42 protein-coding genes and 1 riboswitch (1 of these 43 running past the window's edge) are annotated in these 57,671 nt (G+C 45.3%); of the genes, 31 read left to right on the plus strand and 11 right to left on the minus strand.

Going from position 1 to position 57,671, the window contains the following annotated elements:
- Positions 1-203: 203 nt before the first annotated feature.
- The 4 genes from purR to thiT all read left to right on the plus strand — a co-directional run bounded on the left by purR (position 204) and on the right by thiT (position 4,579).
- Positions 204-1,028: a pur operon repressor gene (gene purR / locus ACI3E5_RS12695; protein WP_005230273.1), complete on the plus strand. Its 825-nt coding sequence runs from the start codon at positions 204-206 to the stop codon at positions 1,026-1,028.
- Between the two features lie 179 nt (positions 1,029-1,207).
- On the plus strand, positions 1,208-2,581 hold the full coding sequence (gene glmU, locus ACI3E5_RS12700; RefSeq protein WP_086295788.1) for a bifunctional UDP-N-acetylglucosamine diphosphorylase/glucosamine-1-phosphate N-acetyltransferase GlmU: 1,374 nt from the start codon (positions 1,208-1,210) through the stop codon (positions 2,579-2,581).
- Between the two features lie 115 nt (positions 2,582-2,696).
- Positions 2,697-3,671: a ribose-phosphate diphosphokinase gene (locus ACI3E5_RS12705; protein WP_005230276.1), complete on the plus strand. Its 975-nt coding sequence runs from the start codon at positions 2,697-2,699 to the stop codon at positions 3,669-3,671.
- A gap of 181 nt (positions 3,672-3,852) precedes the next feature.
- Positions 3,853-3,954, plus strand: a riboswitch (TPP riboswitch).
- Between the two features lie 52 nt (positions 3,955-4,006).
- Positions 4,007-4,579 carry an energy-coupled thiamine transporter ThiT gene (gene thiT / locus ACI3E5_RS12710; protein ID WP_081117080.1) on the plus strand — a complete coding sequence of 191 codons (573 nt, stop codon included), beginning with the start codon at positions 4,007-4,009 and terminating at the stop codon, positions 4,577-4,579.
- A 55-nt stretch (positions 4,580-4,634) separates the two neighbouring features.
- On the opposite strand, the gene ACI3E5_RS12715 is transcribed toward thiT, so the two are convergent.
- The gene (locus tag ACI3E5_RS12715; RefSeq protein WP_005230281.1) at positions 4,635-5,423 is read right to left on the minus strand and encodes a hypothetical protein; all 789 of its coding nucleotides are present in this window, start codon (positions 5,421-5,423) and stop codon (positions 4,635-4,637) included.
- A 231-nt stretch (positions 5,424-5,654) separates the two neighbouring features.
- On the opposite strand from ACI3E5_RS12715, the gene ACI3E5_RS12720 reads away from it, so the two are divergent.
- The 18 genes from ACI3E5_RS12720 (at position 5,655) to gor (ending at position 25,716) form a co-directional block, all read left to right on the plus strand.
- Entirely contained in the window at positions 5,655-6,371 is a 717-nt protein-coding gene (locus tag ACI3E5_RS12720; RefSeq protein ID WP_325845122.1) for a class A sortase, read from the plus strand.
- A gap of 75 nt (positions 6,372-6,446) precedes the next feature.
- Positions 6,447-8,111: a patatin-like phospholipase family protein gene (locus ACI3E5_RS12725; protein WP_252704755.1), complete on the plus strand. Its 1,665-nt coding sequence runs from the start codon at positions 6,447-6,449 to the stop codon at positions 8,109-8,111.
- Positions 8,104-8,319 carry a YdbC family protein gene (locus tag ACI3E5_RS12730; RefSeq protein ID WP_005230288.1) on the plus strand — a complete coding sequence of 72 codons (216 nt, stop codon included), beginning with the start codon at positions 8,104-8,106 and terminating at the stop codon, positions 8,317-8,319. Before ACI3E5_RS12725 ends, ACI3E5_RS12730 begins: the two co-directional genes overlap by 8 nt.
- Before the next feature lie 27 nt (positions 8,320-8,346).
- Positions 8,347-9,231 (plus strand): YicC/YloC family endoribonuclease, encoded by an 885-nt coding sequence (locus ACI3E5_RS12735; RefSeq protein ID WP_252704754.1) that lies wholly within the window; start codon positions 8,347-8,349, stop codon positions 9,229-9,231.
- Positions 9,232-9,244: 13 nt separating this feature from the next.
- Entirely contained in the window at positions 9,245-9,526 is a 282-nt protein-coding gene (locus ACI3E5_RS12740; protein WP_005230307.1) for a hypothetical protein, read from the plus strand.
- Between the two features lie 124 nt (positions 9,527-9,650).
- On the plus strand, positions 9,651-10,265 hold the full coding sequence (gene gmk, locus ACI3E5_RS12745) for a guanylate kinase (protein ID WP_498855873.1): 615 nt from the start codon (positions 9,651-9,653) through the stop codon (positions 10,263-10,265).
- A gap of 5 nt (positions 10,266-10,270) precedes the next feature.
- Positions 10,271-10,576 (plus strand): DNA-directed RNA polymerase subunit omega, encoded by a 306-nt coding sequence (rpoZ, locus tag ACI3E5_RS12750; protein WP_005232977.1) that lies wholly within the window; start codon positions 10,271-10,273, stop codon positions 10,574-10,576.
- 128 nt (positions 10,577-10,704) lie between these two features.
- Positions 10,705-13,107 carry a primosomal protein N' gene (priA, locus tag ACI3E5_RS12755; RefSeq protein WP_252704753.1) on the plus strand — a complete coding sequence of 801 codons (2,403 nt, stop codon included), beginning with the start codon at positions 10,705-10,707 and terminating at the stop codon, positions 13,105-13,107.
- Positions 13,108-13,117: 10 nt separating this feature from the next.
- Positions 13,118-13,609: a peptide deformylase gene (def, locus tag ACI3E5_RS12760; protein WP_005230314.1), complete on the plus strand. Its 492-nt coding sequence runs from the start codon at positions 13,118-13,120 to the stop codon at positions 13,607-13,609.
- Positions 13,602-14,555 (plus strand): methionyl-tRNA formyltransferase, encoded by a 954-nt coding sequence (gene fmt, locus ACI3E5_RS12765; RefSeq protein ID WP_325845120.1) that lies wholly within the window; start codon positions 13,602-13,604, stop codon positions 14,553-14,555. Before def ends, fmt begins: the two co-directional genes overlap by 8 nt.
- On the plus strand, positions 14,545-15,903 hold the full coding sequence (gene rsmB, locus ACI3E5_RS12770) for a 16S rRNA (cytosine(967)-C(5))-methyltransferase RsmB (RefSeq protein ID WP_015510616.1): 1,359 nt from the start codon (positions 14,545-14,547) through the stop codon (positions 15,901-15,903). The genes fmt and rsmB overlap by 11 nt, the downstream gene beginning before the upstream one ends.
- A gap of 14 nt (positions 15,904-15,917) precedes the next feature.
- A complete protein-coding gene (locus ACI3E5_RS12775; protein ID WP_005230317.1) occupies positions 15,918-16,658 on the plus strand; it encodes a Stp1/IreP family PP2C-type Ser/Thr phosphatase in 741 nt (246 codons plus the stop codon).
- Positions 16,655-18,652 (plus strand): Stk1 family PASTA domain-containing Ser/Thr kinase, encoded by a 1,998-nt coding sequence (pknB, locus tag ACI3E5_RS12780; protein ID WP_015510615.1) that lies wholly within the window; start codon positions 16,655-16,657, stop codon positions 18,650-18,652. Before ACI3E5_RS12775 ends, pknB begins: the two co-directional genes overlap by 4 nt.
- Before the next feature lie 225 nt (positions 18,653-18,877).
- Positions 18,878-19,345: a CtsR family transcriptional regulator gene (locus ACI3E5_RS12785; protein WP_005230319.1), complete on the plus strand. Its 468-nt coding sequence runs from the start codon at positions 18,878-18,880 to the stop codon at positions 19,343-19,345.
- 5 nt (positions 19,346-19,350) lie between these two features.
- Entirely contained in the window at positions 19,351-21,831 is a 2,481-nt protein-coding gene (locus ACI3E5_RS12790) for an ATP-dependent Clp protease ATP-binding subunit (RefSeq protein WP_010748867.1), read from the plus strand.
- Between the two features lie 269 nt (positions 21,832-22,100).
- On the plus strand, positions 22,101-23,021 hold the full coding sequence (locus ACI3E5_RS12795; RefSeq protein WP_252704836.1) for a peptidase U32 family protein: 921 nt from the start codon (positions 22,101-22,103) through the stop codon (positions 23,019-23,021).
- Between the two features lie 13 nt (positions 23,022-23,034).
- Positions 23,035-24,276 (plus strand): peptidase U32 family protein, encoded by a 1,242-nt coding sequence (locus tag ACI3E5_RS12800; RefSeq protein WP_008381725.1) that lies wholly within the window; start codon positions 23,035-23,037, stop codon positions 24,274-24,276.
- Between the two features lie 93 nt (positions 24,277-24,369).
- Positions 24,370-25,716 carry a glutathione-disulfide reductase gene (gor, locus tag ACI3E5_RS12805; protein ID WP_156236935.1) on the plus strand — a complete coding sequence of 449 codons (1,347 nt, stop codon included), beginning with the start codon at positions 24,370-24,372 and terminating at the stop codon, positions 25,714-25,716.
- Positions 25,717-25,834: 118 nt separating this feature from the next.
- On the opposite strand, the gene ACI3E5_RS12810 is transcribed toward gor, so the two are convergent.
- Positions 25,835-27,187: an aldehyde dehydrogenase family protein gene (locus tag ACI3E5_RS12810; protein ID WP_498855874.1), complete on the minus strand. Its 1,353-nt coding sequence runs from the start codon at positions 27,185-27,187 to the stop codon at positions 25,835-25,837.
- Positions 27,188-27,401: 214 nt separating this feature from the next.
- Here ACI3E5_RS12810 and ACI3E5_RS12815 point away from each other — a divergent pair, with 214 nt between their 5' ends.
- Positions 27,402-28,190, plus strand: a complete 789-nt coding sequence (locus ACI3E5_RS12815) for a helix-turn-helix domain-containing protein (protein WP_368264287.1) — start codon at positions 27,402-27,404, stop codon at positions 28,188-28,190.
- A gap of 75 nt (positions 28,191-28,265) precedes the next feature.
- Here the strand turns inward: ACI3E5_RS12815 and ACI3E5_RS12820 are convergent, their stop codons facing one another.
- The 4 genes from ACI3E5_RS12820 to ACI3E5_RS12835 all read right to left on the minus strand — a co-directional run bounded on the left by ACI3E5_RS12820 (position 28,266) and on the right by ACI3E5_RS12835 (position 32,389).
- Positions 28,266-29,252: a polyprenyl synthetase family protein gene (locus tag ACI3E5_RS12820; protein WP_164890366.1), complete on the minus strand. Its 987-nt coding sequence runs from the start codon at positions 29,250-29,252 to the stop codon at positions 28,266-28,268.
- A gap of 11 nt (positions 29,253-29,263) precedes the next feature.
- The gene (locus tag ACI3E5_RS12825) at positions 29,264-29,824 is read right to left on the minus strand and encodes a Gx transporter family protein (RefSeq protein ID WP_005232987.1); all 561 of its coding nucleotides are present in this window, start codon (positions 29,822-29,824) and stop codon (positions 29,264-29,266) included.
- Between the two features lie 10 nt (positions 29,825-29,834).
- Positions 29,835-30,242, minus strand: coding sequence for a NusG domain II-containing protein (locus tag ACI3E5_RS12830; protein WP_010748871.1), 408 nt, complete (start codon positions 30,240-30,242; stop codon positions 29,835-29,837).
- Positions 30,243-30,448: 206 nt separating this feature from the next.
- A complete protein-coding gene (locus tag ACI3E5_RS12835; RefSeq protein WP_005230327.1) occupies positions 30,449-32,389 on the minus strand; it encodes an NAD(P)/FAD-dependent oxidoreductase in 1,941 nt (646 codons plus the stop codon).
- A 270-nt stretch (positions 32,390-32,659) separates the two neighbouring features.
- On the opposite strand from ACI3E5_RS12835, the gene pplA reads away from it, so the two are divergent.
- The 3 genes from pplA to menA all read left to right on the plus strand — a co-directional run bounded on the left by pplA (position 32,660) and on the right by menA (position 35,904).
- Positions 32,660-33,598, plus strand: a complete 939-nt coding sequence (gene pplA, locus ACI3E5_RS12840) for an extracellular electron transfer flavoprotein PplA (protein ID WP_016608361.1) — start codon at positions 32,660-32,662, stop codon at positions 33,596-33,598.
- Positions 33,599-33,861: 263 nt separating this feature from the next.
- Positions 33,862-34,938 carry an FAD:protein FMN transferase gene (locus tag ACI3E5_RS12845; protein WP_005230331.1) on the plus strand — a complete coding sequence of 359 codons (1,077 nt, stop codon included), beginning with the start codon at positions 33,862-33,864 and terminating at the stop codon, positions 34,936-34,938.
- 12 nt (positions 34,939-34,950) lie between these two features.
- A complete protein-coding gene (gene menA, locus ACI3E5_RS12850; RefSeq protein WP_015510612.1) occupies positions 34,951-35,904 on the plus strand; it encodes a 1,4-dihydroxy-2-naphthoate polyprenyltransferase in 954 nt (317 codons plus the stop codon).
- 326 nt (positions 35,905-36,230) lie between these two features.
- Here the strand turns inward: menA and ACI3E5_RS12855 are convergent, their stop codons facing one another.
- Positions 36,231-37,193, minus strand: a complete 963-nt coding sequence (locus tag ACI3E5_RS12855) for a biotin--[acetyl-CoA-carboxylase] ligase (RefSeq protein WP_142974312.1) — start codon at positions 37,191-37,193, stop codon at positions 36,231-36,233.
- A gap of 434 nt (positions 37,194-37,627) precedes the next feature.
- Here ACI3E5_RS12855 and rpoB point away from each other — a divergent pair, with 434 nt between their 5' ends.
- Both rpoB and rpoC read left to right on the plus strand, forming a co-directional pair.
- On the plus strand, positions 37,628-41,245 hold the full coding sequence (gene rpoB, locus ACI3E5_RS12860) for a DNA-directed RNA polymerase subunit beta (RefSeq protein ID WP_008381746.1): 3,618 nt from the start codon (positions 37,628-37,630) through the stop codon (positions 41,243-41,245).
- Positions 41,246-41,332: 87 nt separating this feature from the next.
- The gene (rpoC, locus tag ACI3E5_RS12865; RefSeq protein ID WP_015510610.1) at positions 41,333-44,983 is read left to right on the plus strand and encodes a DNA-directed RNA polymerase subunit beta'; all 3,651 of its coding nucleotides are present in this window, start codon (positions 41,333-41,335) and stop codon (positions 44,981-44,983) included.
- A gap of 213 nt (positions 44,984-45,196) precedes the next feature.
- On the opposite strand, the gene ACI3E5_RS12870 is transcribed toward rpoC, so the two are convergent.
- Complete coding sequence (locus tag ACI3E5_RS12870; RefSeq protein WP_325845115.1) at positions 45,197-46,615, minus strand: AcpB/EbpR/MafR family transcriptional regulator; 1,419 nt, start codon at positions 46,613-46,615, stop codon at positions 45,197-45,199.
- 298 nt (positions 46,616-46,913) lie between these two features.
- Here ACI3E5_RS12870 and ACI3E5_RS12875 point away from each other — a divergent pair, with 298 nt between their 5' ends.
- Positions 46,914-53,105 (plus strand): Spy0128 family protein, encoded by a 6,192-nt coding sequence (locus tag ACI3E5_RS12875; protein WP_325845114.1) that lies wholly within the window; start codon positions 46,914-46,916, stop codon positions 53,103-53,105.
- Between the two features lie 81 nt (positions 53,106-53,186).
- Here ACI3E5_RS12875 and ACI3E5_RS12880 read toward each other — a convergent pair whose 3' ends face one another.
- Positions 53,187-53,858, minus strand: a complete 672-nt coding sequence (locus ACI3E5_RS12880) for a prepilin peptidase (RefSeq protein ID WP_252704689.1) — start codon at positions 53,856-53,858, stop codon at positions 53,187-53,189.
- Positions 53,859-53,983: 125 nt separating this feature from the next.
- Between ACI3E5_RS12880 and ACI3E5_RS12885 the strand changes: the two genes are divergently transcribed.
- The gene (locus tag ACI3E5_RS12885) at positions 53,984-54,472 is read left to right on the plus strand and encodes a Dps family protein (protein ID WP_005230382.1); all 489 of its coding nucleotides are present in this window, start codon (positions 53,984-53,986) and stop codon (positions 54,470-54,472) included.
- A 41-nt stretch (positions 54,473-54,513) separates the two neighbouring features.
- Here ACI3E5_RS12885 and argH read toward each other — a convergent pair whose 3' ends face one another.
- Both argH and ACI3E5_RS12895 read right to left on the minus strand, forming a co-directional pair.
- Positions 54,514-55,893: an argininosuccinate lyase gene (gene argH, locus ACI3E5_RS12890; RefSeq protein ID WP_252704690.1), complete on the minus strand. Its 1,380-nt coding sequence runs from the start codon at positions 55,891-55,893 to the stop codon at positions 54,514-54,516.
- 54 nt (positions 55,894-55,947) lie between these two features.
- On the minus strand, positions 55,948-57,162 hold the full coding sequence (locus ACI3E5_RS12895; RefSeq protein ID WP_005230386.1) for an argininosuccinate synthase: 1,215 nt from the start codon (positions 57,160-57,162) through the stop codon (positions 55,948-55,950).
- Positions 57,163-57,568: 406 nt separating this feature from the next.
- On the opposite strand from ACI3E5_RS12895, the gene rplM reads away from it, so the two are divergent.
- Positions 57,569-57,671 carry the start of a 50S ribosomal protein L13 gene (gene rplM / locus ACI3E5_RS12900; RefSeq protein ID WP_301280258.1) on the plus strand. 344 nt of this gene lie beyond the right edge of the window, so only the first 103 of its 447 coding nucleotides appear in the window; it begins with the start codon at positions 57,569-57,571; its stop codon lies beyond the right edge, outside the window.

Consider the following 57,671-nt stretch of genomic DNA (forward strand, 5'->3'; position numbering starts at 1 on the left):
TGTTTTTTAATACCTAAAATGAAAATGGGGCTGAAGAATCAATTCTGATTCATCAGTCCCATAAATTATAGAGCCAGAATTTTCGTTTCTTTTTTTTAAACTCTAATCAAAACCGAACAATATAAGCAATATTTTAGATAATGCTCGCATTTATCCCGAAAAAGCCTTATAATAAGGCGAATAAACTAAAGGAGTTGTCCGGTGTGAAAATACGTCGAAGTGAACGACTGATCGATATGACACATTACTTGTTGAATCATCCCCATGAATTGATTTCATTGTCCTTCTTTTCTAAACGATATGCCTCTGCAAAATCATCGATTAGCGAAGATTTATCTATTATCAAAAAGACCTTTAAAGAACGAGGAACAGGCATTCTTGATACCGTGCCAGGCGCTGCTGGCGGTGTTTTTTTTGTGCCTGAAATTTCTGAAGAAGAAGCGTATGCGTACGTCGAAGGGCTGGCAGAACGCTTGTCTGAGCAAGACCGTTTGTTGCCTGGCGGCTATGTTTATCTATCTGACTTATTAGGCGAACCGGAATTGCTGCGCCAAGTCGGCCGCATCATCGCTTCCAAATATTTAGGCGAACAAATCGATGCGGTGATGACCGTTGCTACTAAAGGAGTGCCGATCGCTCAAGCAGTCTCTTACTACTTGAATGTTCCCTTCGTGATCGTGCGTCGTGATTCCAAGATCACTGAAGGCTCGACCGTGAGTGTCAATTATGTCTCTGGTTCTTCAGAGCGCATCGAAAAAATGGAATTATCCAAACGCAGCTTAAAGCGCGGCTCTAGAGTATTGGTGGTCGATGACTTTATGAAAGGCGGCGGCACGGTCAATGGGATGAAGAGCTTGATTGAAGAATTTGAAGCCGAATTAGTCGGTATTACGGTTTTTGCCGAAACGAAATTCAAAGGCAAGCGGGCCATCAGCGATTACAGTTCTCTGCTGTATGTTGAAGATGTCGATACCCAGACCAAAACGATCTCGGTAGTACCGGGAAATTACTTTGAGAAAAAAGCCTGATTTTTTGTGGCTCTTAGACTGGCGCAAGCAGCTGTTTTTTAAACGGCGGCCGCCAGTCTTTTTTTTGATTGGTCTAGGTGGGAATTCCTTAAATCGTTGAAATTTACAAGTACTTGGGCTAAACTGTTTATAGGAAATTCAATGAACAAAAATCGTTCAGATTGATAGGAGTGGAATACGTGGACGCACGTTTTGCAATAATTTTAGCGGCTGGAAAAGGCACGCGCATGAAATCGAAGTTATATAAAGTGTTACATCCTGTTTGTGGCAAACCAATGGTGGAGCACATCATGAATCGAGTGGTGGAAACCAATCCTGAAGAGATCGTGACGATCGTCGGTCACGGGGCAGAAATGGTCAAAGAGCAACTGGGGGATCGCACCAACTATGCCTTACAAGCCGAACAATTGGGTACTGGCCATGCTGTTGTTCAAGCCGAATCATTTTTAAAAGGCAAAAAAGGGACGACCTTAGTGATCAGTGGGGATACACCGTTATTGACGACGGAAACCTTGAATAACTTGTTCGATTACCACCAAGGGAAAAATGCGTCGGCGACGATCTTAACGGCGCAAGCGGCAGACCCAACAGGCTATGGCCGAATCGTGCGGGATCGTGTCGGTATCGTGGAGAAAATCGTTGAGCAAAAAGATGCGTCGATCGAAGAAGCGCTGATCCAAGAAATCAATACAGGGACGTATTGCTTCGACAATGAATTGTTATTTGACGCCTTGGCAAAATTAGATACGGACAATGCCCAAGGGGAGTACTACTTGACTGATATCATCGAGATCTTAAAGGAAGACGGCAAAATCATCGCTGCTTATCAAACCGAAGATTTTCATGAATCATTAGGAGTCAATGATCGCATCGCCTTAGCCGAAGCCAATCGCTTGATGCGTCAGCGGATCAATCGTCAGCACATGCAAAATGGCGTGACCTTGATCGATCCGGCAACGACTTATATCGACGAAGGTGTTGTGATCGGCTCAGATACTCTGATCGAAGCCGGTGTCACCATCAAAGGGAAGACGACGATCGGGGAAGACTGTGTTATTACGGCAGCTTCTGAAATAGAAGACAGCAAGATCGGCAATCAAGTGACGATCAAGGCATCGACGATCGAGGAGAGCATCATCCATGATGGCGCCGATGTCGGTCCCAATGCCCATCTTCGTCCTAATGCGGAAATTTTGGCCCATGCCCATATCGGGAACTTTGTGGAGGTCAAAAATGCGACGATTGGTGAAGGCACCAAAGTCGGACACTTGTCTTATGTTGGCGATGCGACCTTAGGCAAAAACATCAATGTCGGTTGCGGCGTAGTCTTTGTTAATTATGACGGCAAGAGCAAATTCAAAACGACTGTCGGCGACAATTGCTTTATCGGCTCTGGCTCCAATCTAGTTGCACCATTGACCATTGAAGAGGAAACGATGATCGCTGCTGGCTCAACGATCACCAAAGATATTCCTAAACACAGTATGGCGATTGCCCGCGCCCGTCAGGAAAATAAAGCGGATTACGCGAAAAAGTTGCCTTATCTAAATTAGAAATAGCGAAATGACTTGATTTCTTAAGGAAAAATGACTACTATTTATTAGGAAGAAGATTCTAGTAAAAGGAGTCATTTTTTTCTAGATGAACGCAAAGAAAGTGGAGGTTCTCATGTCAAATCATTATTTTGATCCAAGATTGAAGATTTTTTCTCTGAACTCAAATCGTCCTTTGGCGGAAAAAATCGCAGCTGCAGTAGGTGTTGAATTAGGTAAGTGTTCAGTCAAACAATTTAGCGATGGTGAAATCCAAGTGAATATTGAAGAAAGTATTCGTGGTGCCCACGTCTACGTGATTCAATCAACCAGCAGCCCTGTAAACGATAACTTAATGGAATTGCTGATCATGATCGATGCTTTGAAGCGCGCCAGTGCGAAGACGATCAATGTAGTAATGCCTTATTATGGTTATGCAAGACAAGACCGCAAAGCGCGATCAAGAGAACCAATCACCGCAAAACTTGTAGCAAACATGATCGAAAAAGCCGGTGCGAACCGCATGGTTACACTGGATTTGCATGCCTCACAGATTCAAGGGTTCTTTGATATCCCAGTTGACCACTTGATGGGTGCACCATTGATCGCCAACTACTTCTTGGAAAGAGGCATTCAAGGCGATGACGTCGTCGTCGTTTCACCAGACCACGGGGGCGTGACTCGTGCCCGTAAATTAGCTGAGTTTCTTAAGTCACCAATCGCGATCATCGACAAACGTCGTCCGAAAGCCAACGTAGCAGAAGTCATGAATATCATTGGTCATGTTGAAGGCAAAACTTGTGTCTTGATCGACGATATGATCGATACTGCTGGTACCATCACATTGGCTGCGAATGCGTTGAAACAAGCAGGTGCTAAAAGTGTGTACGCCTCATGTACCCACCCTGTCTTGTCAGGACCTGCCTTGGAACGGATCGAAGATTCTGCCATTGAGCATCTAGTTGTGACAGATTCGATTCACTTGCCAGAAGACCGCAAGTCGAAAAAAATCGATGAGATCAGTGTCGGTGCCTTGATGGGCGAAGCGATCAAACGAATCCATGAGAACAAACCAGTCAGTCCACTGTTTGAATCAAAATTATCAATTTAATCGTGTCTCATAAGCATGAGAACAACAGCCAATGGTCGGTCTTTAGCCCCTCATTGGCTGTTTTTTTCTGAGGAGTTTCAGGATGTTTTTAGAAAAAACGATCGCAGTCATGTTTCTTTTCACCAATTTATGGTATTCTTGAAAGTGACTTGCGAAATGCAAGCAAAAAATAAAATAGAATCTAATCACAAAGGGGAGTCTGCAAAGGCTGAGAATGAGAGTACTCTAAACCCTTCGTACCTGTTTCGATCATGCGAACGTAGGAATTGTGACGAGTTGAAGTGTCCAACACTTCTCCTTTGTGAATTGTGATGATTCTAAAGGAGGAGTTTTTTTTGAAACGAAAAATGTCGCTGCAGGTCTGGACGGAAGGAACGATGATCGCTGCAATTGGGGTCGTCTTGTCGTATATCCCGATCCAGACAGCCAATTCCAGTATCGACTTGTCTCTAGGTCTCGTGCCCTTGGTCTTGTATTCGTATCGTCGTGGGGTGCTGCCGGGAATGACAGCTGGATTTATGTGGGGCTTGCTGAATATCTTGATTGGTAGCGCCATGCGTAACTTTATCACCGTTCCACAGATCATCTTTGAATACCCCTTTGCCTTTGCTTTTGGCGGGATGGGCGGCTTGTTTGCTAATAAAATCCAGCAAGCGATCCGTCAAAACAGCAAAACCGTTACGTGGTATGTCGTCTTAGGGGGCATCGTGGCGGTGATCAGCCGTTGGTTTTGGCATTATTGGGCTGGGGTCTTTGTCTGGGGAATGTACGCACCGAAAGGACAAAGTCCGTATCTGTATTCCTTGATCTTCAATGGGACATCGGTCATTATCAATATCGTTTATGTAGGGGTCGTCCTAGGTCTCTTAGTCAAGGCAGCCCCGAAATTATTTGTCCCGAAAGCTTAGTTTTAGAAATGGAACCATCAAAAAATGTCTTGATGCTCTTTGAGAAAGAGAAGCATCAAGACATTTTTTTGTCGATAAAGCCAAACGCTAGATCTTCTTGGTCGATTTCCAACGACCAGCTTTTTTTGCTGGCTGAATAGCGTAAAACAGCGATTTGATCCAGCTCTTTTTGATTGACCAGCGTGTTTTTTAAGCCAGCATCTTCTGACAGATAGATCGGGATTGTATAGGTTCTGTCGATCAATTGTTCTTGTGTCAGACAAAAGACGATGCCTTCTTGCATGATTCCCCGCAATTCTTTCAGCAAATTAAAATCGAGCTTTTCCACCGGTGTTGCTTTTTTAAAAAAGGAGAGGCGATCATTGATTTTTTCTAAGACGATGCGGGTGATCCGATCCGCCAAGATCCGATAATATTCATCTAAATAGCGATAATAAACGCGGGAACGTGCATCTTTTAAGTCAAAGAAAACAAAGTTATTTTGCAGTTTGTAAAAGAAAGGGGAGTGGAGGTGTGTCTTCATGTGGCCAAAATATAACAACTCGGAGATCTCTAAAGGCGTCAATTCTTTGACCATCTCGTAATCATTAAAATCGATCCACTTCATTTCTTCGGCAACACGACCTTTGTTGATCTGCTGAAAAAACAGTTGGACGTCTTCCATTCCGCGTATCACTTTTAAGCCCGTATGACCGTCGAATTCGCCGAAATCACTGGAAGGATCAAGCAAGAGCAAATTCTTGGGCTGATGGACGATGCTCTTGTTAAAATCTTGGGGGGCAAGCCCGCGGGTCAAGACGGCATTGCTGGTTGTATCAATATGTACGTAAATCGTGTTAGACATGCCGATCGATCCCTCCTATATACTAAGTTCATTCTACAACAAAGCGCTGAAAATTGCTTGTATCTTTTCGTTTAAAGTTATATTACAAAATAACAGAAAAAACAATTTTTAAGTTCCCTTTTTCGACAAAAAAAGGCAAATCTTGTCTTTTCGTAAAAAAACTGGCCAAAATTGGCGTCTTTATGAGGATTTTGGTATGATAAAAGAAGAAACTAATGGAGACGAAAACCTATGAGAAAAAAGAAACGCAGACTTTCAAATTGGCTGAGCAATCTCTTTTTGCTTTTGCTGTTATTGATTGGTTTAGCATTGATTTTTAATAATCAAATCAAAAATTATTTTATTAAACAAACAGGTGAAGCATACGCAGTCGGCACCATTGATCGCAGTGATGTGGAAAAAAATATGGGAGCGGAAGCGACCTTTGATTTTGATGCCGTGGAGCCGGCAAGTTCAGAAGCAGTCTTACGGGCGCAGCTGAGCAACAAAGCCTTGCCAGTGATCGGCGGCGTGGCGATTCCTAGTGTGGGGATCAATCTGCCGATTTTTAAAGGCTTGGCCAACGAGGCCTTGCTGTATGGCGCTGGTACGTTAAGTCCCACCCAAAAAATGGGGGAAGGCAATTACGCACTAGCCAGCCATCGCGCTCAATCGCCAGAGCTTTTGTTTACGCCCTTGGATGATGTCGCCATCGGGGCGGCTATCTATGTGACCGATCTGGAAAATATTTACACGTATACCGCGACTTCTTCTGTGCGGGTCGACCCGACCGATGTCTATTTGCTTGACGAAGTGGAAGGCCGTAAAATGATCACGCTGATCACCTGTGGCGAAATGGGCGGTGTCACCCGTCGTGTGATCCAAGGTGATCTGGAATCTGTAACGCCTGTCGACGAAGCAACGGATGAGATGCTGGCGGCATTCAACATGGCACAACGAACATTTTAATCAAAAGAATAGCTCGAGTGGTACGGCAGCTGGCGTGTCATTCGTCTATTCTTTTTTGCTTAAGGAGGTGTCTTGATGAAAGTGAAAAAACTGACTTCGATCGATTTTCTTGCGCAAAGGGCAGGGTTTCAAGAAAGCCAACTCGTCTTTTCCTTTTTTGAGTCGCATTCAAAAGCGCGACGAGCCTTTCTAGCCGATATAGCGCAGCGGGGCTGGCAGATCGACAGCCGTTACGGACGTTTTTACCTTGCTGGGCAGTTTGATTTTGACCAAAAGACACTCACTATCACCAATCTGCTGGTGGAAGCAGCCGCCGATTTTACTTGGAAACAACTGCTAGCCGTGACAGAAAGCTTTGCCCGCAGTCGTTTTGTAGCAGCTGTCTTGTGGCAGCTTCCTCATCGAACCCCCTTGGCTGAGTGGTTTATCCAGCAAAGGTATCAGGTGGTCCCTCAAGGGTATCAAAAAGCGCTAGCTTATCAGACGGCGCTGGTTTTAGGCGGTGGCGGTGCTCACGGGGCGTATCAAATCGGTGTTTGGCAAGCGCTGCAAGAACGGGGCATCACCTTTGAATGGATCACGGGAACTTCCGTCGGTGCCTTGAATGGCGCCTTGATTTTAATGAACGATGTGGAAGCGGCCGTCGATTTATGGGCAAATATCTCTAACGAGCAAGTATTGCACTATCCGCTTGCTTCGGTACGTGCCCAAACACTGCGAGATTTGATGAATCAAGCCAATTCGCTGGTCCGCGAAGCGGTCAAAAGCAACGGTGCCAGTACCGAACCGTTGGCAAAGCTTTTGCAAAAGACCTTTGATCAAGAAAAATTCAGCCAAACCGCTTGTCGTTTGCTGATCTGTACGACTCGTCTGCCCGATTTCAAGGAGACGGTTTATGCCTTTGATCCATCCGCAGTAGAGGAAAATCTGCATTGGTTGTTGGCATCCGCTTCATTTTATCCAGCGATGCAGGCACAAAAAATTAACGACGCTTATTACATCGATGGCGGCTATCGCAACAACCTGCCCATCGATGTCGCTGTCCAGCAAGGGGCAACGGAATGTATCACCGTGGATGTCCAAGGACCTGGCATCAATAAAAGGACGGTTGTGACGGAAGAAACTGCGCAGCTTTCGTTGGGGTCTCCTTGGTCCTTAGGCAGCTTTTTGGTTTTTGATGCCCAGCGTTCGCTGGATAATATGACCTTAGGCTATTTGGAAACCTTGAAAGTGTTCGGCAAATACCAAGGCCATTGGTATACCTTTGAAACGACGGTTGATTTTCAGCCGTTATGGCGGGGCTTTTTGAAAGAGCTGCGCCAGACAGACCCGCTGCTTTATCAGGAACTAAAGAAAAAAGAATTTTGGAAAAAAATGCGTAAATTCTATCAACAGGATGTGCCATTTGAGCAGTGGGGGCGTATACTGATAGAGTGTACCGCGAAAGTATTGTATCTAGCGCCTACAGTGATTTATGAGCAGGAAACGATGCTAACGGCTTTAGCTGAAAAAATTGCGCTAAAGGCAGTGGAAGAAGCCGATGCCTGGTCGATCACCGAGTGGCTGAGCTATTATCGCGACCGTTTTTTTGTCTTGTCCGAGCAAAACCGCTTTTTCTTTTTTTATCGGACGCAGCAATTGAATCTGCCCGCCCTTCAGCAGATTCGTCGGCGTTACCCGCTGACTGCTTTAATGGCAGCGTATAGTCACTATCTTTTGAAAGGAGCAGAAAATGGATAAATTTTCGTATGAAATCGTTGAAGAGATCGCCGTGCTTTCGGAAAATCAAAGAGGCTGGCGCAAAGAATTGAATTTGGTGAGCTGGAATGGGCGTCCGCCAAAATTTGATCTGAGAGATTGGGGCCCAGAGCACGAGAAGATGGGCAAAGGCGTGACCTTATCCAATGAAGAATTTGCAGAACTTAAAAAAGCCCTGCTTTCCATGTAAGAAAGCAAAACGGTGAGGAGTGATCAAATGAAAAGTATGACTGGTTTTGGCAAAGGCAGTGCAGAAACGCCAGATGTGCAGATCGAAATTGAGATCAAAAGTGTCAATCAGCGCTTTTTGGACCTGCAGCTGCGAATGCCCAAACAATTGAATCCTCTAGAAGGTGCTTTACGGCAGTCGATCAAGCAGACCATCCAGCGAGGACGAATCGAATTGTATGTGACGTTAAAAGAAAAAACCACAAATACGAAACAGATCGAGATCCAATGGGACTTGCTGGAACGTTTCATGCAGGAGATCGATACCGAAGCCAAAGACCGTTTTGACCTAGCAGAGCTGCCAAAAGCAGCATTGCTAGAACAATTCCTGCTCCATGAGGCCTTTCTAACGATCTCGGATCAAGAGCCAGAAGAAAGCACCTTGGCCGATGGCGTGATGGAAGCATTAGATCAAGCGCTGGCAGCGATCGATCAAAGCCGCTGGGTGGAAGGGCAAGGTATTCTGCAGATCTTGCAAGAAAACCAGCGACAGCTGCAGGAAAAGCTGACAGAACTCAAACAATTCGTGGCCCTCTATGAGGCGGACTACCAAGAACGCTTTGAAAAGAAACTGACTGCTTATTTAGGGGAAGAAGTCGATCGCGATCGTTTACTGACAGAGTTGGCGATTTTATTAGAACGCGGCGATATCCACGAAGAACTGGATCGTTTAAGTATCCATTTAACGACGATGACGGAGCTGCTGGCAGCTGAGACACCGATAGGTCGAGAGCTGGATTTCTTGATCCAAGAGATGAACCGAGAAGTCAATACGATTGGCTCAAAATCAAGTCCGATCCAAATCAAAAACAGTGTCGTCCAAATGAAGACGATCATTGAAAAAATCAGAGAACAAGTTCAAAACATCGAGTAGGAGGAATGAACCAATGAAATATTACGATATCACCTTTCACGAACTAAGCGGAAAAAATGTCATTAAGCGCAGTATTCCTTCTGACAAAGAGAATTTCTCTGCGTGGGAAGATGCTTGCGTAGCCATCGAGCCAGATTTTCTCCATCTATTAGTTGATGGCGTAGCTGTTTCTTTAAATCGTCGGTACATCGTACGTATCGATTGCCAAGAAGTGACGGATCCTACTGAAAAAGCGATCACCGCTAAAGACGAATTGGCAGGGGTCATCAATACCTTAAGCAACATGGGCTTTTAAGAAAGCGGCCGAAGTGTAGACTAGCAATTTCATGAAATTCCCATTATAATAAAGTAGTTCTTGAAAGTTGCTGAAAAAAAGTGCAAAATAGACGTTAAGCAAATGTCAGTGAAAGGACGTCATTATGTCAGAGCGAGGATTACTTATAGTTTTATCAGGACCTTCCGGAGTAGGGAAAGGGACCGTGCGCAAAGCAATTTTTGAGAGTAACGACAACGATTTTCAATATTCCGTTTCAATGACCACTCGTCAAAAACGCGAGGGGGAAGTGGAAGGGGTCGATTACTATTTCCGCACGCGTGAAGAATTTGAAGCCTTGATCGAAGCCGGTGAAATGCTGGAATACGCCGAATATGTCGGCAATTATTATGGAACCCCATTATCTTATGTCCAACAGACACTGGATCAAGGAAAAGATGTGTTTTTAGAGATCGAAGTGCAAGGGGCAAAACAAGTAAAAGACAAAGTTCCCGATGGTGTGTTTATTTTTCTGACGCCACCTGATCTGGCAGAATTACGCTCTCGTATTACAGGAAGAGGAACCGACTCTGCCGAAGTGATCGATGAACGGATGCGTGTCGCCCGTGAAGAAATCGAAATGATGGCTTTATATGATTATGCCGTTGTCAATGATGAAGTACCTAAGGCAGTCCAACGAATTCGCGAAATTATTTCGAGTGAACATTTTCGCGTTGACCGAGTGATCGGAACCTATATCAAAATGTTAGAGGAGCTGTAAGAAATATGATGTTAAAACCTTCAATCGATTCTTTGTTGGATCGTGTCAATTCAAAATATTCATTAGTGATCTTAGCAAGCAAACGGGCGCATGAACTTGATGCCGGTGCGCAAGCAACACTAGAAAACTTTGATTCAGTGAAAAGCGTGGGTCAAGCACTTGAAGAAATCGAAGCGGAATTAGTCGTTAATGATCCGCATCCAGAAATCAAGCGTGCCCGCTTGAAAATGGAACAAGAAGAGCGCAAAGCGCAAAAAGACCAAGAACAAAAAGAATTAGAAGCGCGTATCCGCGACGAACAAAAGCTATAGACAAAAGCAAGCTAGAGCACGACTGTGTTCTGGCTTTTTCTTTTGAATGATGATGGTTAAATTTTTGTAAGGGGTACAGACAAACCCCCACCCATTTAGTAAAATAGAACCTAAAAGGAGGAGAAGAAATGGCGTACATAGCAGAAGTGATCGTGGATGTTCCCACGATGCAGACCGATCAGCCTTTTACCTATCTGATCCCATCAGAATTACAAGCCGCCATTGAGACAGGGATGCGGGTCGAAGTGCCATTTGGCAAGGGCGACCGCCATATCCAAGGGTTCGTCGTCGGCCTTTCAGAAGTTGCCGAACCGCAGCAGACCTTAAAACCAATCGTTCGTTTGTTGGATTTGTCGCCTGTCGTCAATGAAGAACTTCTCCAATTAGCCGACTACATGAAGGAAACGACCTTTGCCTTTAAGATCACTTGCTTGCAGACGATGCTGCCTAGTGTGATGAAAGCCGAGTACCAAAAGCAGATCGTTTTGCTGGAAGGAAATCATCCCATCAAAGAATATTTTCCCGAAAACGGCATCCTCAGCTGGCAAGACGCCGAAAGTGCAGGGCTGTTGCCGCAGTTGAAGCCTTTGCGGGAAGCCGCAGTAGTTGAATTGCAGTATCTCGTGAAAAATAAAAACAAAGCGAAAATGACCCGTTACATTGAACGCAAGATCGATCCAGCAGAAATCCCCGCCGTCCAGCAACAGCTGCGCAAAGGAGCCAAACGCAAGCTGGAAATCTTACAGATTTTGACAGAGGAAGCCCGCTTGCCGGTTTCCTTTTTTACCGAACAAGGGATTTCCACCGCGGCTTTGAACCAAGCGCAAGAAGCTGGTTGGCTGACCTTTACGGAAGTTGAAGCCTACCGTGATCCTTACAAAGACCGTCAATTTCAAAAAACGGTCCCGCTTGAATTAAATGAAGAACAGGCAGCTGCAGTAGCGCAAATCACTGCTTGTGCGGATAACCAAGAGGCACAGACTTTTTTACTGGAAGGAATCACCGGCAGTGGAAAAACAGAAGTCTATCTGCAAGCGATCGCCCAATTGCTGAAACAAGGCAAAACCGCGATCATGCTCGTGCCAGAGATCGCATTGACCCCGCAAATGGTCGAACGCTTTAAAAGCCGTCTCGGCGACGCAGTGGCTGTTTTACACAGCGGCTTGTCCCAAGGTGAAAAATACGATGAATGGCGTAAGATCGAACGTGGGGAGGCGCAGGTGGTGGTTGGCGCCCGCTCGGCGATTTTTGCTCCGTTGAAAAACATCGGGGTCATCATCGTCGATGAGGAGCACGAAGCCTCCTACAAGCAAGATGAAGCCCCTCGTTACCATGCGAGAGATTTAGCGATTTGGCGCAGCCAGTACCATCACTGTCCAGTGGTGTTAGGCAGTGCGACGCCGTCATTGGAATCTCGTGCCCGGGCGCAAAAAGAAGTCTACCGCTTATTGAAATTGAATCAGCGGGCAAAAACCAGTGCGCAATTACCGCAGATCGAAGTCGTGGATATGCGTACCGAATTTGCCAATAAAAAGTATCAAACCTTTTCTCGTCCGTTACAGGAAAAAATCACAGACCGCTTGGCCCGCAAAGAACAGATCGTCTTGCTGCTGAATCGGCGCGGCTACTCTTCCTTCGTGATGTGCCGCGATTGTGGGTATGTTTTGCCTTGCCCAAATTGCGACATCTCCTTGACGCTGCATATGGATACCAAAACGATGCGCTGTCATTATTGCGGACATGAAGAACACATCCCCCATCGTTGCCCCAACTGCAATGCAGACAAGATTCGGTATTACGGAACGGGCACGCAAAAAGTGGAAGAAGAGTTGAAAGAACTGTTTCCCGAAGCGCGGGTCTTACGGATGGATGTCGATACCACCCGCAAAAAAGGCGCCCACGAAAAAATCTTGACCTTGTTTGGGGAGAAAAAAGCGGATATTTTGTTAGGGACTCAAATGATCGCCAAAGGCTTGGATTTCCCTGATATCACACTGGTAGGGGTCTTGAATGCCGATACCGCCTTGAATTTGCCAGATTTTCGTTCGAGTGAACGGACGTTCCAGCTGTTGACTCAGGTCAGTGGTCGGGCAGGTCGGGCAGAAAAAAACGGCGAAGTGGTGATTCAAACATTCAACCCTGAGCACTACGCTATCCAATTGGCGCAGTCGCAAGATTACGAAGATTTCTATCAAAAAGAGATGTGGATGCGGCACCAAAGCGGCTATCCACCGTATTATTTCACCGTCAAAATCACCTGCAGTCATCCCGAAGAGCAAGTCGCAGCTCAGAAGATGTTTGCGATCGCGCGGGATCTGCAGCAGGAGCTGTCACCACAAAGTATTTTGTTGGGGCCGGCACCCAGTGCGATTTTGCGGGTGAAAAACCGTTATTACTACCAATTGATCATTAAATACAAAAATGAACCGCAGCTACCTGCTTTGTTGACCCGTCTGTTGGATCAAAGTCAAATCGATCAGCGCAAAGGATTGTACGTGTCGATTGACCAAGAGCCGTTGAATTTTATTTAGAGGAGAAAATATGCGTTATCCTATTATTATCACCCCCGATGAACGTCTTCGTCGGCAAGCAAAACCCGTCAAAGTAATTACCGATGAGCTCGTTCAGCTACTAGACGACCTTTATGAAACGATGGTCGCCCACGATGGGATCGGTATTGCCGCACCGCAAGTCGGCAAAAACCTGCAAGTGGCGATCGTGGAAGTCGAAGAAGACGACCGCTTTGAAATGATCAACCCTGAGATCATCGCTTCTTCTGGTGAATCCCTTGATGTGGAAGGCTGCTTGAGTATTCCCCACACCTTTGGGACCGTCAAACGAGCAGACGAGATCACTGTCCGCTATTTCGACCGAGAAGGAGAGGAAATGGAAGTGGAAGCATTCGGCTACTTGGCGCGTGCGATGCAGCATGAGATCGATCATTTAAATGGCGTGCTGTTTGTCGACAAGCTCGTCGAACGCATTCCTGAAGAAGACTTAGAAAAGTATATGGAGGAACATGAAAATGACTAAAATCGTCTTTATGGGTACCCCGGCGTTTTCCGTCCCAATTTTAGAAGGCTTGCTTGAAGCTGGCTATGAAGTGGTAGCAGTCGTGACCCAGCCGGATCGTCCCGTCGGTCGCAAAAAAACCATCACTCCGACCCCCGTTAAAGAAGCGGCGATGAAGCATGGCTTGTTGGTTTTACAACCAGAAAAAATCAGTGGGTCACCAGAAATGGAGCAGATTCAAGCTTTAGCACCTGACCTGCTGATCACGGCAGCTTTCGGCCAATTTTTACCTAGTGCGTTACTAGAAGTACCAAAGCATGGCGCTATCAACGTTCATGCGTCCCTACTGCCGAAATACCGTGGCGGAGCACCTGTGCATTATGCCATCATGGAAGGTGAGCAAGAAACGGGTGTAACCATCATGGAAATGATCAAAAAAATGGATGCTGGCGGTATTTTTGCTCAAGCTCGTTTGCCGATCACTGCCCAAGATGATGTGGGGACGATGTTTGATAAGTTGAGCCTATTAGGCAAAGACTTGCTGCTGGAAACTGTGCCGAAAATCTTGTCAGGAGAGCTGCAGCCTGTCCCGCAAGAAGAAGCAAAAGTCACCTTTTCACCAAATATCAGCCGTGAACAAGAAGCCATCGACTGGCAGAAAACGGCGGTGCAAATCGATGCCCAAGTCCGAGGCATGCGACCATGGCCGATCGCCTTTACGACACAAAATGGCAACCGCTGGAAACTTTGGCAAGTAACACCGCTGGAGCAAACGACGACAGCCCAGCCAGGAACGATCATTGAACGGACGAAAAAAACGTTGCTGATCGCTTGTGGGGAAGGCACGGTATTGGCTATCGATGAATTGCAGCCAGCTGGAAAAGGCCGACAAGACATTGCCGCATTCTTAAACGGCAGTGGACAACAGATTCAAAAAGGGGATCAGGTAGGTACCTATGAAGCGTAATCTTGGAGACATACAATATACAGTGCGCTTTGTGGCACTAGAAGCGTTGTTGCGAATCGAAAAAGGCGGTGCTTATTCCAATCTACTGCTGCGGGAATTGATGAATCAAGGGCGTTTAAATGACAAAGACGGTCGCTTACTGACTGAATTGGTGTACGGCACCATCAGTCGTCAGCTTTTATTGGATTATTATTTGGATCGGTTTATTAAAAATGCCCGCAAAGTCGACCCGTGGGTCAAAACGCTGCTGCGGCTTTCCTTGTATCAGATGCTGTATCTCGATAAAGTACCCGCCCATGCCATCATTCATGAAGCCGTGGATATTGCGAAAGCCAAAGGCAATCCGGGAACTGGAAAATTCGTCAATGGCGTCCTGCGCACGATCCAACGACAAGGAGTGCCAGACTTGGCATTGATCAAAGACCCAATGGAACGTTTAGCAACGGAAATCAGTTTGCCCCTGTGGCTAACGAAGAAACTAGTCAAACAAATTGGGATCGAAGAAACCAGTGAGCTGGGCTATGCCCTATTTGAACCCAATCATGCCAGCGGTCGTATCGATCTGCAGCGCATCTCGCAAGCAGCAGCGATCGAACGGCTGCAAGAAGAAGGCATCGACGCACGACCAAGTGAGCTTTCCCCCTATGGGGTTGTGGCTGACAAAGGCTTTATGGCGGGCTCGTCTCTCTACAAAGAAGGTTTACTGACGATCCAAGATGAAAGTTCGATGCTGGTTGCCCCCGTTTTACAAGTAGCCCGAGACCATCAAGTACTGGATGCCTGCGCAGCACCAGGAGGCAAAACGACCCATATCGCTGCCTTCTTGTCTGCCGCAGAGGGCGGCAAAGTGACAGCATTGGATATCCATGCCCATAAGGTTAAGCTGATTCAGCAAAATGCCCAGCGGTTAGGCGTCGAAGCAGTTGTGGAGACCCGCGTGATGGATGCGCGGGAGACGGCTCAAACCTTTGCACCCGAACAATTTGATCGCATCTTAGTGGATGCCCCTTGTTCTGGATTAGGATTGATGCGCCGTAAGCCGGACATCAAATACAGCAAGACGGAAGCCGATTTCCAACGCTTGCCGCAGATTCAGCGAGAGATTTTGGAAAGTGCCGCCCCAACCTTGAAAAAATCGGGTATAATGGTCTACAGCACATGCACGATTCTAGCGGAAGAAAATCAACAAGTCGTGGCAGCGTTTCTCGCTGACCATCCTGAATTTGAGCAAATGCCTCTTGCGGTAGGACCGCTGGCAGCCGAAGCGGTTCAAGAGGATATGTTGACGATCTATCCGCAAGATTTTATGACAGATGGCTTTTTTATCAGTTGTCTACGCAAAAAGTAACGAGGTGAAAGAAATTGGAGATTCGTTTTCAAACAGATGTCGGCAAACGTCGCAACACAAACCAAGATTTTGCAGCAACCTATGTAAATAAAGCCAATGTGACATTGGCCTTGCTTGCCGATGGCATGGGGGGCCACCGGGCCGGAGATGTCGCTAGCCGTCAAGCAGTCAGTGAGATCGGCACCGCTTGGGAACAGACAGAGCTGACAGACAGTGAAAAAACTGCCCAATGGCTGATCCAAAAAATCCAAGCGGAAAGCCAAGTGATTTTCCAAAAAGGACAAGAACAAGAAGAACTTAGCGGCATGGGCACCACGATCATTGCTGTGGCCTTATTAGGCGACCAGTTTACGATCGCCAATGTCGGGGACAGCCGTGCCTATCTTTTACGCAATCAAGTGCTGACTCAAATCACAGAGGACCATTCACTGGTCAATGAATTGGTGAAGTCGGGACAAATCACGGCAGAAATGGCCTTGAATCATCCTCGCAAAAACGTTTTGACCCGCTCGATCGGTATGCCAAGCGAAGTCGAAGTCGATGTGGCGATCCACTTTATTGCAGACGGGGATTATTTGCTGCTGTGTTCAGACGGATTGACCAACATGGTCTCAGATGAAGAGATCACAGCAACGATCCAAGAAACCCCTGTGCTGGAAGAAGCAGTGCAATCATTGATCGATCAAGCCAACGAACGCGGCGGTGTCGACAATATCACGGTATTATTGATTAAAGTTGGAGGAGAGCGCCCATGATCGAAATTGGGAAGAAGATAAACGGCCGATACAAAATCATCGGCAATATCGGCAGCGGCGGAATGGCAAATGTGTTTTTGGCGCATGACTTGATCTTAGACCGTGAAGTGGCAATCAAAGTGCTTCGTTTTGACTTCCAAAACGACCAAAGTGCGATTCGGCGCTTTCAACGAGAAGCCTTGGCGGCGACTGAGCTGGTTCATCCAAACATCGTAACCGTTTATGATGTCGGCGAAGAAGACGGCATGCAGTTTTTGGTGATGGAATATGTCAAAGGGATGGATCTCAAGCGCTATATCCAAACGCACTATCCCGTACCTTATTTGCAGATCGTTGATATCATCCAACAAATTTTATCAGCGGTGGCATTGGCCCATCAGCACCGCATCATTCACCGGGACCTAAAGCCTCAGAATGTGCTGATCAATGAAGACGGCGTGGTGAAAATCACCGATTTTGGGATCGCGATCGCCTTATCAGAAACATCAATCACCCAAACCAACTCGATGCTAGGCTCGGTGCATTATCTTTCACCAGAACAAGCACGAGGCAGTATGGCCACCAACCAATCAGATATTTATGCGATTGGAATCATTCTCTATGAAATTTTAACGGGCAAAGTACCCTTTGATGGCGAATCAGCCGTAACGATCGCCTTGAAACATTTCCAAGATGAGATCCCTTCGATTCGGATCTATGACAAAAATGTTCCGCAATCGCTGGAAAACGTCGTATTGAAGGCGACCGCCAAAGAACCGGCGGATCGGTACAAAACTGCCGATGAAATGCGAGCGGACCTTGATACCGTGTTGTCTCCTGACCGACTCAATGAACCGAGATGGGAACCTCATGCCCTGATGGATGAAACGAGAGTGCTGACTCCTGTGGAAGCAGCCCAAGTCGAAACGCCGCCAGTAGAAGAACCCGTAGAAGATAAGGTTGCGGATCAAGCTGAAGAACCAGCGCAGCCGAAAAAGAAAAAACGCAAACGATGGCTGCTGCTGCCTATCATTATGGTGATCGCACTGCTAGGCATAGGCAGTTACTTCCTATTCGGCGGTGGTCGGGGAGATGTGGCAATTCCTGAAGTCAGTGGTCAGACAGAAGCAGCTGCCCGTGCCGAGCTGGAAGCTGCTGGTTTGCAAGTGGCAGACGAGGTAGAAGAAATCGAAGACGATGAAGTCGAAGCAGGCAATGTCGTCAAGACCGATCCGCCAGAAGGCAATGAAGTCAAAAAGAATTCCGTCGTGACTCTTTATATCAGCAGCGGAACCAAGAAAATCACTCTTGATGATTATGAAGGTCGTTCCTTCGATGATGTCAAAAAAGAATTGATCGATTTAGGCTTTGATGAAGACAGAATCAAAGAAGAGTTAGAGTCGTCAGATGATGTCGACGAAGGAGATATTATCAGTCAATCACCAGCCGCTGGGCGAGAAGTTTCCCCAGCAGAAGACGAAATCACCTTTAAGGTCAGTTCCGGACCGGATAGCTTCGCAATGGACAACTATTATGGCATGACAGAGGCAGATGCACGAGCAGCATTGACTTCTCGCGGGGTAAGCCTTTCACAAATCAATGTCACTTACGAATCCAGCAGCCAACCGGAAGGTACGATCATTGGTCAAGCACCAGCGAGTGGCGAGTCCGTTGTGACTTCCAGAACCATCATTACATTAACTGTCAGCAGCGGGCAAGAGATGGTCAATGTACCAAGAATCGTTGGCAAAAGCCAAGCCGATGCAGAAGCAGATTTGAATGAAGCAGGATTGCAGTATACGATAGAACAAGAATCTGATTATAACGACTCTGTGCCTGCTGGAGAAGTAGTGCGCGTTACGCCCGGAGCAGGTACCTCTGTAGCAGTAGGAAGTTCTGTTACCGTGACGGTTTCCAGAGGTCCTCGACCACAGGATTCTTCTTCGTCAAGCAGCTCATCCTCCTCAAGCAGCAGCTCGTCAACGAGTGAAAGTAGTTCAGAAAGTACGCAATAAGACGAACGTTTATGTTAGAAGAACAAGCAGCCTTCGGGGACCAAAGAATTCTCTTTTTGTTCCCCGACGAGCTGCTTGTTTCTTTTTGTAGCTAAAAAAGCTGAAGCGAGGGATAAGCGTCTTTAAAATTTCCTTTAGACCTTCCTTTTGTGCAAGCGTACATCTTTCCAAGGATTCAAAAATTGGGTATAATGAAGGTCAGAATTAGTCAAGGGAGGGAATGAATTGAGCCATCACAACACTTCCGATTTGATTGAAGCATATTTGAAGAAAATTCTTGAAGACAGTGAAACCATTGAGATTCGTCGCGCAGAAATGGCAAATTTGTTCAACTGCGTGCCCTCACAAATAAATTACGTGATCAATACCCGCTTTACCGTTCAAAGAGGCTATGCGGTTGAAAGTAAACGCGGCGGGGGCGGCTATATTCGGATCGAGAAAGTCAAAATTACTGACAGCCACCACTATTTAAAAGAAATGAATCAACTATTCGATGAAACCATCTCGGAAAAAGATGCGTATGCAATAATCCAGAAACTTTATGAGGAAGGAATCCTGTCCAAGCGAGAAGGCAATTTATTGTTGACCGTCATCGCGAAAGCAGTTCTAGGACGTTCTCCTTATGAAAATAGAACACGAGCTGATTTGCTCCATGCAATTCTAGAACGATTAAGTTACGAAGACAGGAAGTGAAAGAGATGGATGAATTATTCACCCAACGCGCGAAAGCCGTTTTGGCTATCGCCCAAGAAGAAGCAAAATACTTTAAGCACCAAGCGGTAGGTTCTGAACATATTCTATTGGCACTGGTCATTGAACAAAACGGGATCGCTGGCAAAACGTTACGGGAAATGAATATCACAGAAAACGATATTCGTGAAGAAATCGAACATTTAACAGGGTACGGCACCGTTCGTCAATACCCAGAAAACGCCTATCTCGCGTATTCACCACGAGCAAAACATACATTTGCTTATGCAGGGGATGAAGCCAAGCGTTTAGGGGCACCACAGATCGGTACCGAACATCTATTATTAGGCTTATTAAGAGACGAAGACATTTTAGCTTCACGAATCATGCTGAATCTCGGCTTGAGTCTCGCGAAAATGCGTCAGCTTTTGAAGAAAAAAATGGGCTTCAATGAAAGCAAAACCAACGGAAGTGCTGGTCGTCGTCGTCCAGCCCAAGCCAAAGCGCAGCAAGGAACACCGACTTTGGATTCCTTAGCCCGTGATTTGACCAAATTAGCTCGTGAAAAACGGCTAGATCCTGTTGTCGGTCGTGCCAAAGAAGTCAAACGGCTGATCCAGATCCTTAGCCGTCGGACCAAAAACAACCCTGTTCTCGTTGGGGAACCTGGTGTTGGGAAAACCGCGATCGCCGAAGGCTTAGCCCAAAAAATCATCAATGGGGAAGTCCCAGAAGACATGCAAAACAAACGTTTGATGATGCTGGACATGGGGGCTTTAGTTGCTGGAACGAAATACCGTGGAGAATTTGAGGACCGAATGAAAAAAATCATCGATGAGATCTATCAAGATGGTCAAATCATCTTATTCATTGATGAATTGCATACACTGATTGGGGCCGGCGGAGCCGAAGGGGCGATTGATGCCTCGAATATTCTGAAACCAGCCTTAGCCCGTGGAGAATTGCAAACCATCGGTGCCACGACATTAGATGAGTATCAAAAATACATTGAAAAAGATTCTGCGTTAGAACGCCGTTTTGCCCGAGTGCAAGTCGACGAACCAACACCAGAAGAAGCGGAAGAAATTTTGCGGGGCTTGCGTCCTCGTTATGAAGAACATCATGGGGTGGAAATTTCTGATGATGCGTTACACGCCGCTGTGCAATTGTCCGTACGTTACATCAATTCGCGCCAATTACCAGATAAAGCCATCGATTTGATGGATGAATCAGCAGCCAAAGTGCGTCTAGACAAAACCGATGAAAGTTCGGAATTGGCAGATCTACAAAACGAGATCGCTAACTTGATCGAAGAAAAAGAAGCAGCCATTCGCCAGCAAGATTTTGAAGCAGCAGCTCGTCTGCGGATCAAGGAAAAGAAATTGACCCAACAATTGACGGAAGTGGCGTTTATGGAAGTCAAAGAAGCATCAGGCTATGCCGATAGTGTTACTGCAGAAGATGTTGCTACGGTCGTTTCTCAATGGACTGGTGTACCTTTGCAACAGATGGAGAAAAAAGAAAGCGAACGCTTGTTGGATCTTGAAAAGATCTTGCATCAACGGGTAGTTGGCCAAGAAGAAGCGGTCAAAGCAGTCGCTCGTTCGATCCGCCGCGCCCGCAGTGGGTTGAAAGACCCCAACCGCCCAATTGGTTCCTTCATGTTCTTAGGCCCGACCGGTGTCGGGAAAACCGAGCTTGCCAAAGCCTTAGCAGAAGCGATGTTTGGTAGTGAAGATGCCTTGGTTCGTGTCGATATGTCCGAATTTATGGAAAAATACAGCACGAGCCGTTTGATTGGTTCACCACCAGGCTATGTCGGCTATGACGAAGGTGGGCAATTGACGGAAAAAATCCGTTCAAAACCTTACTCCGTCATCTTATTGGACGAGGTGGAAAAAGCCCATCCCGATGTCTTCAATATCCTCTTGCAAGTGCTAGATGATGGACATTTGACGGATGCCAAAGGTCGGAAGGTCGATTTCCGCAACACGATTTTGATCATGACTTCTAATATCGGTGCCCAACAAATCCGCGAAGAAAAAAGCGTTGGATTCAATGTCACTGATTTAACGAAAGATCACCAAGCGATGCAAAAACGGATCTTAGAAGAGCTGAAAAAAGCCTTCCGTCCAGAATTCTTGAACCGTGTGGATGAAACAGTGGTCTTCCAATCCTTAGGTGAAGGGGAGATCCACGAAATCGTGAAGATTATGAGCAAAGCGATCATCAAACGGTTAAGCAACCAAGACATCCAATTGAAGATCACGCCATCTGCCATCGATGTGATCGGTAAAGCTGGTTTTGATCCAGAATATGGGGCACGGCCAATTCGTCGAGCATTGCAAAAAGAAGTCGAAGACCGTTTAAGTGAAGCGCTCCTATCAGGACAAATTCATTTAGGTGACAAAGTGACGATTGGTGCTTCCAAAGGATCGATCACCCTCAATGTCAAAGAGGGACAAGCACGGGTCTTGCAACAAGTGTAAGTCGAGCCAATAACGGCAGCGGCGTTTCTATGGTCGAGCAATCGGCATCCATAGAAACGTCGCTTTTTTGTCTTGCTATGTCTAGTAGTGATCAAGTGATCTCTATTAATTATGATTGATGATTCACAAAAAAATATCCTTCTAAATAGCTTTATGACAACGGTTGATTAACGGAAAAAGCGCTATTCGTGAAAAAAAGAGTAACGAGACCTCTTGGAAAGAATCCTGCTGTGTGATACTATGAATGAGTTGAAAAAAGGAGGAGTATTATGGTTGAGATTATCGCCACGGTGGAATCGATCGAGCAAGCACAGCAGCTCATCCCTTATGTTGATACATTGTTTTTTGGAGAAGAGACATTCGGGCTGCGCCTACCGGCCTCTTTTTCTCGTGAAGAGCAAATCAGACTGATCGACATGGCCCACGAAGCTGGAAAGAAAGTGACGATCGCAGTCAATGGCATCATGCATCCAGAAAAAATGAAGCGGATTCCAGAATACCTAGCATTTCTGAAGACCAATCAAGCCGATCAAATCGCTCTCGGAGATCCTGGGATCATTTACCGCATGAAGCAAAATCCAGAATGTGCCGTGCCATTTATTTATGCAGGGGAAACCTTAGTAACGAGCGCTCGTCAAATCAATTTTTGGGGACAAAAAGGAGCAAAGGCAGCCGTTTTAGCGCGAGAAGTTCCTTTCGAGGAAATAAAAATCATGGCACCACAACTAAATATTCCTGTGGAAGTATTGGTTTATGGTGCGACCTGCATTCACCAATCGAAGCGTCCGCTTTTACAAAATTATTATAACTATACCCAACAATCGGAAGAAAAGAACCACGACCGTGGGTTGTTTTTATCTGAACCGAAAAAAGAAGAAACTCACTATTCCATTTATGAAGATAGCCACGGCACGCACATTTTTGCCAATAACGACATCAATCTGATGCTGCAGCTGGGGGAATTAGCCGCAACAGGCTTTCAAACCTGGAAGCTGGACGGAATCTATACACGAGGGGCTGCCTTTGTGGCAATTGCTAAGCTGTTTGCCCAAGCCAAGAGCCTTGTGGAAAGTGGGAAGTGGCAAGCAGAGCAAGCAACTGTGCTCAGTGAACAAGTTGCCCAACTTCATCCAGCAGAACGTGGGTTGGACACTGGATTTTATGCCATCGATCCTGACGATATCAAGTAAGGAGCAAGAACAAATGACCGTTAAACAAGCATTGAAACGACCAGAAGTGTTAGCACCAGCTGGTACGTTAGAAAAATTAAAAACAGCGATCCACTATGGCGCTGACGCTGTCTATATCGGCGGCAATGCCTATGGTCTACGGAGTCGCGCGGGAAACTTTACCTATGAAGAAATGGCGGAAGGGGTGGCTTTTGCCAAAGCCCACAACGCAAAAGTCTATGTAGCAGCCAACATGGTGACCCACGAGGGCAATCAAGAAGGTGCAGGGGAATTCTTTCGGGAATTGCGAGATGTCGGTATTTCGGCAGTGATCGTTTCTGATCCCGCTTTGATCCAGATCTGCGCAACAGAAGCGCCAGGTCTACCGATCCATTTGTCCACCCAAGCCAGTGCCACAAACTATGAAACATTGGAATTTTGGCGGGAAGAAGGCCTAGAACGGGTCGTTCTCGCCCGAGAAGTGTCGATGGAGGAAGTCGCTGAGATCCGCAAAAATACTAGCGTGGAGATCGAAGCCTTTATTCATGGCGCCATGTGTATTTCTTATTCTGGCCGTTGTACTTTGTCCAATCATATGTCGATGCGAGACGCCAATCGCGGCGGCTGTTCGCAATCTTGCCGCTGGAAATATGATCTGTTTGACATGCCCTTTGCAACGGAACGAAACAGTTTGACTAAAAACGGGACAGTGGAAGAAGAGTTTTCCATGAGTGCTGTGGATATGTCGATGATCGAACATATCCCGGATTTGATTGAAAACGGCGTGGATAGTTTCAAAATCGAAGGCCGCATGAAATCGATCCACTATGTTTCAACCGTGGCGAACGTTTATAAAGCAGCCGTGGACAGTTACATGGCCGATCCAGAGAACTATGTCTGCAAACAAGAATGGATCGATGAACTGTGGAAAGTTGCGCAGCGAGAGCTTGCGTCAGGCTTTTACTACGATACCCCAAGTGAAAATGAGCAGTTGTTTGGTCCGCGTCGGAAAATTCCGCAATACAAATTTATTGGGGAAGTCATGGCGTATGATCCGGCAACAAAAACAGCTACGATTCGGCAACGGAACCACTTTTCCGTTGGCGATGAAATCGAATTTTACGGTCCCGGATTCCATCACTTTCACCAAACCGTCGAAGTCATGTATAATGAAGACGGTGAATCCATCGATCGTGCACCAAATCCTATGATGCTGTTGACGATGCCGGTCAAAGAACCGGTGGAAGTCGGAGACATGATTCGGAAGAAAAAATAAGGTCGAGAGTTTCTCTCGGCTTTTTTTGTTGAATCAATCCAGCCAAAAAGGATCGATGAGAACATAGACAATCTTAAGGAGGAAACAACAAATATGGAAACATACGACTACATAGTAATTGGTGGCGGCAGCGGCGGAATCGCCTCAGCCAATCGGGCAGGGATGCACGGCGCCAAAGTATTATTGATCGAAGGCAATGAATTAGGCGGCACCTGTGTCAATGTCGGTTGTGTACCGAAAAAAGTCATGTGGCAAGCTAGTGAGATGTTAGAAATGATCAAGCGGGACGCAACTAGCTACGGCATTTATCCACATGTGGATAAATTTAATTTTACTGAGCTTGTGGATAACCGTGAAAAATACATTGATTTTTTACACACAGCCTATCAAAAAGGCTTAGACAGTAACAATATAGAAGTTATCCACGGTTATGCACAGTTTGTGGATAACCACACGGTTACCGTCAATGGGGAAAACTACCATGCAGCAAACATTTTGATTGCCACCGGTGGAAAACCTAGCGCGATGAATATTCCCGGCGGTGAGTACGCCATTGACTCGAATGGTTTTTTTGCGTTGCGAGAAGCACCAAAGCGTATGGTCGTCTTAGGGGCAGGCTACATCGCAGCCGAAATCAGCGGTGTCAGCCAACAGCTGGGCAGCCAAGTGGCTTGGGCGTACCGCAAAGAGCGACCATTACGAACCTTTGACAAGATGCTTGCGGATAATCTCGTGGAGATGTATCAAGAATCAGGAATCGAAACTTATGCAGGCTACGTGGCCTCTCGTATCATTAAAGAAGGTGACGAGTATCTCGTTCACTTTGAAAATGGCGAAACCTTGACCGGCGATTGCGTCCTTTTTGCTGGTGGTCGCGTGCCGAATACGGATAAGTTAGGTCTGGAAAACACCGATGTCCAATTGGATGAAAAAGGGTTTATCATTGTGGACAAATATCAAAATACCACAGCTGACTCGATTTTTGCGGTGGGCGATGTCATCGGAAAATTGGATTTGACCCCGGTTGCGATCGCCGCCGGTCGACGCTTGTCTGAACGCTTGTTCAACGGTCAAAGCGATGCGTACTTGGATTATCACTTAGTGCCGACGGTCATCTTTACTCATCCACCGATTGCCACGATTGGTTTATCCGAAGAAGCAGCCTTGGCAAAATACGGCCAAGAGCAGATAAAGGTGTATCGCTCGCGCTTTACACCGATGTACTTTGCTTTAAATGAGTATCGCCAAAAATGTGAGATGAAATTGGTGTGCTTAGGAAAAGAAGAAAAAATCATCGGTCTGCACGGCATCGGGATCGGTGTCGATGAAATGCTGCAAGGCTTCGCTGTAGCCATCAAAATGGGTGCTACAAAAGCAGACTTTGATCAAACCGTTGCCATTCATCCGACGGGGTCAGAAGAATTTGTGACGATGCGTTAACTAGTAAATAGAAGAAAAAATGAGCAGGGAAAAACGAATGGATCGTTCTTCCCTGCTCATTTTTATGAAAGGAAGGGGCTGTATTGTTCAGCCGCTTATCTTGAAGCACCTAGGTTCTTTATTTTTCGACATCGTAAGCGATGTAGTGCGTGTTTAAAAGCTGTGCGACATGGATATTTTCTGAAGTACTGCCGCCTCCATGGGACCCGCAACCTAGAGTCAAGGAAGGATTTAAGTTCGTGGTGCCTCCAATGGCTCCTAAAGCTGCTTGGGTATTGACTAAGATTCGGGCAGAAGGGATCGCCAGCCCAAATTCACGAACAAAGGTATCGTCTTTGGTATGAACGACAGCGGTGTGTCCAGCACCTTGGATCTTTAGCAACTCTTGGCAAAAACGAATGCCTTCCTCGGCATCAGCCACGGTATAAAACGCGAGGATCGGCGAAAGTTTCTCCCGCGCATAGGGATTGTCTTTAGCGATGACCGTCTGTTCCGAAACGAGGATTTTCGTATCACTTGGGACCGATAGACCGCTCATTTCGGCAATTTTAACTGCTGGCTGACCGATGATCCGGGGATTCAGACCGCCCTCAGCCGTGGTGATAAAATCAGCCAGCCTTTCAGACTCTTCTTGATTCAAAAAGTAGCCGTGATTTGCTTTCAATTCAGAGATCACTGTATCTTTGATCGATTGCTCAACGACTAATGCCTGTTCAGAGGCGCAGATCGTCCCATAATCGAAGGTTTTGCTACGGATGATCTGATCAACGGCTTTCGCGATGTCTGCAGATTTTTCTAGCAGTGCAGGGGTATTACCAGGGCCGACACCGATTGCTGGATTGCCCGAAGAATATGCGATTCGAACCATCGCTTTACCACCAGTAGCCAAGATTAGATCGGTATCGGGATGTGCCATCAATTTTTGGGTATCCTCAATTGTCGGTTCTTCTAGTAATTGAACCAAATCGATCGGCAATCCGCATGCTTGCAGCACCTCTTTAAAGAGGGACACGGTCTCCTTGATTGCCTGCAGCGCTCGGGGGTGAGGGGACAAGATGATTGCATTTTTCGTTTTCAATGCCAAAAGTACTTTGAAAATCGTGGTGGATGTAGGATTGGTGGAGGGGATCAAAGCAACTAAGACCCCCAATGGCGCAACGATTTTTAGCATCTTTTTCTCAGGAATTTCTTCTACGATTCCAACCGTCGGCATATCTTTAATACTGTTATATAATATTTCACTGGCAAATAAATTTTTGATGTTTTTATCTTCTGCGTTTCCAAAGCCGGTTTCTTTCTGTGCCAATTTTGCTAAGTGCATCGAGTGGCTTGTCAGTTTCTCTGCAGCTTTTCCCACCACGTAATCAACCGTTTCTTGCAAGGCAGTACGATAAAGTTCTTGGGCGTCTGACGCTTGTTTCATTAAGGAATCAACCAGTGTTAAGGGACTGTGCATCTTTGTCTCTGTCATCATATCAATCATCCTCCTTGTTTTTTATACTTTAATTATATGTGAAAGTAAGCGTTTTCTTTAGGAGGGTTCTATGCTGTTTCAGGACAATTTTATCCAAGATTGTTATATTTTTAACATGTGTTTTTATTGTTCATAAAAAGCAATAAACTTAATGATAAATGATTAAATATGGTATAATTTGAAAAAGAGAACACGGAAAGGAGCTGCTTTCATGTGCTACATTTTAGTTTCCACCCCAGATGAAAAGGAACGAAATCAGATAAAGCAAGTGGTCAGAAAAGATTTTTTTAACGCCACGCTCTTGCAAGATGCTTGGACAATGGCTGAAACGGTAGCGATCGCTGGGAAATTACACGTTGATATCCTCATCTTGTCAATCTCTAATGAGGCCGAAGATCCTTTTTATTGGACAGCCGAAGTCATGAAAAAACAGCCGAACATCAAACTGATTTTGATTGATGAGACGAAGAACTTCGACAATCTTCATCGCTCACTGCGCTGCGGAGCCATCGATTACTTAGTGCGGCCTTTAAGCAAGCAAGAGCTTCAGCACAGTATCCACCGTAGTATTCTCTCGTTGAATCAAATTTCCCTATTGCACTATTCCACGTCAGCGATCACTGATAATATTGCTGAACAAGTCAATCAGATCATTGAATACATCCATCTCAACTATCAAGAGCCGATCACCTTAGATGTCCTTGCTGCTTTCAGCCACATGCATCGCAACTATATCAGCCGGATTTTTAAAGAAGCCACTGGGATGACTTTTACTAAATATTTGACGTTTTATCGAATAGAACAAAGCAAAAAGCTGCTGGTTACTACGGAGGATTCCATTGCTGCTATCGCTGAACAAGTGGGGTATGATGATGCGGGTTATTACGCCCGGATCTTCAAACGTGAAACCAGCTATACACCAAACCAATACCGCAAAACCTTTACCTCTTCCTATGTTGCTGCAGATTTAGTGTTTGCCCAAAGAGAAATGAGTTCATGAGGGATTCCCTTGCTCAACTAAAAAAGCATGATCGCTTTTGGCAGCGACCATGCTTTTTGGTGTTCGTTCATTAGATCAATTGCTTCGCCCTAGGATCTGAGCAGTGATCTGGTAAAGATACGTTTTGGTTTCATCTTTGGTCTCAGGTAATTTCTGGATCGCCTGCAAAGCTTTTTTCGTATAGTCGGCTGCGAGTTTCTTGGCTTCCTCGATCCCAGCACTTTCTTGGACGATCCGATAGACTTCGTGGGTGTCGGTGTCCGTCATGGCGTCTTGTTTTTCCAGCAATGGGAGCAGCTGTTGGCGGTCACTTTTCAATGCCATCAACAGCGGCAGGGAATAGACGCCTTGCCGAACATCTTCCAATACGGGTTTTCCTAAAGCAGCCGCATCTTGGCTGTAATCTAAGACGTCATCCATGATTTGAAAGGCAAGGCCAATGGCTTCGCCGATCTCACGGGCTTGATTGGCAAAGCGCAAGGATGTGCCGCTTTCGTAAGCTCCGATGAAGCAGCTTAAAGCAAACAACTCAGCGGTTTTGCCGCGAATGTTTTCTAAGTAATCCTCGACAGTGACGGACAAATCGTATCGTTTGCTCATTTGTCCTAATTCGCCGGCCAGGATTTTTTCCATACTACGGGAATTCATCTGCAAGCTTTTCATGGAGCTGGCATAATCCGCCATCAATTTAAAGCAGCAGACGAAGAGGTAATCACCAGCATAGACAGCGACATCGTTGCCAAATTCGGAACGAATGGTCGGCAGCTTGCGGCGGGTGTCCGCATGATCGACGATATCGTCATGGATCAACGAGGCAGTGTGGAGCATTTCGATCGAGGCCGCCAATGCGACGGCTTTTTCACGATCTTTGTCGCTGCCATAAGCAGAAAAGAGCAGCTGATACGCAGGACGCAGCAGTTTCCCACCTGAATGGATCATGGACAGGATCGCTTGTTCGACCTCTTTGTTTTTTAGTTTTAATGATTTTTCCATCAATTGCAAGGAGGCAGATAAGTCAGCTTGCAGTGCTGGATACTCTTGCCACATGGAATGAAGTTTCATAATTAACTCCTTTATTCTGAATCCGAGCGCCATTTGACTTTGGTCTGGCGTTCATAATCAATTTGAAAACGGCGCAGTGTTTCGACACGGCGCAGCAAGTAGTTGGCGGCGATTCCGATAGCGATCCCGGACAAGATCCCAAAGAAAGACAGGACCGGCAAGTAGAGCATCACGCTCCAAGATTGAGCGATCCATGAGGCAGTGATCAACTGTCCGACGTTGTGTAAGAACCCGCCGGCTGCACTAATGCCGATGATACTGACACGCTTAGGCCCCAACTGTTTCACCAAAGACATCCCAAAGTAGCTCAGTAAGGAACCGCTCATACTATATAAGAAGGTCGAAACCGTTCCTCCTAGTAACGTCGTTAAGATCAGTCTTAGCCAAATTAAGAGAAAGCTGTCTTTTTTTGGCATGGTGAACAAAGCAATAATGGTAATTAAATTTGCCAAACCTAGTTTCGCACCAGGCGCAAAGGCAAATGGATAAGGGATCATATTTTCAACTAAACCAATCACGACCCCTTGGGCGACCAGCAGTGAGATGAAAATTATTCGTTGTAATCGACTCATAAGCAAACGATCAATAGATTAGATCGTCGGTCTCACTCCCATCTGCGGCTTGGATTTCGATCACCAATTTATGAGGCAGACAGACGATGGTTTCCCCATTTTTACTGGCCCAGCCACGGCGGACACAAATCTGGTCGCCGCAATCGGCTTCCTTGATTCGGATCCGATCCCCTTCGATCTCCAGTAAATTGGTATCGCCATCTTCATCTTCATAAAGATAGGTGTACGTTTTTTGACCTTCAACTAAGTCAAAACGCTTGATTTCTGTCCCATCGACCCGCAAGACGGCTTCTTTGTCCGCTGTTTGCGTCTGGCCAAAAATAAAAATCGGTAAAAAAGAGCTGAGGATCAAAACAAGTATGATGACGCCATCCCATGGTTTTAAATGGGCATCGCGGATAAATTCTTTTAATTTCATCAAAAAAGACTCCTGTTCTTTCATGTGATGTGTCTCATTCTAGCATAAGAAGACAAGATTCTACTAGCTGAATCCTCAATAATCCACCGATTTCTGTGCAAGGACGATCAAGAAAAAGTTCTGTACTTGGAAAGAGACCAAGACACTGATTGAAAATCAGAATGTCTTAGTCTCATGAAGTCGTACAGGTATTCTATTTTGCTGGCTTATTTATTGCCGTATAAGGAGCGAGGGGTACCGTACCACCATTTTCCAAGGGTACGTTGCAACCATGGGATTACCCAACGGTCTAAACCGACTGCGCGTCCTGAACCGTTCATCAAGGCAAATGCAACTGGAATGAACCAGATGTTTACCCAGTAGAACATACCAGACATACAGAAAGTCAACACTAAAACGATAGTCGTTGCGTTCACTAACCAAGTGAAAAGACCAGCCATCAATGCAAGAGCTAAAGCAATTTCAAAGAAGACCATGAATTTTTGGAAGAACATGGCAACGTCGTTGTTTGGCATGATAAATTGCATAACTTTTGTGAACCAGTCAGGTGATTTTTCAATCACGATCATTGGTTGCTCACCGTAGGCATAGCTCAAACCGAAGTGTGCGGCTTGTGTCGCTGCATCGGCTGCTTCACCGGCACCACTAGCGGCACTTGCTGCATCGGCTGCTTCACTAGCACCACTTGCTGCATCAGCGACTGTTTGGTATTCCCAAGTCCAAGGGAATACGCTGTTGCCTTGGAACCAAGAACCTTCACCGAACCAAGTACCAGGTTTGAAGACTTCCCCATTCGTACCCAAAATTTTCTTGAAGGCTTCAACGAACCAGACAAGACCATAGAAAATACGAAGCGGAACACTCCACAAGACGTTTCCGTAACGAGACGTATGACCACGAGCGACTGTCCGGTCATCTTTGATGTGGAAGATTTCATGCATCAAGTATTGGAACATGTAGTAACCAGAACGAATATCAAAGAAGTATTTCAAGTTAACGATATGTTTCATAATGATCGCTAAGAAACCGCTCAGGTGAATCTTATTGAATAAGTTCGCCACGCCCCATTTGGCACCGATGGAAACCATAAATCCTTGGTAGTTTCCTTTGAATTTATGTTTTTCGCCGCCTTTGATGGCTGAAACGATATTCGTTGCTGCAGTGTGCCCAGTTTGTTCAGCTGCTTGCACGATTTGTGGTGTTGGTGTGTTCGGGAATTCTTCGAAGTAAACCAAGTCACCAATAATATAGATGTTTTTGTCTTCGTAGCCTTTTGCTTCCATGTACTCATTGGCAACTAGACGGAACCCACGCGCGGTTTCTAAACCGAAATCAGCAGCATCGCTAGTTCCTTTGACGCCGGCAGTCCAGATTAATGTGTGGGTTGGGATCGTTGAACCATCTTTTAGTTTGATGTGGTCAGGTGCCACTTCAACGATAGGTGCATTCAAGACAAGATCAACATTGTTTTTCTTCAAGTAACGTTCTGCTTTGGCTGCATCGTTACGATCAAGCATGTTTAAGATCGTTGGCATTGCTTCAACGACTTTCAAGCTGATTTCACTTGGGTCCAATTTATAATCGGAAGCTAAACGATCTTTCCAATCGATCAGTTCACCGATCATTTCGATCCCAGTAAATCCAGAACCACAAACGACAAACGTCAACATTGCTTTACGTAATGCTGCATCTGGTTCGATCGCTGCTTTTGCGACAGTTTTTTCAATGTGTTCGCGAATGCGGACAGCATCGTCAAATGACCATAGAGTAAAGCCATTTTCTTTGACACCAGGTGTACCGAAGTCATTCGGTTCGCCACCCATCCCTAAGATCAAGTAGTCAAATGAATAGCTGCCTAATTTTGTTTGGACGGTTTTATTTTCTTTATCGATCCCAGTTACTGTATCGGTTACTAAACGAACATTTTTCTTGCGTGAGAACAAGCGCTGCAAGTCATATTGAATTGCGGTAGGTTCTACACGTCCTCCAGCGACTTCATGCAGTTCAGTCATCATCGTATGATAAGAGTGACGGTCGATCAATGTTATCTCAACATCATTGTCTTTTTTCAATTTCTTTGCCATGTACTTCGTAGCAGAAACGCCTGCATAACCGGCACCGACAACGACAATGTTTTTCTTTGCCATTGCAAATCTCTCCTTAATAAAAATAATCTATGATAATAATTACACAATCGTTCCTATTATATAGACAAATGGTTCATTTGTCTAACGATTCTGATGAAAAAAACGCATATTTCCTGAAATTCGTGAAAACTTGCGAAAATCAAAAAATAAGTCATTTTTTATTGAAAAAGCGGAAAGGAAGCGGTTGACATCTCGTAAATTTACTTTACAATGTTAGATGTATCACAAACTTTTTTGTGGGGAAAATAAACAAGTAAAAGGTGGATAATTATGAAAGCAAAGAAATTGATTGTAGGTATGGCGGTATTTTCATTCGCAGCATTATTGTTAGGGGGATGCGGAGCAGACGACAACAATACAGGTTCTTCGTCAACTAGTGAAAGTACATCACAAACTTCTGCAAGCGATTCTGCAACTACAGAAAGCTCAGAAGCAACCGTCGTTGCAGGCGAGCCAATGCAAGATGGTACGTATCGTTTAGAAGAAAAGAACTATAAAAACGACTACCGTGTCACATTTGAGATCACAGTCAAAGACGGCAAAATCGTTGAATCAAAATATGACAACGTCAATGCGGATGGCGAATCAAAAACAGAAAACACTGAATACAATGAAACAATGAAAGAAAAAGCAGGCATCAGCCCAGAAGAATTTATTCCTAAATTCAATGAAGAGTTAGTTGCCGCACAAAGCCCTTCTTCAATCGAAGTAGTTTCTGGCGCGACTCATTCCTTTGATTCCTTCCAAAACTATGCACAACAATTGATTCAAGCGGCGCAAGCAGGCAACACGGAAACCATTGAAATCGACAATGGTGCCGACTTGAAAGACGGAACCTATACATTAGAAGAAAAGAACTACTCAAACGGTTACCGCGTAGTCTTCTCAATGACTGTAGCTGACGGCAAAATCTCTGAATCAAACTACGACTACCTAAACGAAGCAGGCGAGTCGAAAAAAGATGATGCATCATACAACGAAAACATGGAAGCAAAATCTGGTACAAGTCCAGAAGAGTTCATTCCAAACTTCAATGAAGCCTTTGTTTCTGCTGTCAATGCCGAAGACGGCTCTGTGGCAGACATGGATGTTGTTTCAGGGGCAACCCACAGCTTCCACAGCTTTGTTATCTATGCACAACAATTGTTGAATGCCGCTGAAAAAGGCGACCAAACAACAATCGAAGTGGATAACTTCGTTACTGAATAATCACAACTTCTTTCCATGAAGAGGACAGCATTCGTTTTGAGTGCTGTCCTTTTTTCATGGGCAACAAGGTCACAAAAGCAAGTTCGTGCAAAAGGAAGCAATCTGGAGGGAAGGTTTTTTAAAAAAGAACTGTTTTTTACAAAGAAGAAAAGGTTCGATTAAGGATTCCTAAAATACGTTGAGGAATCACGGAATGCCCCTTTTCATTCTGCCAAAAAAAGGCTATTATATGAAGGTTGAAGACAATAGAAAAGAGGAAAATCATGAAAAAGAAAGTAACGTTTTTTCTGATGTTTGTTTTTTTAGGCACAATGTTGGCAGCCTGCGGCAGTGATCAGGAAGCAACGACGCTGCGCGAAGAACCATATTTTCAAGAAGAATTTTTATTAGGTACGTATACTCGGATTCGCATTTATGATGAAGGCAAAGAGGACGCTATGAAGCCTGCCTTTGACCGCATCAGAGAGTTAGGCGATAAAATCACCATCAACCAAGCAGGGTCAGAGATCGATGAAATCAATGCGCAAGCTGGCATCAAGCCAGTGAAGGTCTCAGATGATATCTATTATTTGTTGAAAGAAGCCTATGATTATAGTGTGAAATCAGAAGGCGGCTTTAATATGGCCATCGGTGCGATCACCCAATTATGGCGAATCGGCTTTGATGATGCCCGCAAGCCAGAGCAATCTGAGATCGATGAAGCGTTGAAACATATCAATTATGAACAAGTCGAGTTTAACGACGAAGACCACACGGTGTATTTAAAAGACAAGGACATGATCCTTGACCTTGGGGCGATCGCCAAAGGCTACATCACGGATGAAGTCGTCAAAGTGCTGAAGGACAATGGCGTGACTTCCGCGATCGTCGATTTGGGCGGGAATGTCTATGTGTTAGGTCATAGCAACCGCGGTGCAGATGAGCCATGGAATGTCGGAATCCAAGATCCAAACAAATCTCGCGGCTCGATTATCGGCAGTATCAAAGAAACCAATAAAACAGTAGTTACTTCAGGGATCTACGAACGCTACTTAGAAGTAGACGGCAAAACATATCACCATATTTTTGATTCTGAGACTGGCTATCCTTACGATAGCGATGTAGCAAGTGTGACTGTGATCACTGACAAATCCATCGATGGTGACGGGTTGACTACGGTGGCGTTTGATAAAGGAGTCAAAGAAGGCTTGGCTTATATCGAACAGCATACCGAAAAGGGAACCGATGCGATCTTTATCACAAAAGAAGATAAAGTGTACGTAACAGACGGCATCAAAGATACCTTTGAGCTTTCAGAGGAATCAGGCTACACGATGGGTGATCGTGCTGATTTAGAATAGGAGGAGTGAAAGATGTCTCTTTCAGTGTTTTTAGAAGTGGTGGAGATCCGCACCAAGGTGGCGAGTGTCTTCCCCTTCATTATGGGTGTGTTGTTCTCGTTGGTGTATTTTCATGAATTTCATCCGTTGAATACTGTAATTTTTTTTCTGGGGATGCTGCTGTTTGATTTGACGACGACGTCCATCAACAATTATATGGATTTTAAAAAAGCCAAATCAGAGACCTACAAATACCAGCACAATGTGATCGGGCGCGAAAACATCTCAGAAGCTACTGTTCGCAATCTGATTTTTGCGATGCTGGCAGGAACCTTACTGATCGGTCTTTACTTGACCTTTGTTACCGGCTGGCTGCTGCTAGTGATGGGGCTGGTGGTTTGTTTTATCGGGGTCTTTTATACCTTTGGCCCCATTCCGTTATCGCGGATGCCTTTAGGCGAGGTATTCAGCGGTGTAACGATGGGATTAGGGATTTTTGCCATCACGATCTATATCAATACCATTGATCAAAAAGTGTTTTATCTGGCACTGGATTTTGCGAACGGAACCTTTGGCTTAGTGGGGAATCTCTGGGCTGTGTGTGCCATCGTGTTGGCATCCTTGCCATTGATTTTCACGATTGCTGACATCATGTTAGCCAATAACTTACGGGATCTGGAAGCCGACATCGAAAACCATCGCTACACGCTGGTGTACTACATCGGTCGCGAAGCAGGTATCCGTCTGTTTCAAGGCATGATGTTGGCGTCTTATGCCGCTATTTTATTGGGCCTCTTGTTTGGACTCTTTCAATGGCCGATATTGCTCGTGTTTCTGACACTGCCAAAAATCCGCCAAAACTTGAAAGAACATCAAGCCAGCCTGCCGCACCCACGTAGCTTCGGCTATTCGATTAAAAACATGATTTTATTCAACAGCAGCTATGCCTTGGGCTTGCTTTTGTGCCTGCTGTGGCAATTGCTGTAAAAGAAAAGATCGACCCGCTCTTGAAAGAGCAGGTCGATCTTTTTTTTGTGGGGAATGAAATAGCGCATAAAAACTGTAGAAAAGACATGATAAAAGAACAAGCATCCTACTTAGTATGAAAAGATGAGGCTCGCTTTCTCAGCGATCCTGATTGCAACAGTAAAGTTGTGGTGACAGTAGCTAATCCCGATAGAAAGGGGAGCTGCCTAGGTTGTTCTTTTGTATGACCCCTCGGAATAAGCAGGTCTGTTTATGGAGCATTTATGCTTGACTGATTCCTTACGAAAGCAGCGAATCAGCAAGCGGATTTGCGACTTTTTGCAGCATCAATACCGTTCCAAACTGATTTCTCCAGAAGAAAGCACCTTGCGCTCCGTTGCTGTTTCCACCACTAATTCACCGGTGTTAGTAATGTCTTTGGCGATTCCTTCATAGGTCACACCTTGTTGTGTAAACTGAACGGTGCGGCCCAAAACGAAGGATTTCTGCCGATAGCGGGCCATATAATCCATGTCAGGCAGCTTTGCCAATAATTGGAAGAACCGACGCCAAATTTCTTGGATCAAGGTTGCCCGAGAAAAGGTTGGATACTCTTCACCAGGAAAGAGTGAGGTCGCTTTTTCCCGAATCTCTGCTGGAAACTGCTGTTGCGGAATCGAAAAACTGATGCCGATACCGATCACAACCGAGGTAATGCGGCCTGTTTCAAAGTCACTGGTTGCTTCAGACAAAATACCGCAGATTTTTTTTCCATCTAAGTACAGATCGTTGACCCACTTAATGGCCGTTTCCTTCATTAGAAGGGCATCGATGGCTTCTGCGACTGCCACCGCAGCCAAAACGGTATATTGCGGCAATTCTTGAAACGCTTGGTTGGGTTTTAAGAGCAAGCTCATGTAGATCCCTTGTTTTTTCGGTGAGAAAAACGGTCGTTCGAAGCGGCCATGACCGCCTGTTTGCGTTTCGGTCAAAAAAAGGGCGGGGGTCGCCAGTCCACTGTCCAAAGCGGCGATCTTGGCTTCTTTCATGGTGGACTCAACAGCATCCTTGATTTGAATCGTGGGGATCATCGGCAAGGCGGCTGCAAGTGCTGCTTGATCGTAGCGGTCAGCGGAGACAAAGCGATAGCCGTTGGCCAAGTGTTCGAAATGATAGCCTTCTTTCTCAAGTTCTTTAATGGCTTTCCAGACTGCTGTACGAGAGATCGACAAGGCTTGGGCTAGTTTTTCTCCGGACAGTACAGTATCTTCTTTTTGTAATAAGGTCAGTATTTTTTCTTTTGTCGTCATAAGGATATCCTTCCTAATGTTTCACGTGTAACGTTTTCGTTAGCATAGCAAGAAATCGGCAAAAAGCAAAGTAGTTTCTTACGAAAAACAGTCCTCACCAGCCTTGTTTTTTTTCTTTAGAAAATCTTAGGAAATGGGTGCGTCAGAAAAGCATTGTAACTTCCAATGAAAGCTTGACAGAAAAGTACTTCATCTGTATAATAAGGAGTTGCAAAAACTATCTGAACGAAAAAAGCAGAAACGAAATATTGTCCGTTTCGGCTTAGGAATAAGGAAACAAAAGTAGAAAATGCCCAATGCATCCGTTCTATTTTTGGTTTTTTTTTGCCTAAAAGCCGCAAAAAATGCTTTCTGTAACCTATATTTAATATTTGTTACAGTTTTGTAAATAATCGGATAGCCTTTTTGAAAGACTTTATGAAGAGGTGAAGAGCTTGGCTGGACACGTAGTAAAATACGGAAAGCATCGCGAACGTAGAAGTTTCGCACGGATCAGTGAAGTATTAGAATTACCGAATTTGATTGAAATTCAAACCGACTCTTACCAATGGTTCCTAGATGAGGGCCTAAGAGAAATGTTTGAAGATATTTTGCCAATCGAAGGATTCAACGGTAACTTGTCCCTAGAATTTGTGGATTATGAATTGAAAGAACCAAAGTATACAGTAGAAGAAGCCCGTGCCCATGATGCAAACTATTCGGCACCATTACATGTTACTTTGCGTTTGACGAACCGTGAAACTGGGGAAATCAAATCCCAAGAAGTATTCTTTGGTGATTTCCCATTAATGACTGAACAAGGAACCTTTATCATCAACGGGGCAGAACGGGTTATCGTTTCTCAGTTGGTCCGCTCTCCAGGTGTATATTTCCATGGCAAAGTCGATAAAAACGGCAAAGAAGGCTTTGGTTCAACTGTTATCCCTAACCGCGGTGCGTGGTTAGAAATGGAAACTGATGCCAAAGATATCTCTTACGTACGGATTGACCGTACCCGTAAAATTCCTTTGACGGTCTTAGTCCGTGCCCTAGGGTTTGGTTCTGATGACACGATCTTTGAAATTTTCGGCGACAGTGAATCATTGCGCAACACGATCGAAAAAGACTTGCATAAAAACGCAAGCGATTCTCGTACCGAAGAAGGATTGAAAGATGTTTACGAACGTCTTCGTCCAGGCGAGCCAAAAACAGCAGACAGCTCACGTAGCTTGCTGAACGCACGTTTCTTCGATCCAAAACGTTACGACTTAGCAAATGTTGGTCGTTACAAAGTAAACAAAAAATTAGACTTGAAAACACGTCTATTGAACTTGACCTTAGCAGAAACCTTGGTTGACCCTGAAACAGGCGAGATCATTGTTGAAAAAGGCACGGTTTTGACTCACCAAGTCATGGAAACACTAGGCGCATTTATCGATAATGGCCTAAACAGTGTAACGTACTATCCATCAGAAGATGGGGTCGTTACCGAACCAATGACCGTCCAAGTCATCAAAGTCTTTTCACCAAAAGATCCAGAACAAGAAGTCAACGTGATCGGTAATGGCTATCCAGATACTGCTACACGTACGGTTCGTCCAGCAGACATCATTGCTTCAATGAGCTACTTCTTCAACTTGATGGAAGGCATCGGCAATGTCGATGACATCGACCACTTAGGAAACCGTCGGATTCGTTCTGTTGGTGAATTATTGCAAAACCAATTCCGGATCGGGCTTGCTCGGATGGAGCGTGTCGTGCGTGAACGGATGTCGATCCAAGACACCGAAACCTTGACACCGCAACAATTGATCAACATTCGTCCGGTTGTCGCAAGTATCAAAGAATTCTTTGGTTCTTCTCAGTTGTCACAGTTCATGGACCAAACAAACCCACTGGGTGAGTTGACCCATAAACGTCGTCTATCTGCCTTAGGACCTGGTGGTTTGACCCGTGACCGTGCCGGCTATGAAGTCCGAGACGTTCACTATTCCCACTATGGCCGTATGTGTCCGATCGAAACGCCTGAGGGACCAAACATCGGGTTGATCAACAGCTTGGCCTCTTATGCCAAAGTCAACAAGTATGGCTTCATTGAAACACCATACCGTCGAGTTGACCGCGAAACAGGCCGTGTTACTGACAAGATCGATTACTTGACTGCCGATACCGAAGACCACTACGTTGTGGCCCAAGCAAACAGCTTGTTAAATGAAGACGGCTCTTTCGTAAACGACGTTGTTATGGCGCGTGCTACTTCTGAAAACTTGGAAGTTTCGATCGATAAAGTCGACTACATGGACGTATCACCAAAACAAGTAGTCGCAGTCGCAACCGCATGTATTCCTTTCTTGGAAAACGATGACTCCAACCGTGCCTTGATGGGTGCCAACATGCAGCGGCAAGCTGTACCATTGATCAATCCGAAAGCACCTTGGGTTGGTACTGGTATGGAATACAAATCAGCACATGACTCAGGAGCTGCTTTGTTATGTAAACATGATGGGATCGTAGAATACGTGGATGCAGCCGAAGTGCGCGTTCGTCGTGACAATGGCGCATTGGACGTTTATTCTGTTACCAAATTCCGTCGTTCAAACTCAGGAACCAGCTACAACCAACGTCCATTAGTAGCACTTGGTGAAAAAGTCGAAAAAGGCGACATCTTAGCAGATGGCCCATCTATGGAACAAGGCGAAATGGCACTAGGACAAAACGTCTTAGTCGCATTCATGACTTGGGAAGGGTACAACTATGAAGATGCCATCATCATGAGCCGTCGTTTGGTGAAAGATGATGTTTACACTTCTGTCCATATTGAAGAATATGAATCAGAAGCCCGCGACACAAAATTAGGACCTGAAGAAATCACTCGCGAAATCCCGAACGTTGGGGAAGACGCATTGAAAGACCTAGACGAAATGGGGATTATCCGTATTGGTGCGGAAGTCAAAGATGGCGATCTGCTTGTTGGGAAAGTCACGCCAAAAGGGGTAACGGAACTTTCAGCAGAAGAGCGTTTATTGCACGCAATCTTTGGTGAAAAAGCCCGCGAAGTGCGTGACACTTCTCTACGTGTGCCTCACGGCGGCGGCGGAATCGTCCACGATGTCAAAATCTTTACCCGCGAAGCTGGCGATGAATTGTCACCAGGTGTGAACATGCTGGTTCGCGTTTATATCGTTCAAAAACGGAAAATCCATGAAGGGGATAAAATGGCCGGACGTCACGGAAACAAAGGGGTCGTTTCTCGCATTATGCCAGAAGAAGACATGCCTTTCTTACCAGATGGCACACCAGTCGATATCATGCTGAACCCATTAGGGGTACCTTCTCGGATGAACATTGGACAAGTATTAGAGTTACACTTAGGAATGGCTGCGCGTCAACTAGGCATTCACGTGGCAACACCAGTCTTTGATGGTGCCAGCGATGAAGATGTTTGGGCAACCGTTGCTGAAGCAGGAATGGCCAGCGATGCCAAAACAGTGCTTTACGACGGACGTACCGGCGAACCATTTGATGGCCGCATCTCCGTTGGTGTCATGTACATGATCAAATTGGCCCACATGGTCGATGATAAATTGCATGCCCGTTCCATTGGACCTTACTCATTGGTTACTCAACAACCATTGGGAGGAAAAGCCCAATTTGGTGGACAACGTTTCGGAGAGATGGAAGTTTGGGCACTGGAAGCATACGGTGCTGCTTACACCTTGCAAGAAATCTTGACCTACAAATCAGATGACGTGGTTGGTCGTGTGAAAACATACGAAGCGATCGTCAAAGGGGAACCAATTCCAAAACCAGGTGTACCAGAATCATTCCGCGTATTAGTAAAAGAATTGCAATCACTGGGTCTAGACATGCGTGTCCTAGATATCGATGATGCAGAGATCGAACTACGTGATATGGATGATGACGATGATGATTTGATCACCGTTGATGCCTTAACAAAATTTGCGGAGCAACAAACAGCCCGTGAATTAGAACAAAAAGCACAAACAGAAGCTAAAAATGCCGCCGACGCGTTGAACCAACAAATCGAGACAGCAGAAGATCGCTTGCAATAATAGACGGCCCTCGCTATTTCCGCCACCAGCGGAAATAGCCCCCGTTCTATCGGATATGTCCATGAAATGAAATGGAGGGAACCTTTTTTGATCGATGTAAATAAATTCGAAAGTATGCAAATCGGTTTGGCTTCTCCTGAAAAAATCAGAAGCTGGTCTTATGGTGAAGTAAAAAAACCAGAAACCATTAACTACCGTACGTTAAAACCTGAACGCGAAGGGTTGTTTGACGAGCGTATTTTCGGTCCAACCAAAGACTGGGAATGTGCTTGCGGCAAATACAAACGGATCCGCTATAAAGGCATCGTTTGTGACCGTTGCGGCGTGGAAGTAACACGTTCAAAAGTGCGTCGTGAACGCATGGGACACATTGAATTAGCAGCACCAGTATCACACATTTGGTACTTCAAAGGCATTCCTTCACGGATGGGTCTTGTTTTAGACATGAGCCCACGTGCATTGGAAGAAATCATCTACTTTGCTTCTTACGTAGTGATTGAACCAGGAAACACCAGCCTTGAGAAAAAACAACTATTGACTGAACGGGAATACCGTGAAAAACGTGACCAATACGGTCAAGAATTTTCAGCAGCGATGGGGGCCGAAGCCATCAAACAACTATTAGATGGTGTTGATCTTGAAGGCGAAGTTGCTGAATTGAAAGAAGAATTGAAAAACGCAACTGGACAAAAACGGACGCGTGCGATCCGCCGTTTGGATATCTTAGAAGCATTCCGTGCTTCAGGAAACAAACCAAGCTGGATGGTCATGGACGTTATCCCAGTTATCCCGCCTGATTTGCGCCCAATGGTGCAATTAGAAGGTGGACGTTTTGCCACAAGTGACTTGAACGACTTGTATCGTCGTGTAATCAACCGTAACAACCGTTTGAAACGCTTGTTAGACTTGAATGCACCAAACATCATCGTTCAAAATGAAAAACGGATGCTGCAAGAAGCAGTCGATGCCTTGATCGATAACGGTCGTCGCGGCCGTCCAGTTGCAGGACCAGGGAACCGCCCATTGAAATCTCTTTCTCACATGTTGAAAGGGAAACAAGGTCGTTTCCGTCAAAACTTGCTAGGAAAACGGGTCGACTACTCAGGTCGTTCAGTTATCGTCGTTGGTCCATTCCTTAAAATGTATCAATGTGGTCTGCCAAAAGAAATGGCGATCGAATTGTTCAAACCATTCGTGATGCGGGAGCTTGTTTCTCGTGAAATCGCGTCAAACATCAAAAATGCCAAACGCAAAATCGAACGTCAAGAAGACGAAGTTTGGGATGTTTTAGAAGATGTCATCAAAGAACATCCAGTGCTATTGAACCGGGCACCTACGCTTCACAGATTAGGTATCCAAGCATTTGAACCAGTCTTAGTTGAAGGCCGTGCCATTCGTTTGCACCCACTTGTTTGTGAAGCCTACAATGCCGATTTCGATGGAGACCAAATGGCCGTTCACGTACCATTGAACGAAGAAGCGCAAGCAGAAGCACGTATGCTGATGTTAGCAGCCCAAAACATTTTGAATCCAAAAGACGGAAAACCAGTTGTAACACCATCTCAGGATATGGTCCTAGGGAACTACTACTTGACGATGGAAGAAGAAGGCCGTGAAGGGGAGGGCATGATCTTCCGTGACATGGACGAAGCAGTTACGGCATGGCGCAATGGCTACGTGCATTTACACACACGGATCGCCATCAATCCAAACACTTTAGGGGACAAACCATTCACGTCTGAACAAAAACAACGCTTGATGGTAACAACGGTAGGTAAAGTGATCTTCAACTCGATCATGCCGCCAGAATTCCCATTCTTGAATGAACCGACTGACTACAACTTGACGGTTCAAACACCAGACAAGTACTTTATTGAAGCTGGTACAGATGTGCCTGCCTTCATCAAAGAACAAGAGCTTGTTGGCCCATTCAAGAAGAAAAACTTAGGAAACATCATTTCAGAAGTCTTCAAACGTTTCCGCATCACTGAAACGTCACGCATGCTTGACCGCATGAAAGACTTAGGATACAGCCATTCAACAATGGCAGGTATCACCGTTGGTATCGCTGATATCATGAACTTGCACGAAAAACATGACATCATCGACAATGCCCACAAACAAGTAGAAACGATCACGAAACAATTCCGTCGTGGGTTGATTACCGATGACGAGCGTTATGAACGAGTTATTGGTGTTTGGAATGCAGCCAAAGATGAAATTCAGTTAAAACTGATGGAATCATTGGAAGCGAAAAACCCAATCTTCATGATGTCTGATTCCGGTGCCCGTGGTAACATCTCCAACTTTACTCAGCTTGCTGGGATGCGTGGATTGATGGCCGCGCCTAACGGACGAATCATGGAATTGCCGATCATCTCAAACTTCCGTGAAGGTCTATCTGTCTTGGAAATGTTTATCTCGACCCATGGTGCCCGTAAAGGGATGACCGATACCGCCTTGAAAACAGCCGATTCCGGTTACTTGACACGTCGTTTAGTTGACGTTGCCCAAGATGTCATCATCCGTGAAGACGATTGTGGTACTGACCGTGGTTTAGACATTCAAGCAATTCGCGAAGGAAACGAAATCATCGAATCCTTAGAAGAACGTTTGATTGGACGTTACACACGTAAATCAGTGATCCATCCTGAAACTGGCGAAGTCCTTCTAGGGGTCAATGAATTGATCACTGAAGATTTAGCCAAAGCCATCGTGGACGCTGGCATCGAAACAGTATCCATTCGCTCTGTCTTCACATGTAACACCAAACATGGTGTATGTAAACATTGTTATGGCCGCAACTTAGCCACTGGTTCTGAAGTTGAAGTTGGGGAAGCAGTCGGTACCATCGCTGCCCAATCAATCGGTGAACCTGGTACTCAGTTGACCATGCGTACCTTCCATACCGGCGGGGTTGCCGGAGACGATATCACGCAAGGTCTCCCTCGTGTCCAAGAAATCTTTGAAGCCCGTAATCCGAAAGGACAAGCGGTCATTACCGAAGTTACCGGAGAAGTCATCGATATCTCAGAAGACCCTTCAACTCGGACCAAAGAAGTGACCATCAAAGGGGAAACCGATACGCGTACGTATACCGTTCCTTATACTGCCCGGATGAAAGTAGCAGAAGGCGACTTTATCCATCGTGGTGCACCATTGACGGAAGGTTCGATCGATCCAAAACAACTGTTACAAGTTCGCGATGTCTTGTCGGTTGAAAACTACCTATTACGGGAAGTTCAACGCGTTTACCGGATGCAAGGGGTAGAAATCGGCGACAAACATATCGAAGTAATGGTTCGTCAAATGCTGCGTAAAGTCCGCGTCATGGATCCAGGTGATTCAGGCATCTTGCCAGGAACATTGTTGGATATCGCCGACTTTAAAGACCGCAACTACGACACATTGGTAGCCGGCGGCGTTCCTGCAACTAGCCGTCCAGTCCTATTAGGGATCACGAAAGCATCCTTGGAAACCAACAGCTTCTTGTCTGCTGCGTCCTTCCAAGAAACCACTCGTGTGTTGACCGATGCAGCGATCCGCGGCAAGAAAGATCCACTTCTTGGATTGAAAGAAAATGTTATCATCGGTAAGATCATCCCAGCTGGTACTGGTATGCCTCGTTACCGTGAAATGGAACCAAAAGAAGTAACAGTTGCCAGCGAAAATGTCTACAGCATCTCAGACATCGAAGCACAAATGGCTGCTGAAGACGCATTGAACAGCCAAAACTAATCAATGCCCAGCACCTGATTGACTCAGTGTGACGGAAAAGCTTGTCATTCTTCGGAATGGCAAGCTTTTTTTGTTTATACTATAGAAATTCATGTTATTAGGTCATATGTGCAAAAGAAATCACCTTCGAAAGTATGATGAAACCCGACATGCGCTCAAATTGTTCTTTGGCGTACGTCATTCGACTCTCTCGAAGGTGATTTTTTTGGTTTGTTAGTTTTCCTCTTGCCGTTCTTGCAGCATCCGAATCCCCTTTTCCTGAATCTGCCGAGCGATAAACGCCAAATCATTTGAAGTCAGGTTGATGTCTGCATAATGAAACACATTTTTTCTGCAGGAGGGGGTCAAATTGCCGATGATCAGATCATAGGTCTCATCCAGCATAGTCAGCGAAAACGAATCGAGGGGATTTAAGATCGTGATCGTTAGCTGATAGGGAATAAACTGCTGGATCTTTGTTTGGATAAATTCCGTATGATAACTATTCGTATCATAAAACAAGGCTAAGCGAAAGCCAGCATTGGCGTCGATGATTTCTTTGGCAAAATTGGGAAAAGAAGTATGGAAAATATAAATCAGGTAATTGATCGTACTTGGTCGAATGATCGGTAAACTCGAATGGGTCAAAAGCTGAACGATGTCTTGGTTGACTGCTTGCTGAACAAAATCACAATTAGCAACAAAGCGGGCGAAGCGATCATCCAAAATGCAGTAAGGAACCTGCAGATTGATCCCAAGAAAATAGGAAAAGACGACGGCATCCAGCTTTTCTTCAAAATTGCTTTCACGGTAGTTGTATTTTCGAAACAATTGCTTCGTCAAATGATAAAATTCTTGTTTGGTTTTGCGAAAGACAGCGGGGTCTTGCCCAATGTGCGTCGTGACATAGCCAACCATTTTTTCTACATAGGCACGGGTGTAGCCAGTAAATTCACTCAAGTCGATTTTTTCTAAAAAATACTCGATATGATCCGCATTGGTTTCAGAGGCAGCAAAACGGTCACGCTTCGTATTGATATAGATGACAAAAGCGATCTTTTTGATATCGGAAAAATAGAGATTTAAGGGCGTCGCTGCTGCCATAATATGGGCGATTTTCAAAAATTCCTGTTCTTGATTGATGTTGGCGTCGATAAATTCATATTGGTATTTCTCCAAGAAGAAAATCAGAAAAAATTGGCGAATATTCTTTTCATTGCCTTTTAACTGGATAGGTTTGGTTGCGATAAAGAAATCAAAAGGAGCCAGAATCAAGTTGATCCTCTTAATTAAACGAATAATCGATGATTTGCTTAAATTTAATTCCAGCGCCAGCATATCATAACTGGTAAAACTGGAAGAAAACAATAATTCCAGTAATTGAAACGCAGAAGAACGGTTCAAAAAGTGGCTGTAAATATCCAAACGAGTAGCAAAGGGATGTAAGTGCAAGCGAACCGCTGAAAAATCATCAAATTGTAAATCCAGAAACGAAAATTCATTGTCAATTTCTGCGATATAGGTTTTTGCTGAGGACATGGAGATAGAAAATTTCAGTGCTAAATCGTGAAGACTGGTCCCTTGATCGTCCAATAAATACTCAATCAGCTGTAGTTTCTTTTGTGAAGTGGATGATAACAATTTCCGTAACATATTTTCCTCCAAGCCTCCTTTTGACTAAATAGTATCACGTTTTTACATGTATTCAAAAAAATTACCTGTTGAATTTTTTTTGAATACATCACCACGTGATAATTTGGGAAAATAGAAGTGTGGGATAGTAGTAACACGTTTGATGCAAGTAGCAAAGACCTAAATCGTAGAATCATGGGAAGGGGGAAAAAAGCAGTTGTTTGTTGGGATATCTTGCTCACTGTTGAACAATTTTATTCGTGGAGCACTTCCGAAATCAATTGAATAAAAAAACTTTATACAAAAGGAATGAATAATCATGAAAAAGCCATTTTCTATCTATATATGTTTGCTGGTGTTGCTTGGTTCAATTGTTTGTGAACCAACGATCATATTAGCAGAAGCACTTAACGCAACCGATAGCACGCAACGGACGACAGAAACGCTAGCAAGTAGCGAAGCAGAGAGCGAAACGATCGATTCGGAAAAAGCACCGACGGACTCATCTGGGACAGAGGAAACACAACCTACGACTACTCAATCTACAGAAGCACCAACCACCGTCCCTAGCGAGAGTCAAGAAACCCAAGCATCTTCGACATTGAATCAAAACAGTATTCAACCGCGAGCACCAGATGCTGAGGCGGAAACGGAAGCTTCGGCTACCGCGGAGAATCTTAGTGCCAACCTAAATGAACGGGGCGTGCAGCTATTTGATAATGTTCGGATCACTGACTTAAACGATCAACCCTTCACTGCCGAAAATCCACCGATGTATAACGGCAACATCAAAATCCATTTTGACTGGTCGTTAGCAGACACGGAAGAAATTCGCGCAGGCGATTATTATACGTATCAATTGCCAGACTATTTTGCCATTCATAATACCGTTAGCGGCGAATTGACTCGTTCTGGCGGACAATCGATCGGAACCTTTACCTTGGATCATGATGGTACATTGACCGTCACGTTTAATGAGGCCGCACAGACATTATCCAATCGTTCGGGGACCATTGATCTGATCACGGAATTAAGTGTGAGTACTGTTACTGAAGAAGTGACGATTCATACTGGGATCTACGATGAAGATGGTCATGAGATCATCATTACATTGCCGATTTATGAAGTCGATATCATTAAGACTGGTAATGTGACTTCCAGCGGTTCAGTGGTTTGGGAAATTATTTTTAACCAAACCAGTCGTGAATTGCACGATGTGGTGATCACCGATAAGATGCCCCAAGGCTTATCTTATAGTACCTCGACGGGCTACTTGTACGATGAAGCTACCGAAGAGTGGGTTCGTACCGATGGCTTATATACCTTTAACAGCGTCAACAACACGTTTACCTTCAATCAAACCGTCAATCAACCGGTCCGCATCGTCATCAATAGTGCAGTCACCGATCCAACGGCTTCTTCTTTCAAAAACACGGCAACAATCAACGGTAGCGATTTTACAGAAAAAACCGCAGAAGCAACGGTGACCTATGATGAACAATCAGAATACAAACGGTTTAAAGGGTATGATCAAGAAACGAAACGTGCGTCATGGGAAATTTCCGTCACATTGGACAAAGACCAAGCCAAAGTTTTGGATCAGACCTATTCAGGAACGGATCCTGAAAAAGCCCTGCACTTTTTTGTGCCAGAGACTTTGGTGATCACAGACAAAGATGGTAACTCGATTCCAGCAGAAGATTGGTCCTTTGATGGGACGTACCAGTTGGACAAAGAGGGGGAAATCGTACGCTTTGGTATCACGTTTGCCAAAGCTGGTTACTACAAGATTCAATACGATACTCAGCTATATGAATCGGTTTTAGCCGATACCCGTATTTACAACTACGCTTCGGTCCGCGACAATCAAAATACCTCGTTGACGGGCAGTGGGATCGTGACGCCAACCAAAACGATCGGTGTCGTGAAAACAGCTGGCACCAAAGATTATGAGACAAAGACTGTCGCATGGAAGATTGATGCCAATACGAATCAGCAAACAGTTAGCGACCTGATCATCGAAGACCGCTATCAATTGATCTCTGGCGCAAACAGCAGCGCACTGGCCTTGTTAGCGGATACGCTGGTAGTGACGGCGAGCGGCGTGACCGAGCCTTTGGTTCTTGATACCGACTATACGCTGGAGCTGATCAAAGAAACGAAAACACTGACGGACGGCACAACGAAGGAACTTGAGACGGGTTTTCGCATCAAGTTGCAAGGGGCGTACCAAACGACCTCGGCAACGATCACTGTTAATTTTAAAACCAGCTTCGATGTTTCACAGCAGATCGCATTAGGGAGTTCTAGCAGCCGGTTTAGTAATGCAGCGTTTGTCCATTATAAAGACGAAGCTGGCAATACGTTCACGGAAGCTTCTGAATCTAATACTTGGATGGATACCAACTGGTTAAAAAATGCTTTGAAATACGGACTATTTATTGGTGAAGGGGAAGATGTCGCCAAAGCGATTACTGCCGTATTAGGTCGGAACTTAGGAACTATTTTTGATGAGCAGACCGCTTCGAGCGATCAAGTCTATTGGATGGGGCTATTCAATACGTACAAAGAAAAAATTAATAAAGATGCAGTCATCACTGACCAGCTGCAAGAAGGCCAAACCTTGAAAGACTTGGCGCTTTACACGGTCACAGTAACTGGGTATACGACGCAAGTCAGAGCGCTGAAAGAACAATTGGTGGAGAACGAGGATTACATCTACACCTATGATCCTGATACGAAGAAAGTTACGATCACCTTGCTGAAAGAAACGTCTGAAACACTGGCGGTCTTCTTGGCAACCGAAGCAGCTGAAGAGGTATTTACCTACAAAAATACCATCACATTGACGGACAATGACACAACCTTGACTGCCGATGGCCAAGTCGACAAGTCCGCAAAAACGGACTGGTTGATGAAAAACGGCAGCCAGAATGCCGACAACAATCGATTGATCGATTGGGAAATCATGATCAACGCTGACAGTCGCAAAATCCACAATGCGGTGGTCACCGATACCATCAACTACAATCAGCACACCTTTTTACGCGATGCCAACGATGCCGTGATCGTAGAGGTGTATGAAGCGGTCTTAAACAATGGCACTTGGGAAAAAGGGGAAAAAGTCACCTTCACCAACGAGGACAATCCGAAAATCACCTCGGATGTGGTAGCAGGGACGCAATCGTTAGTGATCGCTTTTGAAGAAATGATTGATAAACCGTACTTTATCGTTTATCAAACACAGCTTGATCCTGGGATTTTGAACAATGAACGGGTGGCCAATAGTGTCAATTTAACGGGTAGTGAGATCGAGATTCACACAGTGACCAAAGAAATCACCATCAAATCGACAGACGGCAGCGGAACCTCTTCTGGGACGAACGGCTCCTTGACGATCGTGAAATACGATGCCGATGGCACCAAAGAACGAGGGATCGATGAAGAAGCAGTTTTCCAATTAAGCCGCAAAAATGCGCAAAATACCTATGAAGTCATCTTGTCGAATCTGGTGGTCAAAAACAATCAGATCATGGAAAACGGCAACGCCATTGATCGGATCGACAATCTGCGTTACGGCGATTATATGATCCAAGAAATCACCGCACCAGAAGGATACGAACGAGATGCGACTCAGTACACCTTCACTATCTCTGATAAAGAAGTCAATTATGTCTTTGAGCTAGCCAACAAGCGAGAAATCAAAGAAACGACCCATGCTTTGAATGTCCAGAAGCTGCTTCATGGACGCGAGCTCAAAGACGGCGAATTTACTTTCTACCTGGTGGATGAAACTGGCTCTGTGATTTTAACCCAGACCAATGACGGTAACGGTCAAGTCACTTTTGACGACATCACTTACAACGAGCCTGGCGAGTACCATTACACGATTCGGGAAAAAGCCGACAGCGATCCAACCATCACCTATACAGACAAAGAACTAAAGGTAACTGTGACAGTGACAGAAGAAGACAGTCAGTTGATTGCGACAGCAGTCTATGAAGGCAATCAAGTCTTTGAAAATGACTATACACCAAAAGCTGGCAGTGTCGTTTTGAATGCTGAGAAAATTTTGACGGGTCGAAGCTTGCAGGCAGAAGACTTTTACTTTGAACTAGTTGATGAAGCAGGAACTGTGCTTCAGACAAAAGCCAATGATGCCACTGGCAAGATCTACTTTGACGCTCTTCATTACGATAAAGCAGGTGAATACCGATACACCATCCGTGAGAAAGCAGGAACTGACGACACCATCACCTACGATGCAAAAGAACTTGCGGTTGTTGTGACCGTCACGGATGAAGACGGGCAGTTGACTGCAGTAGCGGAATATGAAGGCAATCAAGTCTTCGAAAACAGCTATCAACCAAAAGCTGGTAGTGTCGTACTAAGTGCCGAGAAAGTCTTAACTGGTCGTACATTACAGGCAAATGAATTTGATTTTGAACTAGTCGATGAAGCAGGCAATGTACTTCAGACAAAAGCCAATGATGCCACGGGCAAGATCTACTTTGACGCGCTCCCTTACGAGGAAACAGGTGAGTATCACTACACCATTCGTGAGAAAGCAGGAACTGACGGCACCATCACTTACGATGCAAAAGAACTTGCGGTAGTTGTGACCGTCACCGATGAAGACGGACAGCTCACGGCAGTTACCGAATACGAAGGCAATCAAGTCTTTGAAAATGACTATACGCCAAAAGCTGGCGGTGTGGTCTTGAATGTAGAGAAAGTGTTGACGGGACGCGCGTTAGAAGCCAACGAGTTTGCCTTTGAACTAGTCGATGAAGCAGGCGATGTAGTACAGACGAAAACCAATGATGCCACTGGCCAAATCTATTTCGATGAATTGACGTATGACGAAATCGGCGAATACCGCTATACGATTCGAGAAAAAGTTGGCGCAGATAGTACCATTACCTATGACACGAAAGAAATTGGCGTTATTGTGAAAGTCACCGATGAAGACGGGCAACTGGTGGCAACAGCAACGTATGAGGGCAATCAAGTCTTTGAAAACGACTATACGCCACAAGCAGGCAGTGTCGTACTAAGTGCCGAGAAAGTCTTGACCGGCCGCACCTTACAAGCAAATGAATTCGACTTTGAACTAGTGGATGAAGAAGGGAACGTTCTTCAAACAAAAGCCAATGATGTCACTGGCAAGATCTACTTTGATGCTCTTGCATATGACGAAGCGGGCGAATACCGCTATACTATCCGTGAACAAGCTGGCAGCGATGGTACGATCACGTATGATACAAAAGAGCTTGCAGTAGTTGTGACTGTGACGGATGAAGCTGGACAGCTCACGGCAGTTGCGGAATACGAAGGCAATCAAGTCTTTGAAAACAGCTATCAACCACAAGCTGGCAGTGTCGTACTAAGTGCCGAGAAAGTCTTAACTGGTCGTATGCTACAAGCAAATGAATTCGATTTTGAACTGGTGGATGAAGACGGAACTGTTCTTCAAACAAAAGCCAACGATGCCACGGGCAAGATCTACTTTGACGCACTCCCTTACGAGGAAACAGGTGAGTACCACTATACCATCCGTGAGAAAGCAGGAATCGATGGCACGATTACGTACGATAGGAAAGAACTGGCGGTAGTTGTCACTGTAACGGATGAAGACGGACAGCTCACGGCAGTTGCCGAATACGAAGGCAACCAAGTCTTTGAAAACAGCTATCAACCACAAGCAGGCAGTGTCGTACTAAGTGCCGAGAAAGTCTTAACTGGTCGTACGCTACAATCAAATGAATTCGATTTTGAACTAGTCAATGAAGACGGAACTGTTCTTCAAACAAAAGCCAACGACGCCACTGGCAAGATCTACTTCGATGCTCTTGCATATGACAAAGCAGGTGAGTATCACTACACCATTCGTGAGAAAACAGGAACTGACGGTACCATCACTTACGATACAAAAGAGCTGGCGGTAGTTGTGACCGTGACGGATGAAGCTGGACAGCTCACGGCAGTTGCCGAATACGAAGGCGATCAAGTCTTCGAAAACAGCTACCAACCACAAGCAGGCAGTGTCGTACTAAGTGCGAAGAAAGTCTTGACGGGTAGAAACTTGCAAGCCAACGAATTCGCATTTGAATTAGTGGATGAAGCTGGAAAGGTTCTGCAAACCCAACACAATGACGCAAACGGAACGATTACCTTTGATGCATTGACGTATGACGATGCTGGGGAACATCGTTACACGATTCGAGAAAAAGCTGGCAACGACGCCACGATCATCTATGATGAAACCACCTATCAAGTAACGGTCACCGTCAAAGAACAAGCAGGAAAATTAGTAGCTGAAGCGGAGCAAACGGCAGAGATGGTATTCAACAACCATGTCAAAGAAGGCAAAACACCGAAGCCGGGAACTGACAACTTACCGAAAACCAATGACACTACGACCGCTGGTTGGGTCGTCTTGGGACTGTTGTTAGTAGTGATCGCAGTGGGCATCTACCTTGATCGCAAAAAACGGACGCCGTTATCATAGGCAGGGGAAGCAACAAAGCAGAAAGAGAAAGCGGGATGAGGCCAACTTGTCCCGCTTTTTCCTGTCCCGTTTTTCTTCACTTCAAAGAAAAAAACCGTCAAAAGTATGAAACGCTAGAAAGCGAACAATCAGCAAACCCAGACTCAAGAAGGGGACGAAGGGCAACTGTGCCAATCGTTTCTTCCAGATGCTTTGATAGCTAAAAAAAGCGAGGAGACCAAGACTGCTGGCTACTAGTAAGAGGGCCAAAAGGGTCGACGGCGCTAGCCAAGTGCCCCAGCCTGCCAGCACTAAGAGATCGCCGCCGCCCATTTTTTCCTGCCAGACAAAAAAGACCAGTGGAATCAGCAAGCCTAAAGACAGCCATTGAAAAGAAGCGCCGCTTCTAAGCTGTGCCAGCGCTAGCAGTAGGTGGGCGGGGTACAGCAGTTGCGGGTAGACGCTATAGTCTATCAAGTCGGTCAAGCTGAGTAAAAAGGCACTGGTCAGCCAGACAAAAGCCAGGAAGCTTTCTGAATCATGAAAGGCAAGCCCGCAAAGTCCGCCATAGCATATGCAAGCGAAGACCCAATAAAGCGGGGGTGAAAGCCGTCTTGTAGGAAGGAGAAAAAACCAATGGTTATCCGAAACTTTGTTTACTTTCTGGTAGTGAGAACGAGAATCACTTTTTGGCAGATTCCAAAACAGAGTATGTAAGAGCAAAAGCCAAAAGAAGCCGAGTAAAGCGCCTAAAAAAAACACGAAAATCGTCATTTTTCGTACCCCCTCATAAAGAAATACGTAAGAGAGTGAGAAATTTTCTCAAATAGATGATTTTGTTGTACTTTTTAATTGTTTCGTATTATCCTTAAAATAGATAATTTAGAGGAGGAATCGTTATGAAATTTGAACAAACAAAAGAAGTATTAAACCAACTTGTTGCTGATTTAAGCCAAATGGCTATGGTCGTTCACCAAACACACTGGTACATGCGTGGACCTGGCTTTTTGACATTGCATCCAATGATGGACGAATTCATGGATGATCTAAATGAGCAATTGGATGAAGTTTCTGAACGCTTGATTACATTAGACGGTTCACCATATTCAACTTTGCGTGAAATGGCAGAACACACTCAAATCCCTGATGAAGTGGGTAACTGGGACCGCACGATTCCAGAACGTTTAGCTACATTGGTGGAAGGCTACCGTTACTTAGCGGACTTATACCAAAAAGGGATCGAAGTATCTGGTGAAGAAGGCGACGATCCAACTCAAGATATCTTCATCGGCTTCAAAACAGCCATCGAAAAACGTATTTGGATGATCCAAGCGCACTTAGGCGAAGCGCCATTGATCGATCCAGCGAAATCTCGCGTACGTCATTAATCCACAAAAAAACCAGCGAAGAATTTTCTTCGCTGGTTTTTTTACTTGCCCGCCAATAATGCTTTGGCGGCTTCAATTTGCTGTGCCACTTGATCAAAACCGGTGCCGCCATACGAATGACGATTTTTGACGGCGGTATAGGAATCAAGTTTTTCAAAAATATCGCTGTCGATGGCAGGATGGATCGCTTGGTATTCTTCCAAGGAAACATCTTGTAGATAGATGCCTTTGCTCAAGCACTCGCTGACGAGTTTGCCGACGATCTCATGGGCTTGTCTGAAAGGCACGCCTTTGCCAGCTAAGTAATCCGCTAATTCTGTTGCGTTGGAAAAATCCTTTTCAGTGGATTCTTGCATCCGTGCTTGATTGACTTTCATCGTTGCGATCATGCCTGTCATGATCTGCAAGCTTTTCGTGATGGTTTCGGCACTGTCAAACATGCCTTCTTTGTCTTCTTGGAAATCTTTGTTGTACGCCAGCGGCAAGCCCTTCATGACCGTCAAAAGGCCAAAGAGGTTCCCATAGACACGTCCTGTTTTTCCACGGATCAGCTCCGCCATGTCAGGGTTTTTCTTTTGAGGCATAATGGAGCTGCCGGTGGAGAAGGTATCGGTCAGCTCCACAAATTGGTATTCGTGGCTGCACCAAAGAATCAGCTCTTCACAAAAACGAGACAGATGCATCATCAATAAAGAGGCATTGCTTAAAAATTCCAAGATAAAATCACGATCGCTGACCGCATCTAGGCTGTTGCTGTAAATATTGCTGAACCCTAACTCTTGAGCGGTGAAGGCACGATCGATAGGGAAGGTAGTTCCTGCCAAAGCAGCACTGCCTAAAGGCATCACATCGATGCGGCTCAAACTCTCTTTGAAACGCTCCTGGTCACGCGTCAGCATACTGTAATAGGCTAAGAGGTGATGGGCAAAAGAAATCGGCTGTGCATGCTGCAGATGGGTATAACCGGGCATGATGGTGTAGATGTTGGCTTCGGCTTGTAAAACCAGCGCTTCTCGCAATTCAGCGATCAAAGTGATCACGTCTTGCACGACTTCTTTCAAATACAAATGCATATCGGTCGCCACTTGGTCATTACGACTACGGGCAGTATGCAATTTGCCTGCCACTGGTCCAATCAATTCATGCAAGAATGTCTCGATGTTTAAATGGATGTCCTCATTTTCAATCGTGAAGGTCAATTCGCCAGCGGCTAATTGTTGTTGAATCGTGGTCAAGCCGTCAATGATCGCTTCGCCATCGGGTTGACTGATGATGCCCGTATGGACCAGCATTTTGACATGTGCCAAACTGCCAAGAATGTCTTGCTTTGCTAACTTTTGATCAAACGTGATGGAAGCCCCAAAAGCATCGATCCATGCTTCGTTTTTCCCATCGAAACGTCCGCCCCATAATTTTGCCATATTCTCACCTCAAAAAAAGATTACGGCTGAAGCGGCAGCTTCAGCCGTGCATACTTAAATCAATGTTTCTGTTAGTTGCTGTTGTGCTTGGATCTCAGCGTGCACTTTGCTTGGCAGTCCCCATAATTTGATGAAGCCGATGGCCGCATGCTGATCAAAGGTATCTGCAGAAGTATACGTTGCTAAGTTTTCATCGTACAAGCTGTTTTCAGATTTCCGTCCTTCACAAATGACGTTGCCTTTGAATAATTTCAAACGCACGATCCCGTTGACGTAGACTTGCGTGCTTTTCAGGAAGGTAATCAAGGCTTCCGTCAATGGATTGAACCATAAGCCGTCATAGATGACTTGCGCTAATTGTTGCTCGATGATTGGTTTGAAATGCGCCAATTCCCGGACAAAGACCAAATCTTCCAATTCTTTATGAGCCGTCATCAAAGCGATCGCTCCTGGACATTCATAAACTTCCCGTGATTTGATTCCCACCAGACGATTTTCGATATGGTCGATCCGACCAACGCCATGCTCGCCAGCCACCCGGTTCAGTTTCATGATCAATTCTGCTAGATTCATCGTTTCGCCATCAATGGCGGTCGGTACCCCTTGATCAAAGGTGATCTCAACGATCGTTGGTACGTCAGGAGTATCTTCTAATTCTTGCGTGATGGCGTAGGCCCCTTTTGGTGGCGTTGCCCAAGGATCTTCTAAGACGCCGCACTCACAGGCACGTCCCCACAAGTTTTGATCGATGGAATACGGATTGTCCAAATCAGCGGGAATCGGCACTCCTTTTTCAGCCGCATAGGCAATCTCTTCTTCCCGGGACCATTTCCATTCCCGAACCGGTGCGATGACTTTCAAGTGAGGCGCTAAAGCGGCGATCGCCACTTCAAACCGAACTTGGTCGTTGCCTTTACCGGTACAGCCGTGGGCGACGGTCGTTGCGCCAGTTGCTAATGCCAATTCCACCAATTTCTTGGCGATCAATGGACGAGACAAAGCGGAAACAAGAGGATAAGAATTTTCATAAAAAGTATTGCCTTGTAAAGCGATCAAAGCAAAATCTTGGGCGAATTCTTCGCGGGCATCGATGGCATAAGATTCAATCGCGCCAACTGCCAACGCTTTGTCTTTAATGGATTGGGTGTCGCGACCTTCACCGATATCTAGGCAGCAAGCCACCACATCATATCCTTGGTCCGTTAACCATTTAATTGAAACGGAGGTATCTAATCCTCCAGAATAGGCCAATATTACTTTTTCTTTCATACTTATTAACTCCTTTTCCGCATGTTTTCAAGTGATCGAAGCTATCTTATCAGAATAAAAATAATAAATCAAGGGTAAAATTAAATATTTATACATAAAAGTGGTGATTATCAGGTTTTTATACTATTATCGATGATTAAGGAAAAGAAGTGCATGCTCACTTTGTTAATGAAAGTTTATACATAATATTCATTGTGGTATTCAGTTTTAGAAACCTGCAACAACAAGTTTCGTTTTTCAGAGAAAATGGCAGAAAACGAATGGAGAAAATTTTCAAAAAGAGGCGGAATTACGTTGACATTAGGCTTTATAGAAGGTATTATGTTATATGGTATTGTTTGCCCCACAAGAGCCCCGGAAACTCAAGTGTATGTCAAACATTCGTGAAATTGAATTGGAGGAAAAAATTGTGCGTACAACATATATGGCCAAACCAGGCGAAGTAGAACGTAAATGGTACGTAGTAGATGCAACAGATGTTCCTATGGGTCGTCTTTCAGCAGTAGTAG

This window comes from Candidatus Enterococcus avicola, from assembly GCF_047470845.1.
GTDB classification, from domain to species: domain Bacteria; phylum Bacillota; class Bacilli; order Lactobacillales; family Enterococcaceae; genus Enterococcus_D; species Enterococcus_D casseliflavus.

Bases quoted from the DNA above. Each gene is read 5' to 3' on its own strand.
- ACI3E5_RS12705 (WP_005230276.1), top strand. From the start codon at position 2,697: ATGTCAAATCATTATTTTGATCCAAGATTGAAGATTTTTTCTCTGAAC.
- ACI3E5_RS12715 (WP_005230281.1), bottom strand. From the start codon at position 5,423: ATGTCTAACACGATTTACGTACATATTGATACAACCAGCAATGCCGTC.
- ACI3E5_RS12720 (WP_325845122.1), top strand. From the start codon at position 5,655: ATGAGAAAAAAGAAACGCAGACTTTCAAATTGGCTGAGCAATCTCTTT.
- ACI3E5_RS12725 (WP_252704755.1), top strand. From the start codon at position 6,447: ATGAAAGTGAAAAAACTGACTTCGATCGATTTTCTTGCGCAAAGGGCA.
- ACI3E5_RS12730 (WP_005230288.1), top strand. From the start codon at position 8,104: ATGGATAAATTTTCGTATGAAATCGTTGAAGAGATCGCCGTGCTTTCG.
- ACI3E5_RS12735 (WP_252704754.1), top strand. From the start codon at position 8,347: ATGAAAAGTATGACTGGTTTTGGCAAAGGCAGTGCAGAAACGCCAGAT.
- ACI3E5_RS12740 (WP_005230307.1), top strand. From the start codon at position 9,245: ATGAAATATTACGATATCACCTTTCACGAACTAAGCGGAAAAAATGTC.
- gmk (WP_498855873.1), top strand. From the start codon at position 9,651: ATGTCAGAGCGAGGATTACTTATAGTTTTATCAGGACCTTCCGGAGTA.
- rpoZ (WP_005232977.1), top strand. From the start codon at position 10,271: ATGATGTTAAAACCTTCAATCGATTCTTTGTTGGATCGTGTCAATTCA.
- priA (WP_252704753.1), top strand. From the start codon at position 10,705: ATGGCGTACATAGCAGAAGTGATCGTGGATGTTCCCACGATGCAGACC.
- def (WP_005230314.1), top strand. From the start codon at position 13,118: ATGCGTTATCCTATTATTATCACCCCCGATGAACGTCTTCGTCGGCAA.
- fmt (WP_325845120.1), top strand. From the start codon at position 13,602: ATGACTAAAATCGTCTTTATGGGTACCCCGGCGTTTTCCGTCCCAATT.
- rsmB (WP_015510616.1), top strand. From the start codon at position 14,545: ATGAAGCGTAATCTTGGAGACATACAATATACAGTGCGCTTTGTGGCA.
- pknB (WP_015510615.1), top strand. From the start codon at position 16,655: ATGATCGAAATTGGGAAGAAGATAAACGGCCGATACAAAATCATCGGC.
- ACI3E5_RS12790 (WP_010748867.1), top strand. From the start codon at position 19,351: ATGGATGAATTATTCACCCAACGCGCGAAAGCCGTTTTGGCTATCGCC.
- ACI3E5_RS12795 (WP_252704836.1), top strand. From the start codon at position 22,101: ATGGTTGAGATTATCGCCACGGTGGAATCGATCGAGCAAGCACAGCAG.
- ACI3E5_RS12800 (WP_008381725.1), top strand. From the start codon at position 23,035: ATGACCGTTAAACAAGCATTGAAACGACCAGAAGTGTTAGCACCAGCT.
- gor (WP_156236935.1), top strand. From the start codon at position 24,370: ATGGAAACATACGACTACATAGTAATTGGTGGCGGCAGCGGCGGAATC.
- ACI3E5_RS12810 (WP_498855874.1), bottom strand. From the start codon at position 27,187: ATGACAGAGACAAAGATGCACAGTCCCTTAACACTGGTTGATTCCTTA.
- ACI3E5_RS12815 (WP_368264287.1), top strand. From the start codon at position 27,402: ATGTGCTACATTTTAGTTTCCACCCCAGATGAAAAGGAACGAAATCAG.
- ACI3E5_RS12820 (WP_164890366.1), bottom strand. From the start codon at position 29,252: ATGAAACTTCATTCCATGTGGCAAGAGTATCCAGCACTGCAAGCTGAC.
- ACI3E5_RS12825 (WP_005232987.1), bottom strand. From the start codon at position 29,824: ATGAGTCGATTACAACGAATAATTTTCATCTCACTGCTGGTCGCCCAA.
- ACI3E5_RS12830 (WP_010748871.1), bottom strand. From the start codon at position 30,242: ATGAAATTAAAAGAATTTATCCGCGATGCCCATTTAAAACCATGGGAT.
- ACI3E5_RS12835 (WP_005230327.1), bottom strand. From the start codon at position 32,389: ATGGCAAAGAAAAACATTGTCGTTGTCGGTGCCGGTTATGCAGGCGTT.
- pplA (WP_016608361.1), top strand. From the start codon at position 32,660: ATGAAAGCAAAGAAATTGATTGTAGGTATGGCGGTATTTTCATTCGCA.
- ACI3E5_RS12845 (WP_005230331.1), top strand. From the start codon at position 33,862: ATGAAAAAGAAAGTAACGTTTTTTCTGATGTTTGTTTTTTTAGGCACA.
- menA (WP_015510612.1), top strand. From the start codon at position 34,951: ATGTCTCTTTCAGTGTTTTTAGAAGTGGTGGAGATCCGCACCAAGGTG.
- ACI3E5_RS12855 (WP_142974312.1), bottom strand. From the start codon at position 37,193: ATGACGACAAAAGAAAAAATACTGACCTTATTACAAAAAGAAGATACT.
- ACI3E5_RS12870 (WP_325845115.1), bottom strand. From the start codon at position 46,615: ATGTTACGGAAATTGTTATCATCCACTTCACAAAAGAAACTACAGCTG.
- ACI3E5_RS12875 (WP_325845114.1), top strand. From the start codon at position 46,914: ATGAAAAAGCCATTTTCTATCTATATATGTTTGCTGGTGTTGCTTGGT.
- ACI3E5_RS12880 (WP_252704689.1), bottom strand. From the start codon at position 53,858: ATGACGATTTTCGTGTTTTTTTTAGGCGCTTTACTCGGCTTCTTTTGG.
- ACI3E5_RS12885 (WP_005230382.1), top strand. From the start codon at position 53,984: ATGAAATTTGAACAAACAAAAGAAGTATTAAACCAACTTGTTGCTGAT.
- argH (WP_252704690.1), bottom strand. From the start codon at position 55,893: ATGGCAAAATTATGGGGCGGACGTTTCGATGGGAAAAACGAAGCATGG.
- ACI3E5_RS12895 (WP_005230386.1), bottom strand. From the start codon at position 57,162: ATGAAAGAAAAAGTAATATTGGCCTATTCTGGAGGATTAGATACCTCC.